This is a genomic window from Clostridium sp. D33t1_170424_F3 (assembly GCF_015667585.1).
GTDB lineage: Bacteria > Bacillota > Clostridia > Oscillospirales > Acutalibacteraceae > Anaeromassilibacillus.
In genome coordinates this window covers 1-57,671 of record NZ_JADPEG010000018.1, presented here as the reverse complement: position 1 = coordinate 57,671, position 57,671 = coordinate 1, and the positions used below count along the sequence as shown (strand labels likewise).

Below are 57,671 nucleotides of genomic sequence, written 5' to 3'. Positions count from 1 at the left end.
TCTGCGAAAGCTCCTCACTGGAAACCGTCCGGCCCTTGTGATTCAAAAATACCAGCGCGTGGACCGCCACGCCGAACTCACTTGTCAAATCTTACGCCTCCTCCGCAACCGTCTCATACGGCCAATCCACAATGCCGCCAAAGTCATAGACATTTTGATACCCCAGCGCGGCCAACTGGTCGGAGGCCGCTTTACTGCGCCTGCCGGTACGGCAATAGACCAGAATTGTGGATTCCGAGTCGGGAAACTCTTCCGGCTGTTCTTCTCCGATGGTCTCCACCGGAAGCAAAACCGCGCCTTCGATATGCGCCTGTGCATATTCCTCCGCCGTCCGGACGTCTATCACGGTGACACCGCCCGCCTCCATCATTTTTTTGGCTTCTTCCGCATCGATCTTATGATAGGCTTCCGCACCCGCCGACGAACCCCGGCTGCTTTCCGCAGCGGAACTCCCAGAAAACGGAACTCCCTCATTTGCCTGTCCGCAGGCTGTTAAAAAGACAGCGGAACACAACAGAAACCCCGCTGCAATTTTTCGTTTCAAGCGCGTCAACCCCTAACTGTAATTTTGTTTGTATCAGTTTCTATCTGTTATTATATAGATTACAGTTTGGTTTGTCAAGCGTTTTTATCCAAAAAATACTTTTACAATATGAGAATCCGTCCTTAAACGGTATCGTCTGCTCTAAAAATAAGCAAAGCGCAAATTTTTCTAAGATTCCCGACGGATAAGAAAAAAATCCGGATGCCAATCGTATCCGGACTTTTTTATCAATAACTGTTTTTCAAATTCATCTGGAAAAATCGCTTTGTAAAAAGACGCACTCAAAACTTCCTGCAAATCGTTGACCGATCAACTGTAGATTTCTATCTCTATAAAATCATTGAACTCTGCCCGAAAATCCTTTAACTCCTGTAAAATCTCATTGATCATTTTTACACTTGGTTCAAGCTCTTTCGGCACGGTATGTTCTCCCAATACAATAATTCGGTTCGCGTCGCACTCGGTCCAAAGCAAATCCATAAACGCACTCCAGTTTTCTCCATAAAAATCGGGAAAATCAAAAGCTTTTTTAATTCTTTGATGTATCTCTCCCAAATATTTGCAGTCGGTCAAATCCAGGGTAATTATTTTTTCTCTTCCATCGTTCACGGTCCCCTTTAAATTATTTCCAGAAACGTTTGATATTGGTCGTAGGTCACAAACAACAAACCATCGTTGGACCATAGTAGACGGTGCTTATTCCGCCTTCCGCATACTTATCCTAACGCAGTTTCATCTCGCGTTAAGCCCTGCTTTTACACCCCTGTTCCTACCCCTATTTAATAAATTTTTGTGGGTTTTAGTGTACATACAGCACAATCATAACAGGATGCAAAATAACGACAAAAAACCCGCAAAGCTAGACGCAATGCGGGTTTTCTCATGGTGGAGGAGGATGGATTCGGACCATCGAAGCTGAAAAGCAACAGATTTACAGTCTGCCCCCTTTGGCCACTCGGGAACTCCTCCGTATTTAATTGTGCACCTGTAAAAGCGGTTTCAAAACGCGGATCATCTCCGCGTTTTGCATGTGCCGCAGGTGTGGAGCTGGTGAACGGACTTGAACCCCTGACCTGCTGATTACAAATCAGCTGCTCTACCAACTGAGCTACACCAGCATCATGCTTCACTCAAGAGTGCTTGACTAATATACCATATCCTAGCACAGTTTGTCAACCCCGGCGGAAAAAGATTTTTTAAAAAGTTTTTATGACGGCAGCAGCAGCGCCCGGAGCGCTTCCACCGTGTCCGCAAAACAGCATGCGCCAGCTGTGCGCAACTCCTCTTTGGTGCCGTATCCGTATGCCGCCGCGATGAAATCCACTCCAGCCTCCAGCGCGCCCTCCGCGTCGAAATGCGTATCCCCAATCATGACCACATCGCGCTTATCCGCGCCCCCACAGCCCGCAATAGCCTGCTCAATCATCTCCGGCTTGCTGGAATGAAAGCCGTCCGGCCCTGCCGCCGCCAGCGCGTCAAAGTCCTCGATGATGCCGAAATGCTCCATGATGCGCACCAGCGCCGCCTTCGGCTTGGAGGACGCCGTCGCCAGTTTTGCCCCGCCCGCCTTCAACTCCTTCAGCAATTCCGCGATGCCGGGATACAGCCGGTTTTCCAGCCAACCGATGGCGTTATAGCGTTCCCGGTAAAATGCGACCATCTCCGCCGCTTGCTCCGGCGTCATACCGCAGTATTTCTGGCAGCTTTGTCCCATCGGCGGTCCGATGAACTTGCGCAGGACCTCCGGCGGCGGCACGGGACAGTCCACCTTCTCCAACGCGTATTTCACGCTGTTCAGAATGCCGTCGCCCGACTCACAAAGCGTTCCATCCAGGTCAAAAATTACGATTTGGTAACGGCTTTTCACTCTTCAGCCCTCCTGCTCCTCGATCTTCAGCCTCTTAAAATAATATGGACGGTCCTCCTCCGTGATGGGACGCAGCACGCGGCACGGATTCCCCGCCGCCAGCACATTGTCTGGAATATCCTTTGTGACCACGCTGCCGGAGGCGACCACGGTGTTGTCCCCGATGGAAACGCCGCCGTTGACGATGACGCCGCCGCCCAGCCAGACGTTATTGCCGATGCGGATCGGCGCGCCGTATTCCAGTCCCGCAGTGCGCGGCGCGTAGTGCAGCGGATGTCCTGCGGCGAACAGGCTGACGTTCGGTCCGAACAGCACGTTGTCTCCAATTTCCACCGGGCAGCAGTCCAGGATCACGCAGTTATAGTTGCAGTAGAAGGAATCCCCAACGGTGATATTATACCCATAATCGCATCGGAACGGCGGCTCAACAAAAAAATCCCGGCCAGCTCTGCCAAACAATTTGCGTAATATTTTTTCCCGTGCCTCCAGCTCCGAAGGGCGCAGATTGTTAAAATCAAACAGCAATTCTTTCGCGGCCTGCCGTTCCTTCAAAAGCTCCTCACCAAAGGAAATATACGCTTTTCCCGCCAGCATCTTTTCTTTTTCGGTCATGTTGCACCTCTCTGTTCCGACGCAGTCAATTTTACAAGGTAGAGCATATCCGTTTTACCGCCGGATGTCAAGCGTTTTCAAAGAGGGAGGTCTGCAAAACGCGGCACGACTCCATTTTTCGCTCCGTGATCTGATCCAGCGGCCCCGGCGTACCGATCAGCAGCGGAGACGATGCGCTGTGGCGGCTCACATTCCGCAGGACGGCTTCTCTCCCGGCCGTGGCGTAGCAATATGCACACCCATAAGGGCAGGAATCGTAACAGCCGACCTCGACGCTCTCCGCACAGCCACAGGCCGCGCGCTGGTTCGGATCTTTCTTCACACGCAGACGGTATCCGGAGAGCCGCTCCAGCAGGGCGCGGTCGATGCAGGCGGCGGGATCCACGCCAAACGCACGCAAATCGACCCTTTCCGCACACGTAAAAAGTCGGATACCAATGGGTTCCGCCGTCGCATGGAATCCGGCGGTGAGCTGTTCCATCTCTTTTTGACGCGCGGGCCGGGCGTCGATCTTTCCCTGTATCTTCCGGTAAAAGTCCAGGAAACTGAAGATACACCGGTGCGTGCTTCCCTCCAACTTCCGCGCCAGCTCTGCGAAGGTATGCAGATGCCAATCCACGGTATAAGCCGAATTGAGCAGCACCGGGTCGTACCGCCAGACAACGCGCTCCGGACCAAGCGCCTCGCTGAGACGCCGGAACGCTGCAAGCCGTTCCCGCAGCGGCGGCAAATGCGGCTCCATTTCCACGCCATAGGCATTCAGCGTAACCTGCACATAAAAAGGACTTCCAAACGATTCCAGTTCACGCAGCCGTTTGACCAGGGGAGCCGGGTTCTTTGTCCAGAAGACCATGCCGTCCACCACGTCGGGCGTCAAGCGTACGCGGCTCAGGCGGTGCGGCGCACGCGGATTGGGAACGAGCAGCCAGCCCTCCCGCAGGCGATGCAGAAACCAGTCCATATAAAACGCGGGAATATCCGTCCGCCGGCTTACACTCAGAATCATTTCTGCCCCTTTCGTTTCATCGCCCGTATCACCGCTTTTTCCGCCGCACCGACCTGCCGGGACTCCGTGATCTTCTGCAGCGCCTTATGAAAAGTAAAGTCGTCCAGTGCGCAGGTTTTGAAATATGCCATGGTTTCCGCCGGGCACACCGTATAGCAGACGGAAAGCGCCCACGCAACCGCCATTCTGGCATAATACCCCTCGTGTTTTACCCCGTCCAACGCCCGCAGCACCCGGCCGATCCCGTCCGGCTGAACAAAATAAAAGAGCAGCATGACCACGGCGAAGCGCACGGTGAATTCCTCCTGCGACCGCAGGTACGGCCGCAAAAATTCCCAGACCCGTTCCGGTTCCTCCCTGGCAAATTTCAGCCCGGAACAAAAGCTGTCGCAGGTGGACCAGTTGTCGATCTCCGGCAAAAAGGCTTCCACATAGGCGAGCCGTTCCTCCAGCGTCGACGGCGCATAGCCGATCACCATCCCGCGGAGCATCTTTTCCTCAAAAGACCGCCCCTTCGACTGCTTTAAAAACCCGCGCCAGTCTTCTCTGACAATCCTTTTCGCCAATTTGCGCAAACGGGGCAAGCGCACGCCCAAAACCTCCGGCACACCGGGCAGCAGGGAGGACGCAAATTTCTGATAGTCCGGTTCCGCCAGCGTTTCCAACACCGCGCAGATTTCCTCCGGCACAATCCACTTATCGTTCGGCATGGCACTGCTCCTTCATTTCCAAACCACCCGTACGGTTTATCCGTGATCCGTTCCGCGTCAGCGGCCCGGTGGCCGTCTGTACGGTTAATACATGCTTCATCATAAGCCTCCTCTTTCAGACCGCCCGCTGTTTTTCAAACAGCGCCTTATTATACAGGTAGGCGTCGTCATTTGGTTTGAGCTGCCCGGCGCGCTCGTTGTACTGGCGCGCCCGTTCACGGTCTCCCATCCGGTCGTAGCAGACACAGAGCTGCATCAGCGGGATATATCCGTAACAATCCACCGAGATGAAACCGCCGGCGCAATCCCGGCGCGGACAACTGAGCGCCAGCTCGTACCAATACGCCGCCTGTTGATATTTCTGCCGGTCCAGAAAATACTTGCCAAGGTCGCAGCAGATTTCCGCGCGCGGCGTGTCATAGAGAAAGCTGCGGAACAGGGACGCAACCGCCCTGTACTCGTTCTCCAAATGATAATAACAGGCCGCAAGCTGGCGGCACGCCTCGATCTCATTCTCCCGCCAGCCCGCGCCGCTGTCGAGGAATGCTTCCAACCGCCGCGCCGCTTCCTCAAAGCGCCCGTGGTCGTACAGTTCCCGCGCATAGTAGAAGCATTCGCGCGGCTCCAGCGTCTTCCCCGCCGCAAGCTGCGTTTCATAGATGTGCAGGTTGCGGTCCGGGTCCGCAGGGCGCGTCTTCCGATGCGTTACCGCGACGTCCGCATAGCGCATTTCTCCATCGAATCGGATCACCTCATGCACCGCGCCGGTCCAGGTAAAGCCCCTCCCGTTGCGCACCAGCCGTTCCCGGTAATAGGAAAAAACCGGCGCGCCGTTCGCGTCAAACATCGTGTCATAGCGCATCATCACCGCGCAGACCGACGGCGGAAGCGTCTGCTTCAGCCGCAAAAACGCGTCCCGGTCGGGCGCCTCCAAAACGTCGTCCGCGTCCAGCCACAGGCAATAGTCCATCTCCGCTTTGGAAAAAGAAAAATTGCGGGCGGCGGAAAAATCGTCCACCCAGGCAAAATCGTAGACCTTTTGCGTGTAACGGCGCGCAATCTCCCTGGTGTGGTCCGTGGACCCGGTATCCACCACGATGATCTCGTCCGCAATATCCCGCGCGCTGTCCAGGCAGCGCGCCAACACGTCCTCTTCATTTTTGACGATCATACATAAGCTGATGGTAATCATTCACAACCTCCCCTTTCTTATCTCGTGAATTGTTACAATATTGTTTTCCATGTTCTCCAAACTTTCTACAGGGTCAATTGGTGCAATTCTCTTGCGCGGATTTTGCAAAAATGCTATCCTTGGAACTGCATTTTTCGCGGGTTTTCGAGCGGATAACCCGCCGGCAGGAGGGACCTATTTGACCAGAGATATGACCACGGGCAGCCCAATCCGGCTGATCCTCACCTTTTCCATTCCGCTGTTGATCGGCAACGTTTTTCAGCAATTCTACAGCATGGCGGACACCATCATCGTCGGCCGGACCATCGGCACGGACGCGCTGGCCGCGGTCGGCGCGACGGGCGGCATGTCCTTTTTGATTTTGGGCTTTATCACCGGTGTAACAGGCGGATTCTCGGTCATCACCGCCCAGCGGTTCGGCGCGAACGATCCGGACGGCGTACGGCATTCCGTCGCCGTCTCCACATGGCTCTGCCTCATCATCACGGCGGCGCTCACCGTCCTGAGCATACTCGCCGCCATGCCGATGCTGCAGCTGATGCATACGCCGGACAACATCATCCAGGACGCCTACGCGTATATCATCGTCATCTACGCGGGCACCGGCGCTTCCATTTTCTACAATATGATTTCCAGCATCCTGCGGGCGTTGGGCGACTCCAAGACCCCGTTGTATTTCCTGATTATCGCCTGTGTGCTCAACATCATTTTAGACTTCGTCTGCATTTTGAACTTTCAAATGGGCGTGGCGGGCGCGGGCGTCGCCACGGTCATCGCACAGCTGGCGGCGGCGCTGCTCTGCGTCGTTTACACGGCGAAAAAGTTCCCGATCCTGCGGATGAAAAAATCCGACTGGAAGCTGGACGGCTTTTCCGCGCTGCTCCACCTGCGGGTCGGCCTGCCGATGGCATTGCAGTTTGCCATCACTGCCACCGGCGTCATGGTGCTGCAAAGCGCATTAAACGGCTTTGGCTCTGCCACCATTGCGGCGTATACCGCCGGCTCCAAAGTCCAGCAGCTCGCCATGCAGCCGATGAATACCTTCGGCATCACAATGGCCACCTACGCCGCGCAGAATCTGGGCGCGGGCCGCATCGACCGCATCCGCGAGGGCGTGCGCAAATGCACGCTGGTCTCCTTCCTGTTCTGCCTGGGCGGCGGCCTGCTGATGATCTTCTGCGGCGACCTCTTCGTGCGGCTGTTCATCACCAATCCCTCGGAAGAAGTGCTGCAAAACGCGCGCGTCTACCTGCTGATCTCCGCCATTTTCTTTATTGTACTGTCCCTGCTCTTCATCTATCGCAACACGCTGCAGGGAATGGGGCTGGCCTTCATGCCGACCATGGCGGGCGTCATCGAATTCATTATGCGCACCGCCGCGGCCTTCGGGCTTGCCGCGCCGCTCGGTTATCTGGGCGTCTGCCTGGCGGACCCCATCGCCTGGCTGGGTGCGACGATCCCCTTGATCGTCACATACTGCATTGTGATCCGCCGCATGGAAAATCGGTATGCGTTGGAGCCCAGCGTATCCAAACGTTAGTTCTATTTTATCACAGCTTTGCGGATTTTTCCAGAGGAAATTTTGACTGTAGAGCGAGTATATAAGCTCCATAAAAAGGCCTGTATCATCATTGGCAGTTTGCATAAAAACCGGCTGAACCGACGATCTCCCCCCGCCGCAGGCAGGGGGAGATCGCTTCATTTTGTCAGAATTTTGTGCAAACCATGCACAATGATACAAGTCCTTTTATGTGAGAATCCCCACCATGCGCAGAAGGTGCTGCGCGTTCGTCGTTTTACAGCGCCCCGGCCGAATTTTATAATCGAACCGGATTTCGTCGCCCACATAGTGCTCTGAAAAATGGCAGTTGACCGCGTGGATGGTCCGGTCGTTTTCCAGCTCGCACAGCTCAAAATCGTGCGTCGTCACAATGGTCAGCGCGTGCGGGACCGACAGCCGCCGGATGGTCTCCGTCGCGCCGAGGATGCGGTCGCGGGAATTGGTCCCCTTGAAAATCTCGTCGATCAGCGCGAGCATCGGTTTGCCGGTCCGGCTGAATTCCACAATCTTCTTAATGCGCAGCAGCTCCGCATAGAAGGTCGAGATGCCTTCACTGACGCTGTCTTCAATGCGCATGGAAGTCAGCAGCGCCAGCTCCGAGGCCTGGAAGCGCTCTGCCAGCACCGGCCCGCCCGCATAGGCCAGCAGCAAATTTACGCCGATGCTGCGCAGGAACGTCGTTTTGCCGGACATATTCGAGCCGGTCACCACACAGGTGGAGGCACGCAGGGAAAAACCGTTTCCCACCGCTTTTTCCTCCGGAATCAGCGGATGACGCAGGTCGTCAAACGAGAGGGACGGCTCCGCGCCCCCGATTTCCGGGAAAACGGTCCTTTCCCGGACGTTGCACAACACTGACAGGCTGGCCAGCGCTTCGATCTCCCCGACGGTTTCCAGCCATTCGCGCATCGCGGCGCCGTGCGTCGCGTTCCACTCCTGAAACCGCCCGACACAATGGTAATCCCACATCAACAGGCTGTTGCAGAGGATGTAGCCGAGGCCGTTAAAGCGGAGCTTGACCGCCCCGGCAATGGATTCCAATTCCTGCAGCGCCTGCACCGCGCCGCCGTTTCGCGTCAGCTTTTCTTTCAGTTCTTTGCCGTATGCGCTTGTAAACGGCTCCCGCTCCAGCAGCGCAAAAACCGCCCGGTATGGCTCCACGCCGGCCTGAAATGCAAAAACCGGGCGCAGGACCGCCTGGTTCCGCCGGTGTCCCAGCAGGGCAAACAGAATCTGCACGATCAGCAGCACGTCAAAGCCCACCATGCTCCAGCGCGTCTGAATGCCCAACAATGCGGAGAGCAGGAAAAACAGCGTCAGGAACGGCAGGCCCCACGCGAGGATTTTTAAAAAGGCCGAACCCTTCGGCATTTTACGCGCCTCCGCAAAACGGGCCAGCATCTCGCCGCTGTCCAGACCCGGCGGCATCTGCCCGGCCAGACATTCCAGCTCGACCGCGAACGCAGGCTTCTCCGCCAGCTCTTTGACCGCCCCCTGCCGCCGCTGAATCTCCGCGCGGTCCGGCGCGATATTCTGCAGGCTTTCTGCCAGCCGGTCCCGGCCCATTTTTGTACGCGCGATGCAGACCAACTGGTACAGCGAAGCTTTCCCAAACAGGTCCAAATCCCGCCCCTGTGGAAAATCCTCCGACAGATACGGCGCGCCGTCGTCGGGAAATGATTTCCACCTCTCATCAAACCGGCCGGTATACCGCTCCAACGTCTCTCGGCGCGCCTGTTCCCGGCGCTGCTCCCGCGCCACCTTTTCATGTACGCGCAGCAGGAGCAGGAACGCCAGAAAGCCCAGCGCCCCCGCCGCATATCCAATCACGTTCCGCATCCAAATGCCCGCCGCGAACGACACGACGGCAAATAAAAAGACGAACAGCCGCAGCAGGGAAATGCGGTTGTACTTCTTTTGCAGCGCGCCGCAGGCTTCTATGCTCTTTTGCAGCTCCGCTTGATAATATTCCAGACCCAATGCGAATGCCTCCTTTCAGCAGGCGCCGTCAGTATCGCGCATAAAGGAACCGGCGGCACAAATTTCCCTTATCTTATATGGCCCAAACCGCCATGACCAGAGGCAGGGTTGCGAGCGAAAAAAGAGTCGTCAGCGCGAAGATTTCAGACGCGTATCCGGAATCCTTTCCATACTCAATGGCAAACAGCGTCCCGGTCGCCGCCGTGGGACAGGCCACCGCCAGAAGGTTGACGCCCGCCGCCATACCGTCCACCGGCAGCAGCCGCAGAATCGCCATGCAAACGCCGGGGATCACCAGCAGTTTTAGAAAGCAAAGATAATAAATCCGCGGCTTTTTCAGCGCCGCAAACAGGTTGGTCTGCGCGATCGTCGCGCCCGCCACAAACATGGCGAGCGGCGTGTTCAGGTTCGCCACCGCGGTCAGCGCCTGCATCGGCACCGCCGGGATGGTTACGTTGCACAGGAACAGCACAAAGCCCAGCACCGTTGCCAGGATTGCGGGGGACCGCAAAGCCTTCAGGGCGGAACTGCGCGTTATTTCCCCCTTCATCACCATCACGCCGTGCGTCCAGACCAGCAGGTTAAAGCACGTCAAAAAAGCGGTCAGGTAGAACACGCCTTCCTGCCCATAGACCCCCTGGATCAGCGGCACACCCATAAACGCACAGTTGGAGTAGGTGGCGGAAAACCGCTCCACCGCCAGCGCTTCTCTGCTCCGTCCGCCGCGCAGCAGCAGAACCGGCAGCAAAATCGCCGCGGCAAAGCAGATTGCCGCCAACAGGAAGGACCAGCCCAGACCGGCCAGCAGGGCCGCGTCGAACGGCTTCTGGTAGGAAACCAGGATGACCGCCGGGCTGGCCACCAGCAGCACCAGGTTGGACAGGCTTTTGTTGACCTCCTTTGGCAGCAAACGCAGCCGGCAGCACAGCATGCCCGCCAGAATCAATATCATCATCACCGCAACTTGGCTGAGAACCGCCACTTTGCAACATCCCTTTCGCGCCCCGTCCGGGGCAAAATGAAAGCGGCGGAATTCCCACCGCTTTGATAACCGGTTCAGTATAGCACAAAGGAGACGGACCGGCAACGGACGGAAACGCCAAATCTTTTCCGCAGCCCGCCCGGAAAACAAGAAAAACGGCGGGTTGTAAACCCGCCGCAGTGATTTAAATTTTAAATTCCGTGGGCTTGTCCTTCGCGGGGTCAAAGCTCTGCCCGCCGGGGCTGGAGAGGTCAAAATAGATGCGCGCGTTCTTCGTGGTGCCCCAGTCCTTCTGGGAACCGGAATCCTGAATGCGGTTAAACGCCTCGCGGAACATCGTATTGTGCGCCTCCTCGCGGTTGAGCAGGAAATCGATCGTCTCCCGCACGCCCTTGTCGTCGATCTGCCGGTACAGGTTCTGGTAGACCACCTTGGCGCGCTGTTCCGCCGCAATGTCGGAAAGAATATCCGCCGCCGCGTCGCCGGTCTCGTTGACATAGGCCGCGGTCCAAAGGTAGCCGCTGGCGTTGGTCAGCATCGGCGTCAGTCCGGAGAGCACATGCGCCTCCACGTTGCCCACCGTTGCGTGTTCCGCGTCCAGCTCGTGGCCGTTGAGCATATTGACGGTTGCGCTTACCATTTCCAGATGGCAGAGCTCCTCCGCAGCGATGTCCAGGAACAGGTCCTTGATTTCCGGATCCTTAATGCGCATGCTCTGCGCCATGTACTGCAGCGCGCTTTTCAGCTCGCCCTGCGGGCCGCCGAGCTGCTCCTGCATCAGGGCCGCGTAATTCGGGTTGGGCCGGTCCACATGGACCGGATTGAGGTACGTTTTTTCATGTTTGAACATTGGCAAATCCCCCTTTTGGTTCTTTGCCAATATTTTTTCCGCTTTGCCGGATTCTATGCAGGATTCAGCGCAAAAGGGGCAGATTTCCCGTCAACCGGCTGACTTTTTTCTTTTCCCCGCAGATTGCGATGCCAAAGTATTGCAGGTCTCGCTCTTCGACGCCGGCGGCCTTCTCGATATAGTCCTCGTATTTCTGACAGCTCTGCGCCGTATCGGAAAAATCGACGACCAGCAGATCGGCGTATTCCGGTTCATACAGGCGCTCGCGCAACGTTTTCAGCAGGCCGGCGTTCCCTTTGAGCACCGGCACGGGGATATCAATGATCCCCAGATGCGTCTTCCCGGACGCGTCCTGTACGTCGACATTGACACGCTCCGGCGCGTGCTTTCCCAGCGTGATCCCCAGGATGCCCGCCGTATTCGCGATGACGCCCAGCGGGAGCGCCTCGTCAATGACCATCACACACTTCAGGTTTTGCACATTCATGCTTTTGTCCTCCTTGTTCCTTCTTTTTCTCCCGGCTTTCCGAAAGGAACAGCCCCGCCAGCGTCAACGCCATTCCCAATAGAATCAGCCATGTAACCGGCTCGTGCAGGATCACCGCAGACATCGCCACGGTGACCACCGGCGTCATGTAGATATACACGCTGGTCTTGACCGCGCCCAGCACCTTGACGGCAGAGTTCCAGGTGACAAAGCAGAGCGCGGAGGCGCACAGGCCCAGGTATAAAAAGTTCAGCAGGTTCACGGGCTGCGCCAGCTTCTCCCACGCAGGGCTGAAATCCAGCAGGAACAGCGCCGGAATCATAAACAGCAGGCCGTAAAAGAAGCAGCGGCGCGTCGTCTGTACCGTCGGGTACTGGAACGAACTGATCTTCTTGGTCAGCACGGAATACACCGCCCAGACGGCAGCGGCCAGCAGCGCCAGCAGGTCGCCCACCGGGTTCAGCCGCAGCGTTTCGCTGCCGTTGAAGCTGATCAGCGCGATGCCCGCGATGGCCGACGCAAAGCCGATGAAGAAGCGCGGACGCAGCTTTTCCCCGTCCAGAAAACGGTTGGCGAAGATCGCCGTGAAAAACGGCGCGACGGAGATGATAATCCCCACATTGGACGCAAGCGAGTAGGTCAGCGCGATGTTCTCCAGCAGGAAGTACAGCGTCACGCCGCAGACGCCCGCGCCGATAAAATACTTTTCCTGCCGGCGGTCGGTAATTTTGAGACGGTGCGGATACGCAATCAGCAGCGCAACAAAGCCCAGCAGGAAACGGAAAACCAGAATCTCCAGCGGCGCAAAATCCTGCAACAGCACCTTGGTGGAAATAAACGTGGTGCCCCACACCAGAATGGTCAGCGCCGCCAGCAGATGCCCAACAGCGGTCGGATTGTTTTTCATCTCTCTGTTTCCTCCGTTCCCGGCGGGTCGCCGGTGAATATCGCGCCGTACTGCCGCGGCGTCAGGCCGATCAGCGTTTTAAAGAAGTTGGTAAAATGGCTCTGGTCGGAAAAACCGGTCCGCGCCGCCGCTTCCGCCGGGGGAAGGCCCTGTTCGAGCAGCTTTTTCGCCTGATCGATCCGGACCGTCTCCAGGTAGCGGTAGGGTGAAATCCCCTTTTGCCGGGTAAAGACGCGCAGCAGATGGTATTTGCTCAGGCCTGCCACGCGGCTCAGTTCGTCGAGCGTGATGGCCTGCGCATAGTGCTGCTCCAGATAGGCGCACGCCGCTTCCACTTCCTCCCGGCCCGACGCGGGCGCGGCGCTGAAACGGAGCTCCGCAAACCGTCCGATCAACTGCTCCATCAGCAGGAAAAAGGTTTCCTCCTTTTGGAAATCGGTCTCCCCGCAGGCGATCATCCCGTGCAGCTCGCGCAAAAGCGGGGCCAGGTCGCACTGCAGCAGCACGTTCTGCCGGAAAACCGGCAGGGCGTCCGCGCCGGTCACCTCCCGCACCGCGCGCCGCATCACCTCCGTGCGGATGTTCAGGCAGCGCCAGTCCAGCGGTTCTTCGTCGACCGGGCCGCACGCGTGCGGATCATGCGGGTTAAAAATCAGCAGGTCTCCCGGCTGAACGTCGTACGTCTCGCCCTTGCAGACCAGATGCCGGCGTCCGTTCTCAATAAATCCAATTACATACTCCTCATGAAAATGCAGCGGAAACTTTTGTATGATTCCCTGCAAAAAATACGCCTCAATCTGCAATGTGTTGTCAAAGCAGATGAGGCGGTTTTCGGTGTTCATATGGCATTCCCCTTCCCTGCGGATTCCAGTTTACCACAAACCGGGCGTTCCGTCTTGTATCATATTGCTTTTCTCCGCAGGGAAAAAAAGGAATCACTCGCCGCTGTCCTCGAACAGCTCCTCGTTCATTTCCGGAAAATCCAGGAATTCGGAGACGGTCAGGCTGAAGCCCGTCGCGACTTTATGCAGGGTCCGAAGAGTCGGGTTTTTGGTGACGCCCCGGACGACGCTGTCCAGCGTGGACTGGGTCAGGCCTGACATCGTTGCCAGCTTGTTAATGGATATTTTGCGCTTTTCGCACAGGAACAAAATCCGATTTTGAATGACTTCTGCATAGGTCACGCGCATCCCTCCCGTTACCTATATATCGTTAACAAAACAGTATCATGCCCCAACGGCATTTTAACCGATATATCGTTGACAAATACGTCCTCTTTCCGTTATTATTAACGATATACCGTTAATATATGTAGTGCGGAGGGATCGGAACATGGCAGACGAATGTAAAAACCGTTTTTGCCTGTATTGGAAAGACGGCTGCTGTGCACTGGACTTCCTCACGCGCCAAATTTTGGGAGAAGCCGAGATCTGTGCAAAATACTGCGCCGGATGCGGAGCGGAGAATCATACAGGCCTTTCTTCCCACCGCACATCAGACGACGTTTAAATAAAAAGAGGGAAAACGGCAATCGTTCCGTTTTCCCTCTTTTGTTTGCAGCCGCATCCCCCGGTTAATTACTCAGCGACGCGGTAAAGCGCCGGTTCGCCGCATCCCAGTCGACCGTATCCAGCCAATTGCGCACATAGGACGGCGAGTCGGTGATATATTGGATATAATAGGCGTGCTCCCACATATCCAGGCAGAGAACCGGGGTCAGAGACGTCAGCGAAGGCGTCTTGTTGCAGTTGGTCACGGCGATGTGCACGTTGCCGTTGCGCTCGGAATTCAACCACACCCAGCCACAGTTGAACAGGCTCTGGCTGGCTTCCAGAAAAATCTTTTTGAATTCCTTCACACTGCCGTAGCGGTCGGACAGCACCTGCTTCAGGTTCCCGTGAGGCTCCTGAACCGGCGTGCCGCAGAGACAGTGAAAATACAAATTGTGGTTGTAGACCGCCCCGGCGGCGTTTTGCAGTTCCGCTTCCTTCCAGGCGGGCACACCCGGAAGCTTGTTGGAAATCAGCCGCTCCAGGCTCCAGCCCTGCAGCTGCGGATACTGGTTCAGCAGCCGGTTTAACCGTTTCACCGCCTCCCCGTATACCTGATCATAGTGCAGAGCAATATTCTTCTCGTCGAAACAGGGCTGCATTGCCGTCATTTGGCAGGGGAGTTTTTCTTTTTGAAAGGGATATACTTGCATAAAGCCACCTTCCTGCATGATATTTCTATATATTACTTGTATACTATGCAATAAACAAGGCCCCTGTCCGCTATTTCCGGGCAAACCCGCTGTGGAAAGGAAATGATCCTATGTCCTATTACAACTATCATGCAACCGCGCAGCGGCTGATCCGCGAGGGAAAGCTTCTGCGGTATTATTATACAAAGCGCCACAATGCCATCGCTCCGGCCCTGGTGCTGCTGTTCGACGATATAAAACACCCCTGCATGCCGATCCGCCGGGAGCGCTGGGCGGAATACGCGCCGCTGCTTGCGGATTGGGAAAACCAGCCGCATTCGGAAAACGATCTTTGAGCAAATTTCCGGTATTGTGTTTTTTACCATATTCCGGTATGATAAAAGCCATCGAAAGGAGGTGCGAAAGGATGCGTAATACAGGAATTGCCGTTGTAATGCGGAACGCCGCGCCCTTTGACGCAGTTTACAGCACCATACCACCTGGGAAGAGACACGCCTTGCACACCGCTTTTGCGACGAAAACAGCAAAGCAGCAGGGTTTGCGCCCTGCTGCTTTTTTGTGTCCTTCCTGATTAAAGAAAGGAAGCTTTATGAATCAAACAAAACCATCCGCTGATCCAAACTGGAAAAAACAGATCGCACTGTTTCTCATCAGCCAGAACGTATCGCTGTTCGGCTCCTCCGTGGTCGGCTACGCGCTTATCTGGCACATCACACTGGAGACCTCCTCCGGCACCTGGATGATGCTGGCCACCATCTGCTCCACCCTGCCGCAGGTGCTGATCTCGCTGTTCGGAGGCGTCTGGGCAGACCGGCACAACCGCAAGTATCTGATTATGCTGGCGGACGGATTCATTGCATTGGCAACGCTGCTTCTTGCCGCCGCCTTCCTGACGGGCTTCCAGCCGATGTGGCTGCTGCTGGTGATTCTGGCGGTGCGCTCCGCGGGCGCCGGCGTGCAGGCCCCCGCCGTGGGGGCGATTTATCCGCAGCTGGTCCCGGCGGAGCATCTGACCCGCGTACAGGGCGTCGACCAGACGCTCGCCTCCGTGCTTCTGCTGCTGTCGCCCGCCATCGGCGGGGCGGTACTCGGCACCATGGGGATCGTGTGGACGTTTTTTATCGACGTGGGCACCGCCGCTATTGCCATTGCAATCATGGGCGCCATCCGGGTTGAGCGGCAGAAGCGCCGGGAAAACTCCCTCTCCATGGCGGCCGATATCCGGCAGGGCCTGTCCTATGTGTTCTCTCACCCGCAGCTCCGGCGCATCGTGATCTGCTATGTATTTTCCTTTTTCCTGCTGACCCCGGCCGCCGTGCTCTCCCCGCTGATGGTGGAGCGCACCTTCGGCAGCGAGGTCTGGCGGTTGACCGCAAATGAAATCGTCTGGACCGTGGGTTCCCTGATCGGCGGCGTGTTCGTCTCCCTGCGCAAAACCTTCCGGGACAAGGTGCGCACCGCCGCGGTCTGCCTGGTGGGCTTCGGCGTCTGTTTCGCATTGCTGGGCGTATCGTGGAACTTCCTTGTCTTTCTTGCCTTTATGTGTATTTCCGGCTTCTTTATGCCGATCATTTCCACCACACAGACAGTGTACATTCAGGAAATCACAGAGCCCGAGGTGCTGGGCCGGGTCTTTTCCATCGTCCAGATCATCTCGGCAAGCGCAATGCCGGTTGCGATTCTCCTGTTCGGCCCGCTGGCGGACGTAATCAGCGTCGAATCCATCCTGCTGGTCACCGGGGCGCTGCTCGCGTTGGTTGGAATTGTATACGGCTGTACCGGACGATCCGTTCCGCTTACAAACGATGCCGAACCAAAAGAATCTTAGCAGGCAAGGTCGATCGTAAAGGCTCTGCCTGTCCTTGGCGAATCCACAAAACAGGTTAAATGAAGCATCCCCTCACCCGCTTTTAGTGGGGAGGGGATGCTTCTGTTCTGGAAATATTGTGAGACAACGCTTTCTTTTTATGTCGCCTCGCCGATCAACCGGCTCCGCTCTCCGGTATAGAGCAGCGACAACCGGTGCATCGCCCTTGTACAGGCGACATAAAGCAGGCTCCTGTCGGATTCCGTGGCATAGGTCTCCGAATCCGCGTCCGGAATCACAACCGCGTCGAACTCCAGCCCCTTCGCCATCCGGATGGAGGCAACGGAAACTCCGTTTACAAAACGTCTGCTCTCCGGGGTCAACAGGTGGACCGCATCCCCCTGTGACAGCTTTTCATGCAGCGCTTCCGCGCCGCGGCCCGTCTTGACAAGAATGCCGAGCGAGGTAAACCCGCTGTGTCTGAATGTCTCAATCAGCGCTTTTATCCTCTCCAGCTCCTCCTCTTTTCCGGCGCACGGCAGCAAAACCGGTTCTTCTCCATGGCGTTCAATCGGTTCCGGTGCGGCAGGATGGATGCGCTTTGCAAACCGGATGATTTCATAGGTGGAACGGTAGCTTTTGTTCAGCTCTACAAACTCCGCCCCTTCATACATTTGGCGTAAATCCGCCAGTGTGTGCGAATGGCAGGGATCGATGCACTGCCCGAAGTCCCCCAGAATTGTCTTCTGACAAGGGAACAACCGGTTGAGCACCGCAAACTGCACCGGCGCGTAGTCCTGCATTTCGTCCACCACCAGGTGCCGGATCATACGGCTCTCCCGCAGGCCCTCAAACGATGCGTGGACGTAGAGGAAGGGGTAGACGTCCGCCCACTCCAATGTCTTTTTTGCAGGCAGGACAAACTGCTCCGGCACGCCGAGCCACCGGTAAAACGCTTTGTAGAGACCAAGCGTGTTTTTAATTTTCATCATGGCACGCAGCCGTTTCAAAATGGCTTTCACGGTTGGAACCGAATCGTCCGCAAACGGTCCCGATGCAAACCGGTCGTGCAGGTCGCTTGCGAGCAGCTCCAGCCGCCGCTTGACCGGAACACTTCCATACGCCGCAAACCGGTTTTGTATCCATGCCGCTTCCACGGAATACTCGCCGAACGCGCAGTCCGCGGCTTCAAAGACCGTTGCGGGAAGCGTTTCCAGGAAGCGGTCCATCGCTCTCAAAAAGGACAGCGTCGATTTGAACCGCGCCCGCTCCATCCACGCCGTATCCTCTGTTTCCATTGGATCCCTGTCCGGCTCAAATGCGATCACACTTTCCAGCTGCACCGCCGCGATATCCGCCAGACCCAGTTCATAGATCGGCTCCTCGCCCAACTCCGGCAGAACGTTGGATATGTAATCCCCAAACACCCGGTTTGGGGAGATTATCGTCACATTCTGTGCGGACAGCCGTCCCTTGAAGCGGTACAGCAGATAGGCGATGCGGTGCAGGGCAATGGAAGTTTTTCCGGAACCGGCCGCCCCCTGGATCAGGAGCGTACCGGCCTTTTCATTGCGGATGATCCGGTTTTGCTCCTTCTGGATCGTCGCAATGATGGACTTCATTTTTTCATCCGAGGTGTGACTCAGCTCCCGCTGTAACACATCGTCCTGAACATTGACGGAAGTTTCAATCACATATTCCATGCGGCCGTCTTTGATTTTGAATTGCCTCTTGCGGGTCAGCACGCGTTCCATCCGGCCCATGGGCGCGTCGTATCCCGCCGGGCCAATCTCGCAGTCGTAAAACAGGCCCGCGACCGGCGCGCGCCAGTCGCAAACCAACAGCTTGTCCTGGTGCCGGAAAGAAAAACGGCCAATATAATAGGGAAACGCCGCCTTGCTTCCATGCGGCTGAAAATCCACACGGGCAAAATACGGCGAATCTTGCAATTTGGCGATCTGGCCGCGCACACTGACGGCGAACGCCCCGGTGCGGTCAATCTGCCGCAGCGCCAGCTCGTTTTGAAACATCTCATGCGGGTCGATCTCCCCGCGGTACTGCGCCATGTACCGTTTCTCACTCATATAGTCCCTGTCGATCCGCTCGACGGTATCGTCCGCCTCCCGCAGCGCGTCGTCCAGCCTGCACCGGAGCGCCGCCAGATGCGCAATCTCATCCGGAAACGGAATGGTATCTGTTTCTTTTTCATTTGTCATGGATATCCTCCCTCGGCAGTACAAAGCGCTGTGTGGGGTATCCGAACTCCACCAGCAGCTCTGCCTCCGCAAAGCCCAGTTCCTGAATCTCCCTGCGATGTCCAGTGTCCGCGCGGTCGCCCGCCCGATAAGTGGTGATGCTGATTTCTTTTCCTTTGAGCAGTTCTCCCATCACTTTATCCAGAAATACCCCGGGCACGCCCTTTTTCCGGTACAGCGGATGGGTGCCCATAAAGTCGATGCTGCCGGCGTCGCAGGAAAAAAGCATCACGCCGGCGGCAGTTTCCCCGTCCTTTAAAATCAGCGCCTGCTTTGTGCGGATGCGCTGGCGGAGCGTTTGCACATAGGAATCCTCCTCCAGATACGGAAACCCGTCGACCACAAGCCGCACCAGTTCCATCCAGCATGGAATGTCCGCTTCCGTCGCAAATTTGATTTCCCACTGGGCGCTTTCTTCGTTTTTCAGCATTGGGTAGTTCCCCTTAAACGTAAATTGTAACTGCAGCGGATAGAATTTTTCATTCTCCCGGTACTGGTTGGGCGGCATCTTGTACATAGCGGTAAACACGTCCGTAAACGCCTGCCGGCTCTCGTAGCCCGCAAGCAGCGCAATGTCCAGAATGGACTGGCCGGAGAATACCAGAAGCTTTGCCGCTTCCGTCAGCCGACGCCGCTGCAGATACTCGTGCACCGTCATCCCAACGGTGTTGGTAAACATGCGGTGCAGATAGTATTTGGAATAATGAACCGCCGCCGCTACCTGGTCCAGGGTTAAAGCTTCCGTCAGGTGCGCTTCCATATACGCGATTGCGGCCGCGACGCTGTCAATTCTGCAATTTGGCATACCGTTTTCCCCCTTCAGGCTTCTATTATAATCACAGACGGCAGCCCGCGTTTCATCATTCTTGCGCTCTTTACGTTTCAGCAAAAAAACCTTTTTGGTAAGCATCATAAGAGTCTGAGTGAGCATTGCAGGATACATAAAAATCAACCAGGTTGACGAGTCCCCTCCCTCCGCGTTCGGCGGAGGGAGGGGACTCGCACTTTTGGGCCAATTTTTCATGTTATTCATGACTTAAATCCAAAGCAAATGGGAATCAGATATCAATGTTGGCCTTTCTCGCCTGGCTCCCCAAATCCCGAACGTTCAGCGTATACATCCTGCCGTCCTTGATAAAATGCGTGCCGCACTGGCGGAATGAAAAATGCACGCCCGCCGCCATGCACTGCCGGCGGATGTCCAGCACCCACTCGTAATCCAGAGGCCGGGCGTTCCGGTCGGACTCCCCGCCGACGACCACCAGCTCCACGCCGGACAGGTACGGGGACAGGTCGACCCGTTCCAGCAGGGGCTGGCAAATGATATTTTTATGCTTGATCGGCAGTTGGGAAAACAACGCCAGCCGCTCGTCCGCGCGCGCCTGGTTCTCCACCGTACAGCCCACGGTCACATTGTCGTACCCGTCGCCCCAATCCGCGGGAACGCAGGATAAAAACCGTTCGATCCGCTTGCTCAGGAACAGAAACTGCAGATCCGGCCGCTCGCGCATCATCGTCCAGCACGCCTCCCGCCACTCGTCCGCCTCCTCAATGAGAAAGTCCGTGGAAAAGCAGAGGTAGACCATTTGTCCAGGCTTCATTTTGTAAACGCCCTTTTGCGTCTTCGCCACCGGGGCGTCAAAGCGCTCGGTTTTTACAATCCGGCCCGTATCGACGCCCCGCCGCAGGTCCCCTTTGTGGATATAACAATATTGACAGCCCTCGCTGTATTTACGGCATCCCCGCCACGGATTCCAAATCGCCATTTGATTACCGCCCCATCAATGATTTACAGCCGGCGCCATCCAGAGCAGCCGGTTGTCCTGAAAAACGGCGGCAAGCTTCCCCGTATCCTTGAGCCAGGACAGATAGGAGCGGATGGTACTGCCCACCAGCACATACTGTTCAAAATTCATCGTCAACCCATAGGTGGTAAAAACCCTTTGCAGAATCTCCTCGAAGCAAATCGGTTCGCAGCAAAATGCGACCAGCTGCACGGCGATTTCCCGCACCTTTTCCCGGTTAAAAGCCGCCAGCTCCCGCATATCTTCCACAGCGTCCGCATGGGCGGGGACAAACATTCGCGCCTGCATTTTTTCCACCCGGTCCAGCGTTTGCAGGTACTGCTCCACGTCATAGAGAAACGCCACCTGGTATTTTTCCAGCGTGGCGCGGCTGCTGACGCAGTCGGCCAAAAATACGGTGTCGTCGGGCGTGCGGATTCCAATCATGTCGAAGAAATGGCCCGGCAGCGGGATCACCTCCAGCTCAGACGGGAACGACGGGTCGGTGACCGGCAGAACGTCGCTCCCCGCCGCCAGCAGGAACTTATGCCGCAGGTCCCTGCAGGGATAGCCGCCGTATAAAAAGGAGGACTCCAAAATGGGGTGTTGCGTAAAGGCGATCTCCATCCCGTTCGCAAAAATGGGGCAGCCGGTCTGCTGCTGTAAGTAGCGGTTTCCGCCGATGTGGTCGGCATTGGAATGCGTGTTAACAATGGCTTTGAGCGTCCAGCCTTTCTGCGTCAGGTGCTTCAGCACCTTTTTCCCGGCTTCCTTATCGTTGCCGCTGTCGATCAAATAGGCTTCGCCGTTCTCCTTTACGAAAAGGCCCATCTTTGCGGGACAGTTGATATAATAGCTGGACGGGCCAGCCTGCACCAATTCATACATACTTATACCTTCCTCGGCTTTCTATATTTTTACGTTCGGCTTCATTTCTGTTTTTCGTTGATATAAAACCGGAACCCCTTGCCCGGCCCGCTGACATGTTTCCATCCTTAAAAACCGAAGAAAGCAGGATATGCTTTCAGGCAAGGACTGACCGGGGAATTTCGTTTTACTTTTTCAGGATTCTTTGCAGGTAAGCCGCATCCAGCAAATTGACTGTCTCAAACTTGCCTTTATAAAATACCGCCCAGTTATTAAAAACGCAAGGCAGTTCCTTTGCTTTTTGCAGCGTGTCCACCTGTATGAAAGACGCGGGGACTGCGTTCTCATCACAATACTGTTTGATTGTCTCAACGCGTTGATCAATATAGGGGCATTGCATATCATAATAAATTGTCAGCTCTTTGCTTGCAATCTTCTGCTCTTTTGCATTTTGTGCGAACTTTGGCGCCGTCCCGTCAAAGGACAGGGAAAGCAGCTCATACCCGTCGTCAGTCGCGTCAACGACTTCAAACCCAAACTTTTTTGCAAAAGACTGATCGGAAAGCCACGATTTCTGTTTTTTTGCGCCGAGCATACAGACGCCGGACTTGCCCTGCTTCTTCGCGTCCACCAGGCAGTCCTCCATCAGCGCTTTTCCATACCCTTTTCCTTTATAATCCCCTGAAACCCACAGGCAATAGATATAAAAAAAGTTGTCGCCGGTAACCGGAACCCATGCTGTTTCAAGGGGCGCATATTCGATAAAGACCGTCGCCTTTGCGTTTAACTTTCTGAAAACGTGCCCTTCGTTCAACCGGTCTGAAAGCCATCGCCGCTTTGCTTCCACACCTGGATGGAGCTTTTTACTGCGGATAATACAGCATAAATGCTCGCTGACAAGATTTTGCGGCGTCAGGTTGATAAAATGATTCTCCACAGGAACCCCCGCTTCCATTTTCCAGTTGTTCCGCACATCTGATCCGTCTCATGCGGCACAACTCTATTTTTTGTATTTTCATGTCATCCTTTGAAACTGTGAAAGCATATTTTTGCATTCGCATACCCGAATTTTTCTTCTATTTCAGCACTGTTATACTCTTTGCAAGTTGGCTGCACAACAAACTTCCATTGCCGCTGGCCGCTTCTGCTTTGCGCAAACTTACACATGCCGCCATGGATGCGCCTGTCCGCTTCAGATCAACCGGGAACAGACGTCCCAAACCGTATGAAGCAAAACCGGCGTCCAGATGGACCCGCTCTTGCGGAACGACCAGCCAAAGAACAGCCCGAGCAGAAGGATCATTCCCCCGGTCGCAGCTATTTCCAGCGGAGCCATACCGCTCCGCATCCAGCCGGGAACATGAATCAGCGCAAAGAAAAACGCGGACAGCAGGTTGGCAAAGCGCTCCGGCATACCGGCAGCCAAAGCGTTCAAGAAGTATCCGCGAAAAAGCAGCTCCTCCTGCAGCCCAACAATCAGGAACAGGAATACCAACGTGGCTATATTCTGTTCTGTATTCAGATAAAATTCACCGTTTTGCAGAAGGTCCGCCGCCAGATAATACAGCAGGACGACGGCAAGCATCGGAAAAAACACTTTTGCTTTTGGCGCGGTGCAAAGCATCTCTTTTGGCCGGACCGGCAGCCGATCCCGGTTCCAACAGAGTAAGAACGCCCCGCAGCCCAGCCAGATCAAATCGCCCCAGCCCAAAATCCCGTCTATGATATCCGGGACATTCCACAGATGATGGAGCGGAACCCACGCCGCCCAAATACCAAAGAAAAGAGCAAAAGCAAGCAGGGGCATCCAGATTTTTCTGTTCCCTTTCAAATTACCTTCCAATACGCTCCACTCCTTTCATATACAGAGCTTCCCTCGCAGATACAGGACCGCTTCGCCGGAAATCCGCACTCGGTCCCCCATCAGCACGCAATGCAGCGTCCCACGCCTTTCGGAAAACTGTTCCGCCGTCAGGCGGTCTTTCCCCAAACGTTCCGCCCAATACGGAACCAAACTGCAATGCGCCGATCCCGTTACCGGGTCCTCCGCACGCAGTTCCGGGCAGAAATAGCGTGAAACAAAATCCGCTTCCCGTCCCGGCGCCGTAACCACCACGCCCAGCCATCCGGACGGCTTTTGCAGGGCGTCATAATCCGGAACATATTCCCGTACGTCCGACTCGCTGCGCAGAACGAGCAGCAGGTCCCGCGCCGCATAAACTTCTTCCGGTGCGCAGCCCAAAGCCAGGCGCTGTTCAGCCGTCAAGTCTATGCGTCTTGCAGGGCGGCTGGGAAACGACATTTCATAAAAACGGCCGCTGCGCGCCACCGTCAGCATGCCGCTCATGGTCGAAAACGCGACGCTTTGCAGCGCCGGTTCCAGCTCGTTGAATACAACAAAGGAAGCGGCCAGCGTCGCATGGCCGCACAGGTCGATTTCAAACTTCGGGGTAAACCACCGCAGGCTGTAGCCGCCCGCTCTTTTCAGCAGGAAGGCTGTTTCCGGCAGATTGTTTTCCGCCGCGATGCGCTGCATGAGCGCCGCATCCAGCGGCTCGTCCAATACGCAGACGCCCGCCGGATTTCCATGGAACCGTTCACCGGTAAACGCGTCGACCACATAATAGCTGATATTCTTCCCCAAACTTCCCTGCCGCCTTTCTCACGTCGTTACGCTTCTTCCGTCCGTACAAGCCAGTTTTCAACCAGACTGTGAAACAGCTCCGGCTGTTCTATCTGCAGATTGTGGCCCGCCATATCCAACACGGCAAACGTTGCGCGCGGATAATCCTCAAGCAGCCGCCATAAATCCCGGTATCCCACGCAGCCGTCCTGCCGCCCGGTCAAAAACAGCGCGGGCTTTTCATCCGGTCGGAACAAGCCCAGGAAAGGGGGCCGCTCGATTTCCCCATGCCGGGCAGGTCCACATAAATGCGCCGATACCCCGGATGGGCCTGAAACACCGGCTCCATACATCCGGCCATCAGCCGGTGGTCGCAGCCGAAGCCGTGCAGCAGTACGACCGGCTTGCCCTCCCCGACCACATGGCAGTATATTTTTTCTCCGTCAATTGTGATAAACATGTTGATTCTCCTGAAATTGCGCCGCAAACGCTGTTTGCAGCCTATATGTTCGGTTTCATTCGTCAATGAACCCATTGTACACTGTTCCGCTTAAAGTGTCTATCCCGAGCTGTTTCAGGGAATGGAGCAAAAGAAAAATTGCTTTACCCGCTCCATTTGTATTGACGTACAACGTACATCTTTATATACTGATCGCAGGAAAGAAAGGGAAGCGGAGGAAGTGCGGATGTCGGACGTAAGAACTGTATTCACCACCTCGGAGGTCGCGGAAATGCTCGATATTACACCAAGCTATCTTCTGCGATTGGCGCAGACCATGCAGCTGGCACCGGCGGAGTTCCGGAGCGCGGGAAAACGAAATTACCTGTTCAGTCAGGAAGCGGTGAAAAAACTGAAGAACCGGCATCAATCATGTGAATGAGGGCAGACATATAGAGCAATGAAATCCACTCCCCTATAAATCGATTTCCATAGATACAAAGGCCTTCTGCCGCAGTAGTGTCTGCGGCAGAAGGCCTTTTGTTCCCTTTGTTTCCGAAATTCGTTCATCGGAACAGACTGATTCCTGTAAATTAACGTTTAAGCAACCTGAACCGAGCAGTGGCGCTGCGGCGCCTCATTGGGCAGCTGGGTGTACACGCCCGTGCTCTGCCCGACTGCGCCGACCGCGTAAACCCGGTAATAGTAATCGCTGCCGATGCGCGCCACAAACTGGGTCTTCAGGACCCCGCCGTCCCCCACGGTAAAGCTCGGGACCGCGCCGCTTCCATTGACCGTCATCTTAAAGCAGTACGCCGCACCGCGTTTTAAAGTAAAGTCCACCGTTGTGTCGGAACGAACGGAGGCCTGCGCGGCAATTGCCGCCGGAGCTGTCGCCACCGCGGTGCCCTCGCCGGAGGTCTTCCCGGAGACAGAAGAGCCCTTGCCGCCGCTTCCGCCGGAAGGCTTTCCGCTGGGCGTATCGTTGACTCTGGTCAGATGATCCATCGCTTTGCTGCCGTCATCGTAAGCCGCATCCACATCCTCCTGTGTCGCATTCGGGTCGGCAAGCACACGCCGGGCGGTGCGCAACGCTTCGCAAAGCGCCTCATAGCTCGCCGCCGTGTATCCCTCACCGGAAACGGCGCTCATTTCTGTTACCAGCGCTTCCAGCTCGGTTTTATCCGGAATGATGCGCAGGTCCGCCATGGCCTTTGCCAAAGCGTCCACTGCATTGTTGATCTTCTTCTGGGTGATGTCCGGGTCCTCCAGCAGTGCCTGCGCGGAAGCGAGCGCTTCCAGGAAGGCCTCCTGGCCCACTTCCAGATAATCGGTATCCAGTACGGCTCCGATCTCCACGGCCTGCGCGATCATCGCGTTCAGTTCCGTTGTGTCGATTCTGGATTCCTCCAGAGCTTCCATCGCATCGAGAAGCGCCTCATATGCTTGATCCACATCGACCTTCAGAGGCTCTTCCTCTGCAATTACCGCCTCGGCTTCCGCCGCTTTTTCCTGCAGCGCTGTCCATGCGGAAGGTGCATAGTCCGCCGGGTCCAGCAGCTCTGCGATCGCCAGAAGCTTTTCCAAGGCGGTCGTATCGCCCGCTGTAAAGCTGAGGTAGGGAATGATTTCCAGCATAGCCGTTCCGGCCTCATTGATTTCTTTCTGCGTCGCCTGCTTATCGTTGTAAACCGCCTTTGCGTGCTTCAGCGCCGCATCAAAAAGTTTGCGGACGGAAGCGACAACTGTGTTGTACTCCTCGCCGCCGACCAGCGCTTCCGCATCCTCAACGATCTGTGCCAAAACCAGCTTTGACACCACTTCAAAGGCAAATGTCAGCTCGGCATCCTGGCCGGGCATTGTTCCCTCGTAGGTGTAGCGGAATGTATCGGTATCTTCGTCAAATGGAACGGGTTCGCCATTGACCGTAATGCCGCGGAATTCGCGGCCTTCCGCGGTGGGAACAAATGTAAAGCTGACCGGATTGCCCTCCAGCACATCCGCCGTGTATAAGCCGGTCTTATTCGCCAGAAGGATCTCTTCGCTGTCGCCCTCCATCTGGGCGGAGAGATTGAATTGGACCGTGAGGGTATGCTCCTCCGGCAGCGGCGGTTCCTCGGAAAGCTGGTGCGCGCCGATGTCCGGGGCGCCGCGCTTCGGGATCGGATTGCCGAAGAAGTCCTTGCCGCCGTTGGGGTCCTGCCACTGGAATTCCTCGCCGTCCACATGGAAATAGACGGCCTTGTTTTCCGCCGTGGTGCCGTTGCCGGCTGTGTAGGACATCGTATGCAACTTCTGGCCCAGCCAGCCCTGATCGACCTGGATGCCCGCGCCGATGGCTGCGGAGCCCTCCTGAATCTGATACGCTTTGGCGTTCTCGTACCCGTCGCCCGCGTTGCCTGCGTCCACAAATTTCGGATCGCCGAATACGGGGCTCTTATCCTCCGGCATATCCTTTAACGTACCCTCGAAGAGCGTACCGGTGTACAGGTTGTGGTCATAGGTGACGATGCCTTCCTTGCCCTTGTCCCTCGGATCGCCGGCAAAGCCGAACTGCGCCACATTGCCGTTGATGGCAAAAATATTGTTGACAAAGTTGGTGCCCTTCGGCTTACCGTCCCACGGTTCGCCGCGCATGACGGAGAATATGGAGTGGTCCTCGCCGGTGTAAATGGTGTTGTTGTAGATGTAGCTGTGGTCCACGCCACCGCCGCCGCCGATTTCAAAGATCGTGCGTTTGCCAAACAGGGAGCCGTCGTTCTCGCTGATGTTGTAGCGGGCGACCGTGCCGTCGTTGTAAGCGTATTCGGGACCGCAGATCATCAGGAAGCCGCCCTCGTTGTCGTGGCTGTAGTTGTATTGGAACAGCGTGTTGACACAGTAGTAGTCGGAGTCGAACGCCTCGCCGTCCGCGACCTCCGTCCCGCGCGGCACGCCTGTATAGCACACCTCGTTGTACTGGAAGATCGAGTTGTCCGCGTCAAAGGGCCACACCGCGGCGGACAGATTGGACGTCGCGTTGCCGCTCATATTGGGATACGGGCAGGGGTTGTTGCTCGCCCGGGTGACCAGGTTGTGCTCGACTACAACTTCGTAGGTGCCGCCCGGCACGATGCCGTCGCCCGCGATGGTGTCCAGCACGTTGTTGCGGATCACGACGTTTCTATGGCGGATCGGTACGCCGCTCTGTCCATCCCAGGAGTTCCAGCCCCACGGACGGCTGCCGGTGTATCCGCCGCCGGTGATGCCGTCGCGTGTGACGTCTTTAATCAGGCAGTTTTCAATCAGCAGACCGTCGATATAGGTTTTGCCGTTCGCGCCGAACGAGATGGCCGCGCCGTTGCCGCCGCCCTTGGGGTTCCAGCCATTGACGTCGTGGATATACAGGCCGTCCAGCGTAACCTGTTCCATGGTCCCGCCATCGGAGCGGATGGTCACGGCCCGGCGGTCCTTCTGCTCATTCGCGGTGAAGTCGCCGTTGTAAATGCCGTAGTTGGTCAGTTCCAGGTCCTGAATCTCCCAGTAGCTGACGCCCACAATTTCCAATGCGTTTTTGTTGTTGGTCGTCATCTCCGCAAGGGGCGTGCCCGGCACATAGTTCGCATGAATCGCCGGGTACTGGTCCTCGTCGCCGTATTTGCCGATGCGGATGGGGTTGCCCTCCTCGCCGCTGCCCTGCAGCTTCAGGGTCTCGCCCTCCCAGGTACACCCGGCTTTGAACAGAATGGAATCGCCCGGCTGGAACACCGTGCTGCTCACCTTGGAAACGCTCTTCCATGCGCGCTCCGGGGAAGTTCCGTCGTTGCTGTCATCGCCGAAGTCGGCGTCTACATAATAGGCGTTTTCCTCAACCAGCTCCGTGAACTGCAGGTCCAGCGTAACGGTTGAGTCCTCTGTAAAGACCACGCCTTCCTCGGAAACGGAGCGATACCCGGCCTTGGCGGCGATGACGGTGAAGCCCTCGCCGGCGGGAACCGCGACCGCAAATGCGCCTTTATTGTCGGTGGTGACGGATGCGACGGTATCCTCGCCGTCCTTCACCTTGACGGAGGCGTTTGCAACCGCTTTCCCATCCACATCCGACACAGAGCCGTTGAGTGCAGCCGCGGGAATCGTGAGAACCACTTCATCCACGGCCAGCGCGCGGGCAGTGCTTTCATCTGTTCCCACAGATTTGAGCCCAAACCCGATGCGGCATTTCCCGTTTGTAATGGTCACGTCCGGAATCGTGACTTTTGTCCATTCCGACGTCTCGTCCAAATTTACTTCGACCGCCTCCAGGCCGTCGTTCTCGTAAACATACATCTTCGCATAGGCGCCGTTTTCCCTGTCCGCCTCCGTGGTGACGGAATAGATATAGGCGGAAAGCGTATAGGTGCCGTTCGGGACCAGCATCAGCTGCTCCAGCGCGGCCTCATAAGGCGCATAGGAATTGTTCGGGCGGATCGCCGCAAAGTTGTTCTTGTATTTGCCAATGTCAACGCTGCCATACCGGATCCGGTTTGCGCGGGCGATGGTATTGTCGTCGCTGCCCTCTTTCAATTCCGGCGACCAGTATGTCAGAGCGCCGTTGGTGACTTCCTCCATCGCTCCGTTCAGTACATGATTTTCCACAATGGTGAAGTCCGGCTCCGCTTCCTCAGCGGAAGAGAGCGCATAAGAACCTTCAGAATCCGGCACATCGGCCTCCTCTGCAAATGCGGAAAGCCCTGCCAGACTGTTGGCGGCCAATAAAAACGCCAACGTCAGGGAAAGAAATTTTGTGATTGCTCGCCTTTTTTTCAATGGAACATCATTCTCCCTTCTAGTTTTCCTTTACCAATGGTTTGCAGCCGTTGTTTCCCTCCTTTCTTCACCGCTGCAAAATCAACGAATCCAGTTTCTCGCTTCTTCATATATGGTAATTTGGGCAGATGCTTGCGCCTGCTCCAATTCCATAGCAAAGGCCTGTTCGCGGTACATCTCCTCCAGGGCGCCGCGGCATGCCGTAAAGGGCGTCCGCCCGCCTTCCTCACGGCTTTCGCAGTAAAAGAACAGCCACTGCAGGCCGCCGTTGTCGATCAGTTCCGTCATCGTTCCCTGCGGCAGGCTGTACACCGCGTCTTCCACCTCGGGAAACGCGCTGACATCCGGGCTGCTCAGGTCATTCGCCGTAAACGTCCGCTCCTGTATGTATGCGGCGATTCCCGCCGCTTCCGCGCCATCCGCAAAGGCGGACCCTTTTTCCAGCGCCTCCCGGATTTCATTGCGTGCGTTTTCCGCCTGTTCCCGGGAAAACGCGTCCTGCGGCAATACGGCGCATTGCATGGAAACGCTTCCAAACTCCTGGAAAAGCGCGGGGCTGTCGTCGTAAAGCTGCCGCAGCTCCTGTTCCGTCGCGTCAAAACGCAGGACAGATTCCAGCGCCTTCTTATACTCATTGTTTAAATAATCATAATAAACCCGTTTTGTATATTGAACCGGACCGTAAACCACCTCTCCGGCTTCTTTTTTCTGCTGGCGGCTTCGGTTTTCTTCCTCCCAGCGCGACACAAACGCCCGATAGGAAAAATCCTGTTCTTCCCCGGATTCCATCAGCTTTTCTTCCACAATTTTATAGGGAACAAGAGCATCCATTGCCAGCCGAATCGCGTAGTCCACCGGCGCCTCCCCGTCGTATTCCCGCCGCCATTCCGCTTCCGTAACCGCGGCAAGCTGATGGTTCTTTTTAAAATAGCTGTTCGTCTGCTGCCGTACGTCGTCTACAAACAACTGCAGTTCTCCCAATGCAACCGGCCTGCCGTCGATCTCGCCCACCGTCTGGTATGGGTCCGGCTCCCCGCCGCACCCGGCAAACAGCCCGATGATCAGGCAAAGAGCCAGCCACACCGCTACAAGTTTCCCCGCAGACGTTTCCTTTGTTCCTTCGGTTCTCAAAAGAACTTCCTCCCATCTGTCTGTATCCCATGTTATCAAGCGATAAAACGCCATTGTCATTTATATTGTATCCCTATGCATCCACAAGGCGTTAGAAAAATTTTTAGGTATACTGGTACATATTTTGGATCATATGGACAGACATAAAAGCTAATTTGGCCAAATTATTTATTTCGTTAAATAGTTCATCTTCCTGTGTCGTATTTTTCCTGATAAATAGAGCTTCCTTTTGCGGATCAACAGGAGATAAAACTGCATAACAAAAAACGGTGAGGAATCAATCCTCACCGTTTTCTCAATTCTGTTTGCTGGCACCCCCAGTAGGAATCGAACCTACAATTGTCCCTTAGGAGGGGACTGTTATATCCATTTAACTATGGAGGCATATATGCATTTTTGTATCATGCGGACGCTTTCCCAAACGAAAACCAATCACTTCCACGGCGGCTCTGCTGTGCAGCATCCAACCGCTGAAACAGAATGTTTCTCTGCACAATCCATTTGGTCAAGTGTTTCTATTATAGGCGATTCTGCAAAAGTTGTCAACGGCTGTATGCGGCATAAAAACAGGGCCTCCGGGAATTTCCGGAGGCCCTGGTATTTCTCTTTTACCGTGCCGGATTGTTGCGCAGGCTTGGATAGAATCCATCCGCCAAATCCCACACGGAGGACTCCCATCCCGCGTAGGCGCCTGCTGTTTTCAGCATCTCCTGCGTCGCTCCGGTTCCGTTCAGATAACTGCCGGAATACTCGTCCCATATTGCAGAAGCTGCGCCCTTTACGTGGAAGCTGCCCTTTTGGAAGAACACACCGGAAACCGTGCCGGTCCGGTGGCCCACCGCAGGCTGTGCGGTACGTCCCGCCGCCGTGGCGGGATTGACTGTATTTGTCGTATTGACCGCCGCATAAGTATAGCTGTTTTTAATCGTTGATAAGCCGTCCCCGACCAGTCCGGCCACGCCGCCGCTCTGGATATGTACGCCCTTGACGGACCCGGACGACCAGCAGTTGCTGACGGTTCCGCTGTTGCGCGCCGCGCCCGCGATGCCGCCTGCCGCACTGCTGGAGCTGTCTATGCTGCCGGTGAAGAAGCATTCGGAAACCAGGATATTGACGTTGCCCACGATGCCGCCCGTCATCCCCGCCGTGTTGGTAATGCTTGCGCTGGACGAGCAGCGGGAAATGTGCCCGCTATTATAGGAAGAATAGGAGGTTGAAAGCGTTGCGCCGATAATGCCGCCCGCGCCCGGTCCTTTCGTGTTGATCGTTCCGCTGGTGTGGCAGTTCTCCGCCGATGCGCCGTACATGAAGCCGGCCACAATGCCCGCGTGATAATTTGTGCCGTTGTTCGTGACGGTGATGTTTGCATTCTCCACCACAACGTTGCGCAGCTTGACTTCGCCTCTGCCCGTGCTGTCGTAGGCCGTCCCGAATAAGCCTGTATACGGCTGGGTGGAATCCGCCGCGCGGCTGATGGTCAGGTTGGTGATTTTATAGCCGTTGCCGTCAAAGCCACCCTTAAACCAGCTTGACGCGTAAAGCACGCCGCCGATCGGCTGCCAATTGGTATAAACCGAAAGATCGATGTCGTTCGCAAGCTTGTAATATTTGCCCAGTCCATTGCGGATCGCATTCAGTTCCTGCGGCGATGTAATATAGATCGCTTCCTCCCAGGAGGAACCGTCCCCGCTTTCGGGACGCGGACGCACAATAAAATCGACTGTATCGGGCGTCACGCCGTCCGCCGTAATCTCTACTTCATGGAACGCCGCCGGATCGGTCAATTCATATCCTCCCGGGATTTTACTGGAATCCGGGAAAACTGTATAAGTCTCGCCAACCGCTCCCAGGACCGGCTGCGTATAGGACTCGCCAACCGATGTAGCGCTTTCATCGACCCAGCGCACCGTCACTTCCTGCGCCCTGGCCTTGACCAGGAACGAAATCGTGTTCGGCGTGACGCCGTCCGCTGTTACGTCGACCTGCGCACTTTGGTCTGCTGCTGCAAGCTGATAACCGCCCGGCAGCTTGGAGGAATCCGGCGTCACCGCCACGGAGTCTCCGACCTTTCCCTCTATGGATTGCGTATAGGTTCCAACCACCGCATTATCATTTCCCTGATCCAGCCACTGCACTGTGACCTCGCGGGTCACCTGCTCGCTCTTTTCCCGAACAAGGAAGTCCACTGTTTCGGGATCCGTACCGTCTTCCGTGATGGTTACGACCGCCTTCTGCACCGGGTCCGGCACCAGCTCATAGCCTTCCGGCAGTTTCAACGTATCGGGATAGACGGTCTGCTCTCCGCCGACCTTGCCGCTCAGCTTCTTTGTATAGGAACCGACGCTGCGGTTGTCCGCCTCATTGATCCAGTTGACGGTCAGCTCGCGGTCGACCGCGTCGGACACGCGCTTGACGGTGAAGGTAATCTCCGCCGGCTCCGCGGAACCGGTTTCCACATGAAGCTTGATTTTCTCCGACTGGAACGCCGGGTCGTACCGGTAGGCCGTCGGCACGCTCACCATGTGGCTCGTCAGCGTCTTTTCCTCCGAGGCGACAACGTCCTTAAAGGTGTAGCGTGTGCGCGCCACTTCCTCGCCATTCTCCTTGAAAAGAACCGTGACGGAAATATCCTGCACGGGATCGTCCGGTCCCGGTCCCGGCCGCACGGTGGAGGACGTACCGTCCCCGATATCCGCGTCCGGCTCGGCCTGTCCGGCCTGCACTACAAAATTGGCGTGGAAATGCTCCGCCTGATGGTCGTTGCCCACGTTCTCCGGAATCCATCCGCCCACCAGGTACTGCACGCTTTGCCCCGCCGGCAGCGGGCTCTCCGTCGTGTAGGGCTGGTAATAGGTCTCCATGAGATCCAGCGGGACGCCGTCCTCGTCGCACACCAGCTGCCAGTCGGGCGCGTCCGCCGTCCCTTTGTTTTCAAACAGAACCACTTTGAGAATATTTTTCAGGTTGTACGCGTCGGCGCACGGGATTTTCCCATCCTGATAAACGCCGCCGTTCTCCCGCATGATGACATTGCTGATCGTATGATCCGCGGGGCCCGCATCCGCAATGCGCAGCACCACCTGCATGGGCAGGCTCCCCGCGTTGGAAACGGTCACCGGGCGGTACGCGGTTGAAACCGCATCTCCGTCCCGCAGCGTTTGTGCGATTCCCAGCGCTTCCGCTTCCATCTGCTCAAAGGTCAGCGGGCGCAGATTTTTAAATTCCATCGGTTCCGTTCCCGCGCCGCCGTCCCCGGTATCGAGGGAAAGGTCAAACGTGCCCGCCTCAAAATTCATAGCCGTGTCGTCCGCATCGACAAACCAGGCGGCGGTCGCGCTGATGACGAGCGTCAGCACCACCAGAAGCGATATTGCAGAGAGCACGATATGCTTCTGCCTTACTTTTCCCTGATTCATGTTTACCTCCTCATAATCCGGTTTTCAGCCGGTATTCCCAGCTTTTCCGGCTTCTGTTCCCGCGCTGAACGCTTGTCCAGAGGCGATCGGGGAAGACCGTCAGAAAAGTTGATAAAATCATCCATTTATACGGTATATATTTTACCATTTTCTGGACCGCTTTGTAAAGGAGGTTTGCGGCAAAAAAGCCGCCATTCTTGTCGTTCCTTCAGCCATATTGCCTTTTTTCAAAAAGAATGGGCCTCTCAGACAAAACTGAGAAGCCCGTTCTTTATAAATTCCGTATGACTGCGCGGACGCGTTCCGCGTCCTCTTCCCTGACCAGAAGTTCCCGCAGCGTGCCGGCGTTGTCCCGCTGAACCGCCGGCGTCCGGACGCCCAGCGCGCCCCTGGCTCCGTTTGGATCATCGGTATGGAAGGGAATTCCCTCCGCATCCAACAGGGCTTGCAGACGGAAGAGTTTGTCCCGGTCATCGGTACAGAAAACCGTTGTCCATTTCTTTTTCCACATAGGTTCTCACTCGCTTTCCCTTTCTTTTCGCGGGCAAGGCTTCTTCTCATCCGTGCGGTCAATCAAATCATCTACACTTGTGTTATCAAAGCCTACCCATTTTTGTTGTGGTTTGTCATCGTCTCTGCGTTCATTTTCTTTGACACAAATTGTGTCAAAAATCAGTTATTCCTATTATATCAAATATAATCGGTATAGCGATCAAAATAAAATACAACTACACAGGAGGTAATGATATGGACGCCGACAGCAAACAAACCTGCCAAAATTGCGGGTATTACCTGCAGCACTATATTTGGAACAGACGTTATCAGTATGTTCACTGCGGGCACTGCATTCATCCGCCCCGCACACGGCATTGTCATCCAACCATGAAGGCATGTGCCAAATGGATTCCCCAGGATGAAGCCTACCTGACAAACCATGTCCCGGAAACATGAAAAAGGGTCCGTCTCAGAATGACAATTCCGAGACGGACCCTTTTATTTCAGCGCGCTGTTTTACAACGCGGCTATTTCAGGAGCGTTTGCTCTTATTTCGCAGCTCTCTTTTCCTTAACGGCTGCCTGCGCTGCCGCCAGACGTGCGATCGGCACGCGGAACGGGGAGCAGGAGACGTAATCCAGGCCAACCTTGTGGCAGAACTCGACGGAAGTCGGGTCGCCGCCGTGTTCGCCGCAGATGCCCAGGTGCAGAGCCGGGTTGACCTCGCGGCCGGTCTTCGCGCTCATCTCGACCAGGCGGCCAACGCCTTCCACGTCGATGTGCACGAACGGATCGGACTCGTAGATCTTGGTGTCATAATAGGCATCCAGGAACTTGCCGGCGTCGTCACGGCTGAAGCCGAAGGTCATCTGGGTCAGATCGTTGGTGCCGTAGCAGAAGAAGTCTGCGTCAGCCGCGATCTTATCGGCGGACAGAGCCGCACGCGGGATCTCGATCATGGTGCCGACCTCGTACTTGAGCGCCACGCCGGAATCGGCGATGAGCTTGTCCGCGGTCTCCACAACGATCTTCTTCACGAAGTCGAATTCCTTGACCTCGCCAACCAGCGGGATCATGATCTGCGGGATGACCTTGACGCCCTTCTTCTGGACGTTGATCGCCGCGTTGATCACAGCGGTGGTCTGCATCTCTGCGATTTCCGGATAGGTGACGGTCAGACGGCAGCCGCGGTGGCCCATCATCGGGTTGAACTCGTGCAGGCTCTCGATGACCTCGTGGACCTTCTCAACGGTGACGTTGAGCTCGCCCGCGATTTCCTTGATGTCCTCTTCCTTGGTCGGGAGGAACTCATGGAGCGGCGGATCCAGGAAGCGGATGGTGACCGGGTAGCCGTTCATTTCCTCGAACAGCGCCTCAAAGTCGCCCTGCTGGTACGGCATGATCTTGGCCAGCGCCTTCTTGCGGTCTTCGGTGTTGTCCGCAATGATCATCTCGCGCATCGCCTTGATGCGGTCGCCTTCAAAGAACATGTGCTCGGTGCGGCAGAGGCCGATGCCTTCCGCGCCGAACTCGCGCGCCTGGTGCGCATCGCGCGGGGTATCCGCGTTGGTGCAGACCTTCAGCTTGCGGTGTTTGTCCGCCCAGCTCATGAACACGCCGAAATCACCGGAGATAGAAGCCGGAACGGTCGGAATTGCTTCGCCATAGATGTTGCCGGTGGAACCGTCGATGGAGACATAGTCGCCCTCATTGTAAGTCTTGCCGTCGAGAGTGAAGGTCTTTGCATCGTAATCGACGCTGATCTCGCCGCAGCCGGATACGCAGCAGGTGCCCATGCCGCGCGCAACAACCGCCGCGTGGGAGGTCATGCCGCCGCGGACGGTCAGGATGCCCTGTGCAACCTGCATGCCCTCGATGTCTTCCGGAGAGGTCTCACGGCGGACCAGAACGATCTTTTCGCCCTTCTTGGCCCATTCTTTTGCGTCTTCCGCAGTGAAGACGACCTTGCCGCAGGCGGCGCCGGGGGAAGCGGCCAGGCCCTTGCCGATGACCTTTGCCTTCTTCATGGCGTCCGCGTCAAACTGCGGGTGCAGGAGTGCGTCGAGCTGCTGCGGCTCCACGCGCAGGACAGCCTCTTCCTCATCGATCATGCCCTCGTTTACGAGGTCAACCGCGATCTTCAGAGCCGCGCCCGCGGTACGCTTGCCGTTACGGGTCTGCAGCATGTAGAGCTTGCCATTCTCAATGGTGAACTCCATGTCCTGCATATCTTTATAGTGCTTCTCGAGGTTGTTCGCGATGGTTGCAAACTGCTCGTACACCTCTGGCATGTCGTTCTTCAGCTGGCTGATCGGGGACGGGGTGCGCACGCCTGCAACGACGTCTTCGCCCTGCGCGTTGATCAGATATTCGCCGAACAGCACATTTTCGCCGGTCGCCGGGTTACGGGTAAACGCAACGCCTGTGCCGGAATTCTGTCCGGAGTTGCCGAATACCATCGCCTGTACGTTGACGGCCGTACCCCAATCGTAGGGGATCTCGTTCATGCGGCGGTATACGTTCGCGCGGGGGTTGTCCCAGGAACGGAACACCGCACGGACTGCTTCCATGAGCTGCACCTTCGGGTCGCTCGGGAAGTCCACGCCCTTGTTCTCTTTATAGAAGGCCTTGAAACGGCTTACCAGGTCCTTCATGTCGTCGGTATCCAGCTCCGTATCCTGCTGAACACCCTTTTCTTCCTTCTTCTTGTCAATGATCTTCTCAAACTCCGGCTTCGGCAGTTCCATAACAACGTCGCTGAACATCTGGATGAAGCGGCGGTAGGAGTCGTATGCGAAGCGCGGGTTGCCGGTCAGCTTGGCCAAACCTTCGACCACGACGTCGTTCAGGCCGAGGTTCAGGATGGTGTCCATCATGCCGGGCATGGAAGCGCGGGAACCGGAACGGACGGAAACCAGCAGCGGGTTTTCCGGATCTGCAAACTTTTTACCGCAGATTTCTTCCATTTTGCCGAGATACTCATAGATCTGGGCCTGGATATCATCATTGATGACTCTTCCATCGTTATAATACTGGGTACATGCCTCCGTGCTGACGGTAAAGCCTTGCGGAACAGGCATGCCTGCTTTGGTCATCTCAGCAAGGTTCGCACCTTTGCCTCCCAGCAGTTCACGCATGTCCTTATTTCCTTCGGAGAAAAGGTAGACATACTTATGACTCATTTAACAATACCTCCTAATAAAATTGAATAGACGAGCACAGGTCACTCTGTCACAAACTTATTTGCTCAACCTGTATTATAGCAAATTAGCCGTTCAATTGCCAGTTCTTTTTCAATAAAACCAACCGATAATTGTAAATTTTCCGCTGGAATTCAGATGAACTTTCACAAAACGCCGGACAAAACGGAATTAGCGCTTGAAAAATCCTGTACATATGAGATAATAAGCATAGTATCCGGATGTGCGTCCTGCCGTCCGGCCGTTCGTATTTTCAGGCCGCCCGCCGGGCCGGCCTTTTCTGAGCTTCATATTCCGAGGCTTCATTTTCAACCTATAAAATTACCGGAGGGTTTTGCCTATGCCAGAGCAGACCTGCGCCGTCGTCCTCGCAGCGGGCGAGGGGAAGCGCATGAAATCCAACCACCCAAAGGTCCTCTCCGAGGTGCTTTTCAAGCCCATGCTGCAATGGGTGCTCGACGCCGCGGAGGGCGCGGGCGTTTCCCGCGTATGCGTTGTGGCGGGCCACCTGCACGAGCAGGTGGAGCGCTATCTGGAAACGGCGCAGAAGCCGGACGGCCCCGCGCTGTGCCATGTGCTGCAGACGGAACGCCGCGGCACGGGCCACGCCGTGATGATGGCGGAGCCGTTCCTGCGCGCGCAGGGCGGCGGCCACACGCTGGTTTTGAACGGCGACGCGCCGTTTGTCAGCGAAGCGGTCATCCGCGCCGCGCTGGACGACCATTTGGAAAACGGCAGCGCCGTTACGGTCATCACCGCGGAGCTGGACGACCCGTCCGGCTACGGCCGCATTGTGCGCGACCCGGCAAACGGCCAGGTGCGCGCCATTGTAGAACATAAGGACGCGGACGAAGCCACTTTGGCGGTGCGGGAGATCAACTCCGGCGCGTACTGGTTCCGCACGGAGGACCTGCTCTCCATCCTGGGCTGCCTCAGCAGCGACAACGCGCAGCACGAGTATTACCTGACCGACGCGGTGCGTCTGCTGATTGAACAGAATAAACGGGCGGGCGCTTTCATCGCCGCCGATCCGGACGCGGTGCTGGGCGCGAACGACTGCCTGCAGCTGCACTCCCTGAACGAGATCGCCAGGGGGCGGATTTTGCGCGCCCATATGCTGGAGGGCGTGGAGATTCCCTGCACGGACGGGGTGGTCATCGGGCCGGACGTCAAAATCGGGCGCTCCACCCGCATCCTGCCGAACACCATATTGTGCGGAACCGCCTGCATCGGCTCCGACTGCACCGTCGGACCATGCACGATGCTGACCGACTGCAACGTTCCGGACGGAACCAATCTTCCTTTTACGCAGCAATCATCCTGCTAATTTATTTGCCAATCCGGCCGCAGCGCCTTTGATTTGGGAAGCTGCCCCAGGGGTCACCCGGGGGTGATAGAGTTAACACAAAATATAGGGGGAACGCAAACATGAATTTTCACGGGAAGGACATCAAAATTTTTGCCGCAAGCGCAAACCAGCGTATGGCAAAGCAGATCGCCGACTGTCTGGGTCTGCCGATGGGAAAAAGCGAGGTAGGCACTTTCAGCGACGGGGAGATCGCGGTTTCTCTGTTTGAATCCGTCCGCGGCTCCGACTGCTTCATTGTCCAGTCCACCTGCGAGCCTGTCAACAACAACCTGATGGAACTGCTCATCATGATCGACGCCATGAAGCGCGCGTCCGCCGCCCGCATCACCGCCGTGATGCCGTACTTCGGCTACGCCCGCCAGGACCGCAAGGCCAAGGCCCGCGACCCGATTTCCGCCAAGCTGGTTGCCGACCTGCTGACCACCGCCGGCGCAGACCGCGTGCTCACCATGGACCTGCACGCTTCCCAGATTCAGGGCTTCTTTAACATCCCGGTGGATCATCTGCTGGGCGCGCCCCTGCTCTCCTCCTTTATGAAGGACCGCGTCGGTGAGAACAGCGACGACTACGTTGTGGTTTCCCCCGACCTCGGTTCCGTTACCCGCGCGCGCAATTTCGCAACCCGCATCGGCTGCGGCCTGGCCATCGTGGACAAGCGCCGCCAGAGAGCGAACGTCTGCGAGGTCATGAACATCATCGGCGACGTCAAGGGCAAGAAGGTCATCCTGGTCGACGACATGATCGACACCGCCGGCACCCTGTGCAACGCCGCGAAGGCCATCATGGACCACGGCGCGACGGAAGTGACCGCCTGCGCGACGCACGCCGTCCTCTCCGGCCCGGCCATTGAGCGCATCCAGAACAGCCCGATCAAGGAGCTGGTCCTGCTGGATACGATTCCGTTGCCGGAGGAGAAAACACTTCCGAACTTCACCACGCTGCAGGTGGCGCCGCTCTTCGCGGAGGCCATCGAGCGCATTTACGAGGACAAGCCGGTCAGCCCGATGTTCGTGTAATCCGGCGGCTTTATCCACTGCGAATCAAACATATCCACGGGCGGGGTAGCTTTGCTATCCCGCCTGCTTCTTCTGTGAAAAGAAAACGACCGTTTTCCCCTATTTTCGATGTACGGCAAAGGAGCATCCCCATGTTTAAAAATCTGTTCAATCGGTCGGCGGCTGTGACCGGCCCGGTGGAATACCTGATCGTCGGCCTGGGCAACCCCGGCGGCAAATACGAGGGCACGCGGCACAACGCCGGATTCATGGCGGTGGACCACATCGCGGAGCAGGCGGGCGTCAAAATAGACCGCCTCAAGTTCAAGGGCCTGTGCGCCCGCGCCACCGTCGGCGGCAAAAGCGTATTGCTGCTCAAGCCCTCCACCTTTATGAACCTCTCCGGCCAGAGCGTACAGGAGGCCATGCAGTTCTACAAGCTCCCGGCGGAACACGTCATTGTGCTGTTCGACGACATTTCCCTGCCGGCCGGCCGCATGCGCATCCGGATGAAGGGCAGCGACGGCGGGCATAACGGCATGAAAAACATCATATATTTGAGCGGAAAAGACACGTTTCCCCGCATCAAGCTGGGCGTGGGCGCAAAGCCGGGCCCGGAGTGGGATCTCGCCGACTGGGTGCTGAGCCGCTTCACCGGCAAGGAGATGGAACTGCTCTCCGAGGTGTTCGCCCACGCGGCGGAGGCCGCCGGGCTGCTGGTCAACGGGAAAGGCGCCGAGGCGATGAACCGGTTTAACTGACCGTTTCTTCCAACCCTGCAAGACGCATTGTATATTCACCTCTCAATACAACAAATCGTAAATCTTTTTGAAACGCTATGACGGGGAACGACTTATGAAATTTCTTCTCAACGCCCTGAACAACCTCAAGGAATTTAAGACGCTGGACGCGGCCGTCCGCGGCGGGCAGCTGCCCGCCGCCGTCAACGGGCTTTCCGGCGTACACAAGGCTGCCTGCATCTATTCGCTCTGCGCCAACCAGAAGCGCAGGGCTTTTGTCATTGCCGGAGACGAAAGCGAAGCCCAGCGGCTGAGCGACGACCTCGCCGCGATGGGCATGCGGCCGCTGACGGTCCCCGTGCGGGACTTCTCCTTCCGCGACGCGGCGGGCGCTTCCCACGAGTACGAACACCAGCGCATCCAGGCGCTGGCCCGCATCCTGAACGGCGAGTGCGACGCGGTGATCGCCTGCATGGACGCGGCGCTGCAATACGCCATCCCGCCCGCCGAGCTGCAAAAGCGCACCGTAACCATCCGGGCCGGACAGTCCATCCCCATGGCGGACGTGGTCAACGCGCTGGTCGCCTGCGGCTACGAGCGCGCGGCACAGATCGACGGCACCGGGCAGTTCTCCCAGCGCGGCGGCATCCTGGACATCTTCACGCCGGACGCCGCCAGCCCCGTGCGCCTGGAATACTGGGGCGACGACATCGACACCCTTTCTCTGTTTGACCTGGAGACGCAGCGCCGCACGGAGAACATGGAAAAGCTGGTGATCGCGCCCGCGGTGGAGTCGCTGATCGACAGCCCGGCGGTCCTCGCGCAGAAAATCAAAAAGCTGGCGGGTTCCCTGCGCGGTAAAACCGCGCCCAAGGCCAGGGAGGTCCTGTACGCGCAGGCGGATAAGCTGGAACAGGGCGTGCACATCGGCTGTGCGGACAAATTCTATCCCCTGCTGTACAGTGCTCCCGCCACACTGTTCGATTACTTTGCGGAAGACATGCTGCTCTTCGTGAGCGAGGCCGCCAAGGTAAAGGAACGCGCGCGCAGCACCGCCTGGCAGTGGGGCGAGGATTTAAAGGACTATCTGGAGGAGGGCGTGCTCTGCCGCGGCCTGGACTCCTACAGCGAGGACTGGACCTACGCGCTCGGGCAGTTTCAGAACCGGGCAATCTATCTGGACACCTTTGTGCGCGGCGGATACGAGACGCCGATCCATACGCTCGTCAGCGTCACGGCGCGGCAGCTCTCCGTCTGGGGCGGAAGCACCCAGCTGTTGGAGGAAGACCTGCGCAACATGCTGCACAACAAATGGGCCTGCGTCGTTCTGGCGGGCACGGAGCGCAGCGCGCGGACCGTTGCGGCAGACCTGAAAGCCGCCGGGCTTCCCGCGGACTATATGGAACACCCGCAGACCGTGCAGCGCGGCACCGTGGTCGTCACATCCGGCGCGCTCTCCGCGGGCATGGACCTGCCGGGGGCGTTTTTCGGCTTGATTACCCACGGGCGGCTGCTGGCCGCCAGACAGAAGAAGCCAAAACGCGCCAAGAACAGCCAGGAGATTTACAGCCTGGCGGAGCTCTCCCCCGGCGACTACGTGGTGCATGCCGCGCACGGTATCGGCGTTTTTGAGGGCATCCACAAGATCGACATGCACGGCGTGGTCAAGGACTATATCAAGGTCAAATACGCCAAGGGCGACACGCTCTATGTGCCGGTCACCCAGCTGGACATGGTTTCCAAATACATCGGCCCGCGCGAGGACGCCGGCGTCAAGCTGCACCGGCTGGGCGGCGCGGAGTGGCAGAAGGCAAAGAGCCGCGTGCGCGCCGCCGTCAAGGACATGGCGAAGGAGCTCATCAAGCTTTACGCCGACCGCATGCAGGCCAAGGGCCACGCCTTTTCCCCGGACAGCGAGTGGCAGCGCGATTTTGAATCCCACTTTGAGTTCGACGAGACGGAGGACCAGCTCCGCTGTATTGACGAAATCAAGAACGATATGGAACGGGAAGCGCCCATGGACAGGCTGCTTTGCGGAGACGTCGGCTTCGGCAAGACGGAGGTCGCGCTGCGCGCCGCGTTCAAGTGCATCAGCGATTCCAAGCAGTGCGCGCTGCTGGTGCCGACCACTATTCTGGCGTGGCAGCATTTCCAGACCGTAACCAAACGCATGGAGGGCTTCCCCGTACGCATTGAACTGCTCTCCCGCTTCCGCACGCCGAAGCAGCAGGAGGAAATCCTGCGGCGGCTCAAGCGCGGCGAGGTCGATATGGTGGTCGGCACGCACCGGCTGGTCAGCAAGGATGTGAAATTCAAGGACCTCGGTTTGGTCATCATCGACGAGGAACAGCGCTTTGGCGTGGCGCAGAAGGAAAAGCTGAAATCCCTGTGCAGCAATGTCGACGTGCTGACGCTCTCCGCGACCCCGATCCCCCGCACGCTGAACATGGCGATGTCCGGCATCCGCGATATGAGCGTCATCGAGGAAGCGCCGCACGACCGCCACCCTGTGCAGACCTATGTGCTGGAGCACGACAACGCCGTTCTGTATGAGGCAATCCGGCGCGAACTGCGGCGCGGCGGGCAGGTCTATTACCTGCACAACGACGTCGCCACCATCGAACGCACCGCGGCGCGGATTCAGGCCAATATCCCGGAATCGCGCGTCGGCTTCGGCCACGGGAAGATGGCGGAAAACGAGTTATCCGAGGTCTGGCGCAGGCTGTTGGAGCACGAAATCGACGTGCTGGTCTGCACGACGATCATTGAAACCGGCGTGGACGTGCCGAACGCCAACACGCTCATCATCGAGAACGCCGACCGCATGGGGCTCTCTCAGCTGCACCAGCTGCGCGGGCGCGTGGGCCGCTCCTCCCGCCGCGCGTACGCCTACCTGACCTTTACGCCGAACAAGGTGCTTTCGGAAATTGCGCAGAAGCGCCTCTCCGCAATCCGCGAGTTTACGGAATTCGGCTCCGGCTTCAAAATCGCCATGCGCGACCTGGAAATCCGCGGCGCGGGCAACATCCTGGGCGGCGAACAGCACGGCCATATGGAAACGGTCGGTTACGACATGTACCTGCGGCTGCTCAGCGAGGCGATCCGCCGCGAGAAGGGCGAGGAAGTGCAGGAATACGGGCAGGAATGCCTGGTGGATATGCAGATTCAGGCGCACATCCCGGACAAATACATCGAGAATCTCAGCCAGCGCCTGGAGGTGTACCGCCGCATCGCGGACATCCGCACGCGCGACGACGCGCTGGACGTAACCGACGAGCTGATCGACCGCTTCGGCGAGCCGCCGGAGAGCGTCAACGGGCTGATCGAGGTGGCGCTGCTGCGCAACCTGGCCTCCGGCCTCGGCGTCAGCGAGGTCAAGCAGCAAAACGACTGCCTGCTGCTGTACAAACCCACGTTCAGCCTGAAAAACCCGCAGGACATGCGGCAGATGGCGGCGCTGACCTCCGCGCTGAAAAAGCGCGTGACGCTCAACGCGGGCGGCAAGCCGTATATTAGCGTGAAGCTCGGGCCGAACATGACGCCGCTGGATACGCTGGGCGAAGCGCTCAATGTGATGGAGGATGCAAAGAAAGCGTAACCGTTAAAAATGATAAAATAAAGCTTGAGAGAAAGAACCCGCCTCAGATCATCCAATCTGAGGCGGGTTCTTTCTCTGTTGCAAATAATATTAAAGCCGCATTTTTCCGCAATGCGCCCGTCTTTCTTCGTAGAAACATTTTTCGTAAAAAATATTGACTTTCAGACACAAAGCCGTCAGACTCTGTTATACTTAATGTGAAATAATAATCTTGTACTGGAAAATATTTGAAGGAGGCTTTATCCCATGGGCTGCTCTGATATACCGGACAATCTCATGTGCGCCCGCGATAAAAGCGAATGACGCATACTGAAACGACGGTCAGAGGGGTGGTGACAGATGCGCCGTTTAACTGTAAGTATTCTCAAAAGAATCCTTGCTCTTCTGCTTCTGGGTACGGGCTTGCTCCTGCTTTCTCTTTTGATTAAATGGCTGCGGCCTCTTTCGTTGGCAATTCTTCTGATTGGCTTTATCCTCATGTTTCGGTTTTGCCGTTGTCCATACTGTGGAACGCCTCACACCATTGAACGGCTGCTGTACGCAGTAACCCATCCGTTGTATTGCCGTCGTTGCGGCCAGCGCATCCGAATTGATTCCGGTTCTTCCGAACCACCCCCTTAATCGGCCAAAACCGGCGCTTTGTTAGGAGGAATTCATATGGAACGTAAAAAGGTCCTCTCACTCTTACCAAAAGTCGTGGCAAGCCTGACAAGCCTGTTCTTCCTGCTTGCGTATTTCTTTTTAGATGTTGAGCACTGGATGCGCACGCTTTTGATGATTGCTTTTGTTCTGTGTTCCAGTTCAGCTATCCTGACCGATTCCTATAGGGACTGGAAAACGGAACGGACACGGGGCAACAAGTGGAAAATGATTTTCTATTTTATTTATGTCATGTTTATGTGCGCTTATGCCGCATACATAATTGCAACCCGCCCGGCGGTTTGACCGCTCGGGCTGTAAGGGGGTACTTTTATGACAGTTGACCGAATCGTTCCCTTTCTTGTTGCCGCTATTCTGGTATTCGCCAATTGGACGCTTCCAGAAGCATACAGCCTTTGGTTTTCCGTTATTTCTATACTAATTGTTAATATCATGGAGTATTTTCCCAATTGGATTCAGCTTCTGCGGGCAAAGAGAAACCATCAGTCGGTTGCAGACCGGTCTTTCCTGAAAAAATTTGCCAGGAATATGACGATCAGTTTTATCCTGATCGTCGGCGCTTTGATCGTACGATATTTCAGAACATTGTAAATCACTTAACCGCTTTTCTTTCGTCAGCATCCTTTTGTTGGGGGAACTACCTATGAACGTGAGAAAATGGCTTTTTCCTGTTTCATCCGCCGCGCTGCTGACTGTCAGCGCTGTGCTGCGGTCAAAACTGCTCTTCCATTTTCAGCGTCTTTACGGGCTCCGCTATGAAGCCAAATGGGCCTTTCTTCGCTGGTGCCTCATGTTCGTCACAGAAATCGCCTTCGGGTTTATTCTGTGTCTTCTCGTTACACACGGAAGCCCGCGCATCCGGCGCTTTTCTACTGTACATTTCGTTTTATTCCTGCTGTTGTGCGGATGCTTCTGGATTGTACCGTTCGGCTTTTTATATCCTGCTGTGACGCCTGCCGACCAGTCGTTTACCGCCGTCCTCAATACGCTGGCAGGCGCGATGCTGTTCCAGACGGTTTTTCAGATGGAAGGCCGCACTTCTCAATCCGAGTGGGAAAAGTAGAATCGCCGTGTATGAATCGATAACATTTAAAAAGCCGTACAAGCTGTAGAAATACAGTTTGTACGGCTTTTTTGTCTTGATATTTACTTACACTCTGAACACGTCAAAACTTTTTATAGTCTACAATCTGTTTTAAAATATCGTACAGCTTTTCCTGCTCCTTCAACGGCTGGGATTGAATCAATTGGTAACACTCTGCGGCAACTTTCTTCCCGTCATTTCCGATCACAATATTTTCAAACAGCGTTTCCAACGGCAAGTCCAACGCCCGGGCAATCTTTTCAACCGTTTCAACAGTCGGGTTCCTATCTGCGCGCTCTATCATTCCGACATAACCGGGATGAATATCCGCCTTCTCCGCCAATTCTTCCTGGCTCAGTCCTGCCTGTTCCCGGTAGTTTCTCAGTCTTTCCCCGACTATTCTTGTTACCTCTGATTTACAATTTTCCATAGACATTTTAATTGCACAAACTCCTATTGACTCCGAATATCGTTTATGATTTTTTATTGCCTGAATCCAAAGATATAGCTTAAAAGCGTTTGCCTCGTTTTATAACATACCCCGCGAACCCGCATAGAATCAGACTTTCTTTATAAATTGCAGTTAAGCCCTTAAATCTTCTTATCGAGTATTTGAACAAGTCGGGCGCCATTTGGGGCACCACAAACTTTCTTTCCAGCTGGTACACACGGAACGTTTGAAGCACATTTAAGGGGTGGTGGTGTAGTTTACTCTATGGGGGTATCTTCTGACCTCTGAAACAGGCTCATACGCCCCATTCCGAGCGGCCTAATCATCGGCACTAAGGCTATGTAAGGCACCTGCTTCTGATAGCTCCAGCAAGGAGCGTAGCTGCCCCGTCAGGGACATAATAGGGGATTGGGGGAAGCTCCCCCAGCAAGCGGTTTGAGTGATGTGTGTACACTCAAACACTGCTTGCCACTATTGAAAACAACCAGATAGCATGGTGCGCCTTATACCAATAAGGCGTAGCAAAGATTATGCTCATAATCTTACTCTGCAAAATGCTCTAATTCCTCATCGGGATAGGCATTTGTCCAATGATAAGGTTGAAATTCGCATAGCTTTATAAATAGTAATTTTTCATTTTTTGTAGTGACACCGACCAAAACATCAGTACCCCAATATCTCAATCTTTCTTGACAGATACCACAAGGCGAAAGAACTTTAAAAGGGGATTTTTCATCATCTCTCACTACACATAAGCAATGAGTTACTTTCTCATTGTATTTATGTGCTTCGCACATGGCTCCAACTTCAATACATAGTTGTGCGCTTCCATTCGCGGTATCAAGCGCAACACTTGTAAAATAATTATCGTTAGTTGTATGAATAACTGCTGCACCGCCCCAGCCGATAGGGTAACGTGTCACAATTAATTCAAGTGCCTTTTGATACATTGTATTTTCAATCTTCAAATTTTTCTCCACCACTATACCTCCTATAGTATAAATGATCTTTGGTACATCTTCTCCGCCAAAGGTGTATTCACCCCACGTTTTTTCAATTCTAATGTTTCAGCGTGTATCTGTCAAATCAAGTCTTATATTGCTTTAGCAGTTCTTGCAAGACACCGTTTTCCTTTGGGCACCATTCTTCCACTCAGCCCATAGTCCGTTTTTCATAACCCCAGTAACCATGCGTATTTGCGGCTGATTAGACTGTTTTGACCAGCTGGAAAAATAACTATTTTTTATAGTCTACAATTTGTTTTAAAATATCGTACAGCTTTTCCTGCTCCTTCAACGGCTGGGATTGAATAAGTTTATAGCAAGCGGAAGCAATTTCTTCCTCATTGTCCCCTTCGATAATATTTTCAAACAGCGTTTCCAAAGAAATATTCAGCGCGCGAGCAATCTTTCCTATATTCTCAATAGAGGGATTTTTCTTTGCATTTTCAATTTGACCAATATATGTTCGGTGACAGCCAGCCAGTTCTGCTAGTTCTTCCTGGCTCAGCCCTGCTTGTTCCCGGTAATTTTTCAGCCTTTCTCCTACGATTGCCGTGATCTCTAATAGGGACATTTTTTACACTGACTCCTAACCATTCCGAATATCATTTATAATATCTTCCACATGCTTGACCTGTTCAGCCCTCAAACCGGTCACTTCCAAATAGATGCCATCCTGATACTGCAACGTTTCTCTGCCCAACAAATAATCCGTGCTTACCTGAAAATAATCTGCAATCCTAACTAACATTTCAATGGAAGGTAAAATGTTATCATTTTCCCAATTGCTAATGCTTTGCTTTTTAACACCTATTTTTTTAGCAAGCTCTACCTGATTCAACCCTTGGGACTTTCTCAGACATTTTAACCTAACAGCAAACATAATATCACAACCTTTGTTCTCATTATGTATGCCCGATAATCCATTTAAAAATACCGGTATTGCAATATACGTCTCCATGTGATATAGTGTCCTTATATTATATCTAAGAAAGTAGGCATATCATATGGCGCATATTCTTACCTGTGCCTTTACCGGCCATCGCCCGGACCGTTTTCCCTTTCAATACGACGAATCCCACCCGGATTTCATCCGTTTGAAAAAACGGATGCTGTCAGAGATCATCAACATTGCCTATGCGGGCACTACCCTCTTCCTCTCCGGCATGGCACAGGGGGGGATACCTGGGGCGCGGAAATCGTGCTGGAACTGCGGCAAACCTATACTTCGCTTCGTCTTGTCTGCGTTCTACCGTGCGCGAATCAGGAAGAACGCTGGACCGACGAAGCCAAAAAACGCTACTTTTCTATTCTTTGCCGTGCAAATCGCCTGATCTGCCTGCATGAACAGTACACGGACCGCTGTATGATGGAACGCAACCGTTTTCTGGTCGATCACACAGACTCCCTGTTGGCGGTATGCAATCCAAGAATCCGCAGCGGTTCCACAGCTACGCTACATTACGCGCAAGCAAGGGGATTCCCGTCAACCTGATCGACACAAGAAACATATAGGAACGCCGCGCAATCGCGCTCATTCTTCCTCCCAAAAAGGGACATCCAAAATTGAGGTGTCCTTTCTTCACCAAAATTTGACAAAAATATAACAAGCGTATATAATGAATGCAATACCGAATAAACAGCTGTTCCGGATCGGTGAGTATTTTTCAATTCCTGAACATTTATCCCTTGCTCTGCATGGATGAACTGGATGTTCCCGGACCGTTTTGTATGACAGGAAAGAGGCTGCGCAATGAAAAAGCTGTGCCGTCATTTTTTCTTCCAATGTCCATGGTCCCAATCCCCTTAAACGCAATTGTACGAGTCGTGTATGCCCTTGGACCGTTTTTACGGTGTGAGAAATGAGGTTGCACAATGGAAATGCTTGTTATTGTTGCTATCGTTTACCTTCTTGGAAAGTTATTCATCAAAGGTTTTATGGAAGATTACGTCGTGCTTGACGACAACGAACCGGAGCAAACCGACGGCGGGATGCTCTATGTAGCGTCTCCCGGTTCTACAGAGGAGAACGATTCCGAACCTTCCCCAGACGAAACGAAGATTTCCCCGGCATTTGCCATCCTGCCGGGTTCTTATACCGACATGGCGAGGCCGCCTGTCCGGCAGCCGAAGCCGGCGGCCTTCTACCACATTTCCCCTCCGGCGGAATCCGAAACAGACGCAGTGCCGGACCGCCGCGACTTTACCGATTCCTACGAATCCATACAAAGGCTGTTGCAGAAACTTGAGGCACAAGCGCAGGCGGAGCCGCCGCTCACGCCCACCCACCATATCAATCTGCAGAAGAAACCGGAGCCGGTCGCCTTAATCCTGGAACCCGGTGAACCAATCCCCCTGGAGCCGCTGCCGCCCGGCATGGATTACGGTTCCCCGCCGCGGCAGAATCTGGTCCCCAACCCCTACAATGAGATTCCGTTTGAGGATTTTCACGTTTCCTGACGGTCGCAGCTTGTGGAGAGGCTGCTTATACGCAAAAAAAGCTCCCCGAAGATTCGGGGAGCTTTTCATTTTATTGTGTTGTTTACGCCGTGACCAGCGCGGTCAGGTCGTCCAGCGCCTCCTGCCAGAGGGTGAGGAACGCCTCGTACGCGGTCTGTCCGGCGGAAAGCTTCTCGCTGACAACGGTCATGTCGCCGCCGTCGCCAAGGTTGTTCGCCATTTCTCTGAACGCCGCAGTGCCTTCCAGCGCCTTATCGGCCGCGGTGTTGAACTTCACCTGCACATCCTTGTACTTCTCCGGCGCTTCTACCTCCTTGAGCCTTGCAAAGTCGTCTTCCAGCGTTGCAATTGCGTCCAGAATTGCGGTCTGGGAAGCCTCATCGCCGGGCTGGATGTTTGCCAGGGCTGTATTAAACGCGGTCTGAGAGGTGGTGATGTCTTCCATGATTACGGTGACATCCTGTTCCCACTTTTCTTCTTCTTTATTGCCGCCTCCGCAGGCAGCCATCGTCAGCATCATCAGGGCCGCCAGCGCCAGGACGCCGACGCTCTTTACCAGTTTTGTCAGTTTCATAAATTTTCCTCCAATTTGATAGTATTGTCATAGGTTCAAAGAAAGATATGTTCATTTTATCACGTTTCGACTGTGAAGTCCACCCCTTTTTCCGCGGCTAAGTTCGACAAAACATTGACAAAACTGCCTTCGGCGCGGTATGATAGATACGAACTGAATCGGAACGCGCAAGCGTTCGCAAGGGTGCTGGGGTTTGCCCGGCTGAGAGAAAGGCGCTTTACCGCCTTTTAACCTTTTACCTGATCTGGATAATGCCAGCGTAGGGAGCAAGCAAGCGTACAACGCCCCGCGGCATATCGCGGGGCGTTTTTTTTGCACCCGGATTCAATATCTTTGGCGCCGCCGGCCGGGAACAGGCGGAACGCGGCGTTTGCCGCAATTGGAGGGTAAACATGAAAAAAGACAGCACCACCGTCATCCTGGTGGAAAGCGCGCTGATGATCGCTCTTTCCGCCGTGCTGGAACTGTTCAAGCTGTGGCAGATGCCCATGGGCGGCTCCGTCACCTGCGCGTCCGTTCCGCTTGTACTCCTTTCGTTCCACCGCGGCCCCAAATGGGGAATCGGCGCCGCCTTTACACACAGTCTCTTGCAGATGCTCCTGCGGTTCGACGCGCCCCCGGCCAAAACCTTCGGTGCGTTTGCCGTTGTCATCCTGCTTGACTATGTGATCGCGTTCACCGCGCTCGGTGCGGCTTCCTTCTTTGGCAAGCCGTTTAAAAACCGCACTGTCAGCGTTGCGGTGGGAACCTGCATCGTTTCTCTGATCCGCCTGCTGTGCAGTTTTACATCCGGCTGCACCGTCTGGAAAGACTACACCCCGGAGGGCTGGCCCGTGTGGTTCTATTCCCTTACCTACAACGCAACCTACATGCTCCCGCAGATGGTGATTACCGCCGTGCTGGCTGTGGTGTTCATCCATGTGCTGGACCGCTTTGACGGGAGGAAGCTCCGCCCCGCCTCCAATTGACAGAATTCCCGCAAAAGTGCCGGAAGGGCGCGCCGTTTGCTGCTATTTGCATGCCGCGGCGCACCCTTCTTTTTGTTTCATTCTACTTTTCTCTATGGTATAATAACCTCACGCCGTTAGCGGAAGCAGAGCTTCCGACGGCTGGGAGAACATTGTTCCGTTGTGATGGAGGCTGCGCCTCTTTTATGGAATAATAACCTCACGCCGTTAGCGGAAGCAGAGCTTCCGACGGCTGGGAGAACATTGTTCCGTTGTGATGGAGGCTGCGCCTCTTTTATGGAATAATAACCTCACGCCGTTAGCGGAAGCAGAGCTTCCGACGGCTGGGAGAACATTGTTCCGTTGTGTTGGAGGCTGCGCCTCTTTATGGAATAATTACCTCACGCCGTTAGCGGAAGCAGAGCTTCCGACGGCTGGGAGAACATTGTTCCGTTGTGTTGGAGGCTGCGCCTCTTTATGGAATAATTACCTCACGCCGTTAGCGGAAGCAGAGCTTCCGACGGCTGGGAGAACATTGTTCCGTTGTGTTGGAGGCTGCGCCTCTTTATGGAATAATTACCTCACGCCGTAACCGGAAGCAAGCTTTCGACGGCTGGGAGAACATTGTTCCGTTGTGTTGGAGGCTGCGCCTCTTTTATGGAATAATGATCCTATCATTTCCAGGAGGTGGAAGCATGAAAGTTGTGGATTTGCGCAACGTCTTTGCAAGCTGCAATGACCAGCTGATTGAGATCAGCGACCATCTGATTTATTACGCCGAAGAAAAAACTGAAGAAGGCCACAACAGCCTGTTCCTGCTGGAATACAACCGGGTAACCCGGCGCGAACGCATCCTGGCCAACTATATATTGGACAAGCCGTCCCTGACGCAGCATTACTTCAGCTTTCCGAATGAAATCATTGTCGTGTTGGAAGACGGCGGCGGAAAAATTGAAATCCTGCGCATCGACAAGCTCACCGGCGAGGAGACGAGCTGCGTCGTGCTGAGCCTGGTGGGCAGCTTTTCCGAGTGCGCCGCGCTGGACGAAGGCCGCGTGGTCATTTACACCACGGAGGACGACGCGCACACGGAGCTGTTTGCGGCCTACCGCCAACTGACCGGCTATCAGCGCGTGGCGCTCCTGTTCGACCTGGATGAAGAAGCCTACTATTACATACGGGACCCGCGCATCTGCGCCGCCTCCGCCTGCGAGCTGATCTCCTACGATCTGGACGGCGAACGTCAGCTGCTGGTCCTCCAGCCGCACGGCGACGAACGCGAAAAGTACAAATGCTACCGGAATATGCGCTGGCTGGGCGAACACGTCAACGACAACGTCTGGCTCTGCCCGCTGTTCGATTTTGTCGTCTCCATCAAGGCAGGGGAAGCCCGCGCGCCGATGGAGCTGATCCTGAGCGCCGGCACCAGCGGCCTGGTGCGCTATGCCGGCATGAATGACGAAGACCTCTATTTCCGCGTCAAACACTTCCCCTCCAATGACCAGCGCCTTTGCGCCGTCAGCAAGCGCACCGGCAAGCGGCGTATCGTCGCGCAGCTCAACCTGGAAGAGGACGAGCCGGACGCCTTTTTCTGCATTGACACAGAGGACGGGCGCGCCTACAAAATCTCCGACTGCGGCGATTGCATCGAGGCGGACGGCGTGCTCAACTCCGGCCTGCAGGTACAGTACAGCAAGGAGCTTGGCGATTTTATCACCTGCGTGGAGGACCGCTTTATCATCGCAAAATACATTCTTGCGGACGATATGGATTCCTTTACATTTTATTCTATTTATGACTGTTTCACCCAAAAACAACTCAGTTTTGAGTGCGCTTGCGAGGTGAAATCCGGTACTGTGGTATTATACTGAAGCGCATTTTTCACAATACAGAATCATTCCTTCTGGCAACATATCCAATCTTTGTGAACTTTTATAAAACCTCTTTACATCGGAAATCGAAACTGTTAGAATACAGGCGTTGAGTTAATTAGATTAACATAATAGTCCACTTTTTCATTTATTTGGATTATCCAATCTATGGCAAATCGTCTGCAAGCGGCAGGGAAGGAGGATCGTTTTTACAGCCCATCGCAGACTTGTAAAACGAAGGATTTTTAAAAGGTATGTGAAAGGAAGGCGATCGTATGAAGAAATTCCACCGTTCCGCACTCGCCCTGTCCCTCTGCGCGGCGATGCTGACCAGCACCATTCCCGGCGCCGCTGCATCCGCGAGGACCAACGCAGGCCTGCTGGACGCAGAGCCCATCGGCTATGCAAACGTTCTGAACGTGACCGGCATCCCGGACCCCGGCATGTATGGGGATTACGACACCAATAAATATAACAACTTTTCCGATATGGGCGCATGGCACGGCTATTATCTGCATCCGCAGGACGCCACCGGGCTGTACGGCGGATTCGCCGGCCCGATGATTATCGCGGAGGAGTATCCCATCAACCTGTCGGAAAGCATCGGCAAATGGCAGATCGTCCGTGCGGACGGTACTGCCTACGACCTGTCCACCGCAAAGGCGACGGTCGCCAGTTACCCCGGCAAACTGGTGCAGACCTATGAGATGGACGACTTTGACCTCAAGCTGGAGCTGATTTTCTCCAGCGACCGCACAGCCCTGATCCGCACCTCCATTCTGAACAAAACGGACGAGGCGCTGGAATTGACCCTCAAACAGGCGGGCGATATTTTCAACACCTACGGTACCCGCGGCGCAGCGCTCGGCACCTCCCTGCAAAAAGAAGACGACGGCGTATCCGTTTCTTTTGAGACGATCCGCAGCACCTGGAACCTGCTGACCAGCGAGGAAAACAAGTTTAACATCCGCTTTGACCGCGCGGTAACGACGGAAGTCGCCGAAGACGGCCTCAGCTATGTTTCCACATTTAATGAGCCGGTTACGGTCAATCCGGACGACGTCTTCACCACCCTTCAGACGCAGAGCTACACGTTCACCGCGGACGAAGCGGCGGCGGAACAGGAAAAGGCGGCGGACATGCTGGCGGACGGCACACCGTATTTTACGGAGAATACCAGCCGCTGGCAGGGGTACATCGATACCATTGAAGGCGCGGACGTCGACGCGGCTTACAAGAACGCCGCGGTCAAATCCATGGAGACGCTGTCCACCAACTGGATGAGCGCGGCGGGCGCGCTGCAGCACGACGGCGTAGTCCCCTCCACCTCCTACAAATGGTTTGTCGGTATGTGGGCATGGGACTCCTGGAAGCAGGCAGTTGCAACCGCGCACTTTAACGGCGATCTGGCGGAGGATAACATCCGCGCGCTGTTTGACTATCAGATCACAGAAGACGACGCGATCCGTCCGCAGGACGCCGGCACCATCATCGACTGTATCTTCTACAACGTCGGCCCGGAACGCGGCGGCGACGGCGGCAACTGGAACGAGCGCAACTCCAAGCCTGCGCTGGCTTCCTGGTCCGTCTACAACGTTTACAAGCAGACCCACGATATTGAATTCCTGCGCGAAATGTATCCCAAGCTGGTCGCCTATCACGACTGGTGGTATACCAACCGCGACATCGACGGCAACGGCATCGCGGAATACGGCGGCATGGTACACGACGCACACTATCAGTACAACAGCGACGGTTCCATCAAGACCGATGAAAACGGCAACAAGCTCTTTGACGAGGACGCTGTGATCGAGGCCGCCGCGTGGGAAAGCGGCATGGACAACGCCACCCGCTTTGACAAAGACGGCAACGGCCCGGACGACATCGGCGTACATGTCTTTGAAGTAAAGAACGACGAAGGCGAAACCGTCGGATACACCATCAATCAGGAGTCCGCGGACCTGAACGCCTATCTGTATGCGGAAAAGGGCTTCCTGAAAGCCATGGCGGAAGAGCTGGGCTATGAGGAAGATGCCGCGAAATACGAAGAAGAGGCCGCAAAGGTCCGCGACTATGTCAACACCATGATGTTCGACGAGGAGACCGGCTTCTACTACGACCTGCAGACCAGTGCAGACGGCCAGACCAAGAAGTTGCTGGTCAACCGCGGCAAGGGCACCGAAGGCTGGATCCCGCTGTGGGCGAAGATGGCCACACAGGAAATGGCGGACGATGTGGTGGAGAACATGCTGGACGAAGGAAAGTTCTATCTCTACATGCCGTTCCCGACCGCATCCAAGGACAACGACAAATACGACCCCAACCGCTACTGGAGAGGCCCCGTGTGGATGGATCAGGCCCTGTACGGCGTGGAAGCCCTGCAGAACTACGGCTACACCCAGGAGGCCAAAGACGCGGCCTACCGCCTGTTTGACCATGCGGAAGGGCTGCTCGGCGACGGTCCCATCCGTGAAAACTACAACCCGGAAACCGGCGTCGGCCTGCACACCAAGAACTTCAGCTGGTCCGCCTCCGCGTACTATCTGCTATTCCAGAACACGCTGAACGGCAACGAGACCACCTCCCAGGACGCGCTTCCGATTCCGGGCGACCGCAACCTGTCCGTCACCTTCCCCGCGAAGACCGTCTCCGTGGAAGCGGAAGGCGTGGACGCAGGCCTTGCCAACATCACCGGCAGCCTGAATGCCCAGCTCCCGGCCGACAGCACCTTTAAACTGACCTTCACCCCCAGAGTCGAAGGCCGTGAATTTGCGGCAATCGCCATCAACGGCAAGCCGGTTGTCTTTGACAAGGACACCGACACCACTTCTTTTGTCTACGAAGGCGCCATCGCGGACGCGGCGCAGCTCCGCTTTACCTTCACCGTTGTCAGCAAGCAGACGCTGAACAGCATCATCGACGCTGCGCTCGCACTCAAGGGCGGCGAGGAATACCAGAACGCCGTCGCCATCGTCCGGGGGAAATTCGACAAGGCGCTGGAAAGCGCGCAGGCGGTAGCCGGCGACAAGACCGCCGCGCAGGATCAGATCGACGGCGCGTGGAAAGACCTGCTGAACATCATCCAGCACCTGAGCTTTGAGAAGGGCGACCTCACCAAGCTGCAAAATCTCCTTGCCAACGCGGACGAGCTGAACGAAGCCGACTTCACCGCGGAAAGCTGGAACGTCTATCTGGAAAAACGCGCGGCCGCTGAGGAAATCGCGGCGATGGGCGAAAACGCGCTCGCCGTCGATGTGACCAGGGTCCATGACGAGCTGCTCAAGGCCATTGAAGACCTACAGCATGCCGTCAACAAAGAAAGCCTGAGCAGCATCGTTGCACAGGCTGAAGAAATCCACGGCAATCTGGACGCTTACCTCGAAACCGGCAAGGCGGCTTTCCTGCTCGCCTATGACAACGCGCAGAAGGTTCTGAGCAACGCAAATGCAAGCCAGGCGGACGCCGACAAGGCGGCCGACGAGCTGCTTGCGGCAATCATGAACCTGCGCCTGACGCCGGATAAGGACGCTTTGACAGCGCTCGTCGCCAAAGCAGAGAGTCTCAACACTTCTAAATTCAGCGCATCCGAGCGCAAAGCGTTCAACGAGGCGCTGGACGACGCAAATCGCGTATTGTCAAATTCGGAAGCCACTCAGGAAGAAGTGGACGCGGCGCACACCAGGCTGACCCGCGCCATGAACGCCGGCTCTTCCGGCTCTTCTTCCTCCGGCGGTAACAGCCGGCCCAGCGGCTCCGGTTCTTCCGGCAACGGGTATGGCTCCTCCGGCAATGCCGTGGCGGGAACCCCTGTAACCACTGCACCGGCTGTAACCGCAACCGTTCGTTCCGACACCACCGTCGGCTTTACGCTCAATCGCGGCGCGGCCTACTGCTTCAAGATGACGGTCGTCAACGGTAAAGAAAGCGACGTGCCCAGCTTCACCGTGGGCAACGGCGGCGTGCTGAAGACCCAGTTTGTCGCGAAGATCGGCAATGAGTATTACTACCGCGTGTGGGCGACTGGCGCGCCGGGCGAGAGCACGGGCGTTTACACTGCGCTGAACGGGCAGAAACCGGTCAAGCACTGTACGGTAACCATTGGGTAATGAAATGAACGCCCGCAATGGGCCTTGCCGCAGACGCGAGCCGGCCGCAGGCCTATGTACGGTAACTATTTAAAAATCCTTCCCATATGTAAAAGGGGCCGCTGTTCCAAGA

At 55.8% G+C, this 57,671-nt stretch carries 52 protein-coding genes, 3 tRNA genes and 1 riboswitch (1 of these 56 running past the window's edge); of the genes, 17 read left to right on the top strand and 38 right to left on the bottom strand.

Going from position 1 to position 57,671, the window contains the following annotated elements; all coding sequences use genetic code 11:
* From I4V53_RS11940 to I4V53_RS11895, 10 genes are all read right to left on the bottom strand, one after another.
* A protein-coding gene (locus tag I4V53_RS11940; RefSeq protein WP_195985920.1) for an RrF2 family transcriptional regulator crosses the window boundary here: on the bottom strand, positions 1-88 show its 5' portion. Its footprint begins 329 nt before the window's first position; the window shows 88 of its 417 coding nt (coding positions 1-88); its start codon is at positions 86-88; its stop codon lies off the left edge, out of view.
* A gap of 3 nt (positions 89-91) precedes the next feature.
* The gene (locus I4V53_RS11935) at positions 92-544 is read right to left on the bottom strand and encodes a rhodanese-like domain-containing protein (protein WP_286167139.1); all 453 of its coding nucleotides are present in this window, start codon (positions 542-544) and stop codon (positions 92-94) included.
* A gap of 309 nt (positions 545-853) precedes the next feature.
* Positions 854-1,153: a barstar family protein gene (locus I4V53_RS11930; RefSeq protein ID WP_353616520.1), complete on the bottom strand. Its 300-nt coding sequence runs from the start codon at positions 1,151-1,153 to the stop codon at positions 854-856.
* Between the two features lie 274 nt (positions 1,154-1,427).
* Positions 1,428-1,513 (bottom strand) — tRNA-Tyr (locus I4V53_RS11925).
* A gap of 73 nt (positions 1,514-1,586) precedes the next feature.
* Positions 1,587-1,662 (bottom strand) — tRNA-Thr (locus I4V53_RS11920).
* An 89-nt stretch (positions 1,663-1,751) separates the two neighbouring features.
* Positions 1,752-2,411 (bottom strand): HAD hydrolase-like protein, encoded by a 660-nt coding sequence (locus I4V53_RS11915; RefSeq protein WP_195985918.1) that lies wholly within the window; start codon positions 2,409-2,411, stop codon positions 1,752-1,754.
* Positions 2,412-2,414: 3 nt separating this feature from the next.
* Positions 2,415-3,023, bottom strand: coding sequence for a sugar O-acetyltransferase (locus I4V53_RS11910; protein ID WP_195985917.1), 609 nt, complete (start codon positions 3,021-3,023; stop codon positions 2,415-2,417).
* Positions 3,024-3,090: 67 nt separating this feature from the next.
* Entirely contained in the window at positions 3,091-4,029 is a 939-nt protein-coding gene (locus tag I4V53_RS11905; RefSeq protein WP_195985916.1) for a DUF1848 domain-containing protein, read from the bottom strand.
* Entirely contained in the window at positions 4,026-4,739 is a 714-nt protein-coding gene (locus I4V53_RS11900; protein ID WP_195985915.1) for a DNA alkylation repair protein, read from the bottom strand. The genes I4V53_RS11905 and I4V53_RS11900 overlap by 4 nt, the downstream gene beginning before the upstream one ends.
* Positions 4,740-4,854: 115 nt before the next feature.
* The gene (locus I4V53_RS11895) at positions 4,855-5,931 is read right to left on the bottom strand and encodes a tetratricopeptide repeat-containing glycosyltransferase family 2 protein (RefSeq protein WP_195985914.1); all 1,077 of its coding nucleotides are present in this window, start codon (positions 5,929-5,931) and stop codon (positions 4,855-4,857) included.
* A 178-nt stretch (positions 5,932-6,109) separates the two neighbouring features.
* On the opposite strand from I4V53_RS11895, the gene I4V53_RS11890 reads away from it, so the two are divergent.
* Entirely contained in the window at positions 6,110-7,471 is a 1,362-nt protein-coding gene (locus I4V53_RS11890; protein ID WP_195985913.1) for an MATE family efflux transporter, read from the top strand.
* 207 nt (positions 7,472-7,678) lie between these two features.
* On the opposite strand, the gene I4V53_RS11885 is transcribed toward I4V53_RS11890, so the two are convergent.
* From I4V53_RS11885 to I4V53_RS11855, 7 genes are all read right to left on the bottom strand, one after another.
* Positions 7,679-9,472, bottom strand: a complete 1,794-nt coding sequence (locus I4V53_RS11885; RefSeq protein ID WP_195985912.1) for a MutS family DNA mismatch repair protein — start codon at positions 9,470-9,472, stop codon at positions 7,679-7,681.
* Between the two features lie 73 nt (positions 9,473-9,545).
* Entirely contained in the window at positions 9,546-10,454 is a 909-nt protein-coding gene (locus tag I4V53_RS11880; protein WP_353616519.1) for an AEC family transporter, read from the bottom strand.
* 184 nt (positions 10,455-10,638) lie between these two features.
* Positions 10,639-11,304: a manganese catalase family protein gene (locus I4V53_RS11875; protein ID WP_195985911.1), complete on the bottom strand. Its 666-nt coding sequence runs from the start codon at positions 11,302-11,304 to the stop codon at positions 10,639-10,641.
* Positions 11,305-11,368: 64 nt separating this feature from the next.
* On the bottom strand, positions 11,369-11,791 hold the full coding sequence (locus I4V53_RS11870) for a DUF2000 domain-containing protein (protein ID WP_195985910.1): 423 nt from the start codon (positions 11,789-11,791) through the stop codon (positions 11,369-11,371).
* A complete protein-coding gene (locus I4V53_RS11865; protein WP_195985909.1) occupies positions 11,754-12,698 on the bottom strand; it encodes a DMT family transporter in 945 nt (314 codons plus the stop codon). Before I4V53_RS11865 ends, I4V53_RS11870 begins: the two co-directional genes overlap by 38 nt.
* Positions 12,695-13,540 carry a helix-turn-helix domain-containing protein gene (locus tag I4V53_RS11860; protein WP_195985908.1) on the bottom strand — a complete coding sequence of 282 codons (846 nt, stop codon included), beginning with the start codon at positions 13,538-13,540 and terminating at the stop codon, positions 12,695-12,697. Before I4V53_RS11860 ends, I4V53_RS11865 begins: the two co-directional genes overlap by 4 nt.
* A 93-nt stretch (positions 13,541-13,633) precedes the next feature.
* The gene (locus tag I4V53_RS11855) at positions 13,634-13,882 is read right to left on the bottom strand and encodes a helix-turn-helix domain-containing protein (RefSeq protein WP_195985907.1); all 249 of its coding nucleotides are present in this window, start codon (positions 13,880-13,882) and stop codon (positions 13,634-13,636) included.
* A 148-nt stretch (positions 13,883-14,030) separates the two neighbouring features.
* Between I4V53_RS11855 and I4V53_RS11850 the strand changes: the two genes are divergently transcribed.
* Entirely contained in the window at positions 14,031-14,207 is a 177-nt protein-coding gene (locus I4V53_RS11850; protein WP_195985906.1) for a hypothetical protein, read from the top strand.
* A 64-nt stretch (positions 14,208-14,271) separates the two neighbouring features.
* Here the strand turns inward: I4V53_RS11850 and I4V53_RS11845 are convergent, their stop codons facing one another.
* On the bottom strand, positions 14,272-14,901 hold the full coding sequence (locus I4V53_RS11845) for a superoxide dismutase (RefSeq protein ID WP_195985905.1): 630 nt from the start codon (positions 14,899-14,901) through the stop codon (positions 14,272-14,274).
* Positions 14,902-15,011: 110 nt separating this feature from the next.
* Here I4V53_RS11845 and I4V53_RS11840 point away from each other — a divergent pair, with 110 nt between their 5' ends.
* Together I4V53_RS11840 and I4V53_RS11835 are read left to right on the top strand one after the other, a co-directional pair.
* Positions 15,012-15,236, top strand: coding sequence for a thermostable hemolysin delta-VPH (locus I4V53_RS11840; protein WP_195985904.1), 225 nt, complete (start codon positions 15,012-15,014; stop codon positions 15,234-15,236).
* Positions 15,237-15,490: 254 nt separating this feature from the next.
* Complete coding sequence (locus I4V53_RS11835) at positions 15,491-16,729, top strand: MFS transporter (RefSeq protein ID WP_195985903.1); 1,239 nt, start codon at positions 15,491-15,493, stop codon at positions 16,727-16,729.
* A gap of 137 nt (positions 16,730-16,866) precedes the next feature.
* Here the strand turns inward: I4V53_RS11835 and I4V53_RS11830 are convergent, their stop codons facing one another.
* The 9 genes from I4V53_RS11830 to I4V53_RS14065 all read right to left on the bottom strand — a co-directional run bounded on the left by I4V53_RS11830 (position 16,867) and on the right by I4V53_RS14065 (position 24,697).
* Positions 16,867-18,924, bottom strand: coding sequence for a HelD family protein (locus tag I4V53_RS11830; RefSeq protein ID WP_195985902.1), 2,058 nt, complete (start codon positions 18,922-18,924; stop codon positions 16,867-16,869).
* Positions 18,914-19,768 (bottom strand): helix-turn-helix domain-containing protein, encoded by an 855-nt coding sequence (locus I4V53_RS11825; protein WP_195985901.1) that lies wholly within the window; start codon positions 19,766-19,768, stop codon positions 18,914-18,916. Before I4V53_RS11825 ends, I4V53_RS11830 begins: the two co-directional genes overlap by 11 nt.
* Before the next feature lie 253 nt (positions 19,769-20,021).
* Complete coding sequence (locus tag I4V53_RS11820; protein WP_195985900.1) at positions 20,022-20,729, bottom strand: DUF5131 family protein; 708 nt, start codon at positions 20,727-20,729, stop codon at positions 20,022-20,024.
* Positions 20,730-20,744: 15 nt separating this feature from the next.
* Positions 20,745-21,635 carry an MBL fold metallo-hydrolase gene (locus tag I4V53_RS11815; protein WP_195985899.1) on the bottom strand — a complete coding sequence of 297 codons (891 nt, stop codon included), beginning with the start codon at positions 21,633-21,635 and terminating at the stop codon, positions 20,745-20,747.
* A 166-nt stretch (positions 21,636-21,801) separates the two neighbouring features.
* Positions 21,802-22,551, bottom strand: coding sequence for a GNAT family N-acetyltransferase (locus tag I4V53_RS11810; RefSeq protein ID WP_195985898.1), 750 nt, complete (start codon positions 22,549-22,551; stop codon positions 21,802-21,804).
* A 255-nt stretch (positions 22,552-22,806) separates the two neighbouring features.
* Positions 22,807-23,457, bottom strand: a complete 651-nt coding sequence (locus tag I4V53_RS11805; RefSeq protein ID WP_195985897.1) for a CPBP family intramembrane glutamic endopeptidase — start codon at positions 23,455-23,457, stop codon at positions 22,807-22,809.
* Between the two features lie 15 nt (positions 23,458-23,472).
* The gene (locus I4V53_RS11800) at positions 23,473-24,258 is read right to left on the bottom strand and encodes a PhzF family phenazine biosynthesis protein (RefSeq protein ID WP_207747906.1); all 786 of its coding nucleotides are present in this window, start codon (positions 24,256-24,258) and stop codon (positions 23,473-23,475) included.
* A 26-nt stretch (positions 24,259-24,284) separates the two neighbouring features.
* Positions 24,285-24,461, bottom strand: coding sequence for an alpha/beta fold hydrolase (locus I4V53_RS14070; protein WP_286167138.1), 177 nt, complete (start codon positions 24,459-24,461; stop codon positions 24,285-24,287).
* The gene (locus tag I4V53_RS14065) at positions 24,458-24,697 is read right to left on the bottom strand and encodes an alpha/beta fold hydrolase (RefSeq protein ID WP_286167137.1); all 240 of its coding nucleotides are present in this window, start codon (positions 24,695-24,697) and stop codon (positions 24,458-24,460) included. The genes I4V53_RS14070 and I4V53_RS14065 overlap by 4 nt, the downstream gene beginning before the upstream one ends.
* Positions 24,698-24,923: 226 nt before the next feature.
* Here I4V53_RS14065 and I4V53_RS11790 point away from each other — a divergent pair, with 226 nt between their 5' ends.
* Positions 24,924-25,118 carry a helix-turn-helix domain-containing protein gene (locus I4V53_RS11790; protein WP_195985896.1) on the top strand — a complete coding sequence of 65 codons (195 nt, stop codon included), beginning with the start codon at positions 24,924-24,926 and terminating at the stop codon, positions 25,116-25,118.
* Positions 25,119-25,276: 158 nt separating this feature from the next.
* Here I4V53_RS11790 and I4V53_RS11785 read toward each other — a convergent pair whose 3' ends face one another.
* The 6 genes from I4V53_RS11785 to ppdK form a co-directional block, all read right to left on the bottom strand.
* Positions 25,277-29,461, bottom strand: coding sequence for a carboxypeptidase-like regulatory domain-containing protein (locus I4V53_RS11785; RefSeq protein WP_195985895.1), 4,185 nt, complete (start codon positions 29,459-29,461; stop codon positions 25,277-25,279).
* Between the two features lie 81 nt (positions 29,462-29,542).
* Entirely contained in the window at positions 29,543-30,592 is a 1,050-nt protein-coding gene (locus I4V53_RS11780; RefSeq protein WP_195985894.1) for a peptidylprolyl isomerase, read from the bottom strand.
* 309 nt (positions 30,593-30,901) lie between these two features.
* A tRNA-Arg gene (locus I4V53_RS11775) sits at positions 30,902-30,976 on the bottom strand.
* Positions 30,977-31,200: 224 nt separating this feature from the next.
* A complete protein-coding gene (locus I4V53_RS11770; protein WP_195985893.1) occupies positions 31,201-34,008 on the bottom strand; it encodes a hypothetical protein in 2,808 nt (935 codons plus the stop codon).
* A gap of 271 nt (positions 34,009-34,279) precedes the next feature.
* Positions 34,280-34,519, bottom strand: coding sequence for a putative signal transducing protein (locus I4V53_RS11765; protein ID WP_195985892.1), 240 nt, complete (start codon positions 34,517-34,519; stop codon positions 34,280-34,282).
* Between the two features lie 532 nt (positions 34,520-35,051).
* Entirely contained in the window at positions 35,052-37,685 is a 2,634-nt protein-coding gene (ppdK, locus tag I4V53_RS11760; protein WP_195985891.1) for a pyruvate, phosphate dikinase, read from the bottom strand.
* A gap of 358 nt (positions 37,686-38,043) precedes the next feature.
* Here ppdK and I4V53_RS11755 point away from each other — a divergent pair, with 358 nt between their 5' ends.
* The 7 genes from I4V53_RS11755 to I4V53_RS11725 all read left to right on the top strand — a co-directional run bounded on the left by I4V53_RS11755 (position 38,044) and on the right by I4V53_RS11725 (position 46,128).
* Positions 38,044-39,030, top strand: a complete 987-nt coding sequence (locus tag I4V53_RS11755) for a sugar phosphate nucleotidyltransferase (RefSeq protein WP_195985890.1) — start codon at positions 38,044-38,046, stop codon at positions 39,028-39,030.
* Between the two features lie 101 nt (positions 39,031-39,131).
* A complete protein-coding gene (locus I4V53_RS11750; RefSeq protein ID WP_195985889.1) occupies positions 39,132-40,088 on the top strand; it encodes a ribose-phosphate pyrophosphokinase in 957 nt (318 codons plus the stop codon).
* A 131-nt stretch (positions 40,089-40,219) separates the two neighbouring features.
* Entirely contained in the window at positions 40,220-40,828 is a 609-nt protein-coding gene (gene pth, locus I4V53_RS11745) for an aminoacyl-tRNA hydrolase (protein WP_195985888.1), read from the top strand.
* 94 nt (positions 40,829-40,922) lie between these two features.
* Entirely contained in the window at positions 40,923-44,405 is a 3,483-nt protein-coding gene (gene mfd, locus I4V53_RS11740) for a transcription-repair coupling factor (protein WP_195985887.1), read from the top strand.
* A gap of 657 nt (positions 44,406-45,062) precedes the next feature.
* A complete protein-coding gene (locus I4V53_RS11735; RefSeq protein WP_195985886.1) occupies positions 45,063-45,350 on the top strand; it encodes a hypothetical protein in 288 nt (95 codons plus the stop codon).
* 27 nt (positions 45,351-45,377) lie between these two features.
* The gene (locus tag I4V53_RS11730) at positions 45,378-45,656 is read left to right on the top strand and encodes a hypothetical protein (RefSeq protein ID WP_195985885.1); all 279 of its coding nucleotides are present in this window, start codon (positions 45,378-45,380) and stop codon (positions 45,654-45,656) included.
* A 52-nt stretch (positions 45,657-45,708) separates the two neighbouring features.
* Positions 45,709-46,128: a hypothetical protein gene (locus I4V53_RS11725; protein WP_195985884.1), complete on the top strand. Its 420-nt coding sequence runs from the start codon at positions 45,709-45,711 to the stop codon at positions 46,126-46,128.
* Positions 46,129-46,231: 103 nt separating this feature from the next.
* Here I4V53_RS11725 and I4V53_RS11720 read toward each other — a convergent pair whose 3' ends face one another.
* The 4 genes from I4V53_RS11720 to I4V53_RS11705 all read right to left on the bottom strand — a co-directional run bounded on the left by I4V53_RS11720 (position 46,232) and on the right by I4V53_RS11705 (position 48,562).
* A complete protein-coding gene (locus I4V53_RS11720; protein WP_195985883.1) occupies positions 46,232-46,585 on the bottom strand; it encodes a helix-turn-helix domain-containing protein in 354 nt (117 codons plus the stop codon).
* Positions 46,586-47,142: 557 nt separating this feature from the next.
* A complete protein-coding gene (locus I4V53_RS11715; RefSeq protein ID WP_353616518.1) occupies positions 47,143-47,580 on the bottom strand; it encodes a cytidine deaminase in 438 nt (145 codons plus the stop codon).
* A 256-nt stretch (positions 47,581-47,836) separates the two neighbouring features.
* Positions 47,837-48,175: a helix-turn-helix domain-containing protein gene (locus I4V53_RS11710; RefSeq protein ID WP_195985882.1), complete on the bottom strand. Its 339-nt coding sequence runs from the start codon at positions 48,173-48,175 to the stop codon at positions 47,837-47,839.
* Positions 48,176-48,190: 15 nt separating this feature from the next.
* A complete protein-coding gene (locus I4V53_RS11705; RefSeq protein WP_286167136.1) occupies positions 48,191-48,562 on the bottom strand; it encodes a helix-turn-helix domain-containing protein in 372 nt (123 codons plus the stop codon).
* A gap of 240 nt (positions 48,563-48,802) precedes the next feature.
* Here I4V53_RS11705 and I4V53_RS14220 point away from each other — a divergent pair, with 240 nt between their 5' ends.
* On the top strand, positions 48,803-49,096 hold the full coding sequence (locus I4V53_RS14220) for an SLOG family protein (RefSeq protein WP_195985881.1): 294 nt from the start codon (positions 48,803-48,805) through the stop codon (positions 49,094-49,096).
* A gap of 380 nt (positions 49,097-49,476) precedes the next feature.
* A complete protein-coding gene (locus tag I4V53_RS11695) occupies positions 49,477-50,061 on the top strand; it encodes a hypothetical protein (RefSeq protein WP_195985880.1) in 585 nt (194 codons plus the stop codon).
* Positions 50,062-50,143: 82 nt separating this feature from the next.
* Here the strand turns inward: I4V53_RS11695 and I4V53_RS11690 are convergent, their stop codons facing one another.
* A complete protein-coding gene (locus I4V53_RS11690) occupies positions 50,144-50,635 on the bottom strand; it encodes a hypothetical protein (protein WP_195985879.1) in 492 nt (163 codons plus the stop codon).
* Positions 50,636-50,804: 169 nt separating this feature from the next.
* Positions 50,805-50,918: riboswitch (TPP riboswitch) on the top strand.
* 109 nt (positions 50,919-51,027) lie between these two features.
* Here I4V53_RS11690 and thiT point away from each other — a divergent pair.
* From thiT to ygjK, 3 genes are all read left to right on the top strand, one after another.
* Positions 51,028-51,603, top strand: coding sequence for an energy-coupled thiamine transporter ThiT (thiT, locus tag I4V53_RS11685; protein ID WP_195985878.1), 576 nt, complete (start codon positions 51,028-51,030; stop codon positions 51,601-51,603).
* 674 nt (positions 51,604-52,277) lie between these two features.
* On the top strand, positions 52,278-53,453 hold the full coding sequence (locus I4V53_RS11680) for a hypothetical protein (RefSeq protein ID WP_195985877.1): 1,176 nt from the start codon (positions 52,278-52,280) through the stop codon (positions 53,451-53,453).
* A 275-nt stretch (positions 53,454-53,728) separates the two neighbouring features.
* Positions 53,729-57,559: an alpha-glucosidase gene (gene ygjK / locus I4V53_RS11675; protein ID WP_195985876.1), complete on the top strand. Its 3,831-nt coding sequence runs from the start codon at positions 53,729-53,731 to the stop codon at positions 57,557-57,559.
* The last annotated feature ends 112 nt before the right edge of the window (positions 57,560-57,671 follow it).

What these genes read in the sequence shown, in the direction of transcription:
- I4V53_RS11910 (WP_195985917.1), bottom strand. Translation starts at nt 3,023, where the DNA reads ATGACCGAAAAAGAAAAGATGCTGGCGGGAAAAGCGTATATTTCCTTT.
- I4V53_RS11905 (WP_195985916.1), bottom strand. Translation starts at nt 4,029, where the DNA reads ATGATTCTGAGTGTAAGCCGGCGGACGGATATTCCCGCGTTTTATATG.
- I4V53_RS11900 (WP_195985915.1), bottom strand. Translation starts at nt 4,739, where the DNA reads ATGCCGAACGATAAGTGGATTGTGCCGGAGGAAATCTGCGCGGTGTTG.
- I4V53_RS11895 (WP_195985914.1), bottom strand. Translation starts at nt 5,931, where the DNA reads ATGATTACCATCAGCTTATGTATGATCGTCAAAAATGAAGAGGACGTG.
- I4V53_RS11875 (WP_195985911.1), bottom strand. Translation starts at nt 11,304, where the DNA reads ATGTTCAAACATGAAAAAACGTACCTCAATCCGGTCCATGTGGACCGG.
- I4V53_RS11870 (WP_195985910.1), bottom strand. Translation starts at nt 11,791, where the DNA reads ATGAATGTGCAAAACCTGAAGTGTGTGATGGTCATTGACGAGGCGCTC.
- I4V53_RS11865 (WP_195985909.1), bottom strand. Translation starts at nt 12,698, where the DNA reads ATGAAAAACAATCCGACCGCTGTTGGGCATCTGCTGGCGGCGCTGACC.
- I4V53_RS11860 (WP_195985908.1), bottom strand. Translation starts at nt 13,540, where the DNA reads ATGAACACCGAAAACCGCCTCATCTGCTTTGACAACACATTGCAGATT.
- I4V53_RS11850 (WP_195985906.1), top strand. Translation starts at nt 14,031, where the DNA reads ATGGCAGACGAATGTAAAAACCGTTTTTGCCTGTATTGGAAAGACGGC.
- I4V53_RS11845 (WP_195985905.1), bottom strand. Translation starts at nt 14,901, where the DNA reads ATGCAAGTATATCCCTTTCAAAAAGAAAAACTCCCCTGCCAAATGACG.
- I4V53_RS11840 (WP_195985904.1), top strand. Translation starts at nt 15,012, where the DNA reads ATGTCCTATTACAACTATCATGCAACCGCGCAGCGGCTGATCCGCGAG.
- I4V53_RS11835 (WP_195985903.1), top strand. Translation starts at nt 15,491, where the DNA reads ATGAATCAAACAAAACCATCCGCTGATCCAAACTGGAAAAAACAGATC.
- I4V53_RS11830 (WP_195985902.1), bottom strand. Translation starts at nt 18,924, where the DNA reads ATGACAAATGAAAAAGAAACAGATACCATTCCGTTTCCGGATGAGATT.
- I4V53_RS11825 (WP_195985901.1), bottom strand. Translation starts at nt 19,768, where the DNA reads ATGCCAAATTGCAGAATTGACAGCGTCGCGGCCGCAATCGCGTATATG.
- I4V53_RS11820 (WP_195985900.1), bottom strand. Translation starts at nt 20,729, where the DNA reads ATGGCGATTTGGAATCCGTGGCGGGGATGCCGTAAATACAGCGAGGGC.
- I4V53_RS11815 (WP_195985899.1), bottom strand. Translation starts at nt 21,635, where the DNA reads ATGTATGAATTGGTGCAGGCTGGCCCGTCCAGCTATTATATCAACTGT.
- I4V53_RS14065 (WP_286167137.1), bottom strand. Translation starts at nt 24,697, where the DNA reads ATGTTTATCACAATTGACGGAGAAAAAATATACTGCCATGTGGTCGGG.
- I4V53_RS11790 (WP_195985896.1), top strand. Translation starts at nt 24,924, where the DNA reads ATGTCGGACGTAAGAACTGTATTCACCACCTCGGAGGTCGCGGAAATG.
- I4V53_RS11770 (WP_195985893.1), bottom strand. Translation starts at nt 34,008, where the DNA reads ATGAATCAGGGAAAAGTAAGGCAGAAGCATATCGTGCTCTCTGCAATA.
- I4V53_RS11765 (WP_195985892.1), bottom strand. Translation starts at nt 34,519, where the DNA reads ATGTGGAAAAAGAAATGGACAACGGTTTTCTGTACCGATGACCGGGAC.
- ppdK (WP_195985891.1), bottom strand. Translation starts at nt 37,685, where the DNA reads ATGAGTCATAAGTATGTCTACCTTTTCTCCGAAGGAAATAAGGACATG.
- I4V53_RS11755 (WP_195985890.1), top strand. Translation starts at nt 38,044, where the DNA reads ATGCCAGAGCAGACCTGCGCCGTCGTCCTCGCAGCGGGCGAGGGGAAG.
- I4V53_RS11750 (WP_195985889.1), top strand. Translation starts at nt 39,132, where the DNA reads ATGAATTTTCACGGGAAGGACATCAAAATTTTTGCCGCAAGCGCAAAC.
- pth (WP_195985888.1), top strand. Translation starts at nt 40,220, where the DNA reads ATGTTTAAAAATCTGTTCAATCGGTCGGCGGCTGTGACCGGCCCGGTG.
- mfd (WP_195985887.1), top strand. Translation starts at nt 40,923, where the DNA reads ATGAAATTTCTTCTCAACGCCCTGAACAACCTCAAGGAATTTAAGACG.
- I4V53_RS11735 (WP_195985886.1), top strand. Translation starts at nt 45,063, where the DNA reads ATGGAACGTAAAAAGGTCCTCTCACTCTTACCAAAAGTCGTGGCAAGC.
- I4V53_RS11730 (WP_195985885.1), top strand. Translation starts at nt 45,378, where the DNA reads ATGACAGTTGACCGAATCGTTCCCTTTCTTGTTGCCGCTATTCTGGTA.
- I4V53_RS11725 (WP_195985884.1), top strand. Translation starts at nt 45,709, where the DNA reads ATGAACGTGAGAAAATGGCTTTTTCCTGTTTCATCCGCCGCGCTGCTG.
- I4V53_RS11720 (WP_195985883.1), bottom strand. Translation starts at nt 46,585, where the DNA reads ATGTCTATGGAAAATTGTAAATCAGAGGTAACAAGAATAGTCGGGGAA.
- I4V53_RS11710 (WP_195985882.1), bottom strand. Translation starts at nt 48,175, where the DNA reads ATGTCCCTATTAGAGATCACGGCAATCGTAGGAGAAAGGCTGAAAAAT.
- I4V53_RS11705 (WP_286167136.1), bottom strand. Translation starts at nt 48,562, where the DNA reads ATGGAGACGTATATTGCAATACCGGTATTTTTAAATGGATTATCGGGC.
- I4V53_RS11695 (WP_195985880.1), top strand. Translation starts at nt 49,477, where the DNA reads ATGGAAATGCTTGTTATTGTTGCTATCGTTTACCTTCTTGGAAAGTTA.
- I4V53_RS11690 (WP_195985879.1), bottom strand. Translation starts at nt 50,635, where the DNA reads ATGAAACTGACAAAACTGGTAAAGAGCGTCGGCGTCCTGGCGCTGGCG.
- thiT (WP_195985878.1), top strand. Translation starts at nt 51,028, where the DNA reads ATGAAAAAAGACAGCACCACCGTCATCCTGGTGGAAAGCGCGCTGATG.
- I4V53_RS11680 (WP_195985877.1), top strand. Translation starts at nt 52,278, where the DNA reads ATGAAAGTTGTGGATTTGCGCAACGTCTTTGCAAGCTGCAATGACCAG.
- ygjK (WP_195985876.1), top strand. Translation starts at nt 53,729, where the DNA reads ATGAAGAAATTCCACCGTTCCGCACTCGCCCTGTCCCTCTGCGCGGCG.